The sequence below is a fragment of the Lactobacillus corticis genome, from assembly GCF_018327645.1.
GTDB classification, from domain to species: Bacteria; Bacillota; Bacilli; order Lactobacillales; family Lactobacillaceae; genus Lactobacillus; species Lactobacillus corticis.
This window is the reverse complement of record NZ_BMAY01000015.1, coordinates 1-42187: the sequence shown is the minus strand read 5'-3', so window position 1 is coordinate 42187 and position 42187 is coordinate 1. Positions and strand designations below refer to the sequence as shown.

Genomic DNA, 42187 nt, shown 5'->3' with positions numbered 1-42187 from the left:
TTGAGAAATAGAGGCTATGGCCTCTTTTTCTTGCGCAATAAAAAATCCTGTTAACAGGATATCATATAGATAAACCATCAACAGGAAAAATTATAGAGCCAAAATACTCGCCGACCATTTGTCAGCGAGTATTTTTTGCTTAAAAAATTTATTTGCAAATATGGCTTTGATATAATGAGTATTACAGAAAAGGTGAACAACTATATGGATTTCAAAAAATTAGAAGACTATCAAAAACATATTCGCAATTTTTCCATCGTTGCCCATATTGATCATGGCAAGTCAACGATCGCTGATCGTATCTTGGAGCTGACAGATACGGTTTCAGAGCGGCAGCTGAAAAGCCAAATGCTTGATGATATGCCCTTAGAGCGTCAACGGGGAATTACGATCAAGATGAACTCCGTTGAGGTGAAATACCACGCCAAGGATGGAGAAGACTACGTCTTTCATCTAATTGATACCCCTGGGCACGTTGACTTTTCATATGAAGTCTCTCGTTCTTTAGCCGCTTGTGAAGGTGCGCTGTTAGTCGTAGACGCAAGTCAAGGCGTACAAGCTCAGACGCTTGCTAATACTTATTTGGCAGTTGACAATGATTTGGAAATTGTCCCTGTTTTAAACAAGATTGATTTGCCTTCGGCCGACCCCGAAAAAGCTAAAGAAGAAATTGAAGAAATGCTTGGACTTGATGCCAGTGACGCAGCTGAAGTTTCCGGCAAAACCGGTCAGGGAATCGAAGACATGCTAGAAAAGATTGTGACTGACATTCCGGCTCCGACAGGCGATCTACAGGCACCTTTAAAAGCCCTGATTTTTGATTCAAAATACGATGATTATCGTGGGGTAGTTTTATCCGTCAGAATTAAAGAAGGAACGGTTAAAAAGGGTGATCGAATTCAGATTATGAATACTGGCAAGGAGTATGAAGTAACTGAAGTCGGTGTTTCCAGTCCCCATCCCGTAAAAAAGGATATCCTGATTGCTGGCGATGTTGGTTACTTAACTGCCAACATCAAATCAGTCCGCGAAACGCGAGTTGGTGATACCATCACGGATGCTGATAATCCGACAGCTGAACCTCTTCCAGGTTATCGCCAAATTCCGCCAATGGTTTATTCTGGGATGTATCCCGTTGATAATGCTAAATACGACGATTTGAAAGAGGCCTTGCAAAAACTGCAGCTAAACGATGCTGCCCTTGAATTTGAACCTGAAAGTTCAACTGCCTTGGGCTTTGGTTTTCGGTGCGGATTTTTAGGATTGCTCCATATGGACGTGGTCCAGGAAAGATTAGAGCAAGAATTTAACCTGGATTTGATCATGACGGCCCCAAGTGTTGATTATCATGCAATTATGAATGATGGATCGACCAAAGTAATTGACAACCCAAGTGATTTGCCGAGTGCAGGGGAATATCAAGAAGTTCAAGAACCTTATGTAAAAGCTGAAATCATGGTTCCTAATGACTTTGTTGGACCGGTCATGGAACTTTGTCAACGCAAACGCGGTGAATTTAAGACCATGGACTATCTCGACAAATATCGTGTCAACGTTATTTATGAGATTCCGCTGGCCGAAATTATTTTTGACTTCTTCGATGACTTGAAATCATCCACTAAGGGTTATGCTTCCTTGGACTATCAAATTATCGGCTATCGGGCGACTGATTTAGTTAAGATCGATATCTTGTTGAATAAAGATCCGATCGATGCTCTAAGCTTTATCGCTCACCGGGATGAAGCACAAGTACGGGCTCGTCAGATGACAAGCATGTTGAAAAAGTTAATTCCGCGTCAAAACTTTGAAGTCGATATTCAGGGAGCAATTGGTGCTAAAATTATTTCGCGAGCAACAATTAAACCATATCGGAAAGATGTTACTTGGAAGATTCATACTGGCGACCCTGACAGACGTGCTAAGCTGCTTGAAAAGCAACGTAGGGGCAAGAAACGCATGAAGGCGGTAGGACGCGTTGAGGTACCTCAAGATGCCTTTATGGCAGTTTTAAAAATGAATGACGACGATATCAAAGGCAAATAACGATGACAAAAGAAAATAAGTCAAAGTCTGATAAGAAAAGTTTAATTATCAGGATTATAGCGATAATTTTACTGGTAGCTGGAATTGTGTTAATTTTCAATAAGCCGATTGGTGACTGGATGATAAGACAAAACCAGCAATCAACCCTATCTTCATTAACCAAAAAGAAGGTAGAGGCCAATAAAAAGAAAAAAGGGATGTTTGACTTTAGCAAGGTCAAAGATATGGATGCCGCCAAGGCTACCAAGACTAGATTGAAAAATACTGCCAATGCTATCGGTGCCTTAGCAATTCCTGATGTAAATATGTATTTGCCAATTATGTTAGGATTGTCCGATGATTCCTTGTCAACTGGTGGCGGGACCATGAGAGCAAATCAAACTATGGGTAAGGGTAATTATCCTTTGGCAGGCCACTATATGACTAGCAATGGCATACTATTTTCACCCTTAGAGAATACTCAGCTTGGGCAAAAGGTATATTTGACCGACCTAAAGCATATTTATATTTATCGAATTTACATGAAGAAAAAGGTAGATCCGCATGCGGTTTATCTCGTTCGCAACACTAAAAAGGCAATCGTGACTTTGATTACCTGTGCCGATGGTGGGGTTAACCGTTGGGCGGTCCGCGGGAAATTAATCGATACAGAAAAAGCAACTAATAAGAATCTGCAGGTGTTTAAACTAAACTCATGAAATGGGAGCAGCGAACAGGTGAAGCAATTTCACCAGAACTGATTGAGCAATTTCAACTTAGCCCGATTACGGCTAAGTTGTTTTCTTTGCGAGGAATTACAACAGAAGAACAATTAAATTTTTGGTTCAATGCGACAGAAGAAAATTTAGCCGATCCGAGCTTGATGCATGACCTAGACAAGGCGGTTGACCGAATTATGGAGGCCGTAGATGCGGGGCAAAAAATTACCGTTTATGGCGATTATGATGCTGATGGCATTACCGCCACGGCAATTATGACGGAAACGCTAAGCATTTTAGGGGCTGATGTGCATTATTTTATTCCTGATCGTTTTAAAGATGGATATGGCCCTAATATGGAAAGCTACCAAAAGCTGGTTGCGGATGGCACTAAACTGATAATTACGGTCGATAATGGAATCACCGGAGTAGAAGAAATTGCCTATGCTAAAAAAGCTGGCGTTGATACGATTCTGACTGATCACCATACGATTCAAGACCAAATTCCCGATGCTTATGCGGTGGTCCATTGCAATTATCCCGGTCAAGCATATCCTTTTGACGATTACTGCGGGGCAGGTGTAGCTTATACAATTTGTCGCCAATTAATGCAAGATCCAATGACTGATTTATTGGACTTAGCAATGATTGGAACCATTGGCGATATGGTTAAGGTCAGTGGTGAAGGGCATATTATTGTTAAGCGCGGTTTGGAAGTCCTTAATCAAACATCAAGAGTAGGCTTGCAGGCTTTGATTAAGCAAGCTGGCCTGAAAGCAGGTACAATTGATGAAACTGATGTTGGCTTTAATATTGCCCCTCGTCTAAATGCAACCGGCCGCCTAGCTAATGCCAGCTTGGCTGTTGAATTGCTTCTGACGGATGATGAACTTGAAGCTGACAAACTGGCTAAAGAAATTGAAGATCTTAATAATGAACGTAAAGATTTAACTAAAAAAGTCTTTTCAAGCTGCCTTGAGCAAGTAAAACAGAATGGCTGGGTTAAAGAACCAAGTTTGGTCATTTATGATCCAAGTTTCCACGAGGGAGTATTAGGTCTAGTGGCCAATAAAATTGTTGAGGAACTGCATAAACCAACTATTGTTTTAACCAAAAATGATCAGGGCGAAATCAAGGGATCAGGTCGTTCCACGCCAAACATCAATCTCTTTGATTCACTTGAACCTCTGAAGCAAGATTTGCTAACCAAATTTGGCGGTCACGATTTTGCCTGTGGCCTTTCCCTAACAGAAGATAAGATTGATTTATTGCGCAATGCTTTTAAAGAACATTTGGTTGCAAATACCAATTCAGCCAATAAAAAGTATGATCTGGAATTGCCGCTTAAGCAGTTGAAGCCAGATGTGATGGCGGAAATTCAGGCTGCTGGTCCTTATGGAACTGACCATCCAAAGCCAATTTTTTCTTTGACCGCTCCGCAAATCAGCCACTTCATTAAGATCGGCAGTGATAAGAACCATGTCAGGTTTACGGTTGGCGGCTTAACGGTTTTGGGCTTCAATATGGGCTATCTAACTAGCGAACTATTGCCCTATGTAAACCGCATTTTTGTTGAACTGGGCCTTAATAACTACCGGGGAAAAAGCAGTTTACAAGGAATCATTGCTGGTCTTGAATTTGGGTCACCGCAATATTTGACCAATCAGGCAGTAATTGATTTACGAAGAGAAAAATATGTAATGGGATTTGCCGATAAATATCTTTTCTTTGATCCTAAGAATCTCAAGTTAGCGCAAAATCAATATAATTTGGCGGATGATCAAGTCTTGCTTTTAAATGATTATCACGGCGAAGGTGGCAGTTTGGTATTACTTGATACGCCACGAAACCTAAATGAATTAAATCAAGCCTTAGAGCCAGAATTTGATGAAGTCTATTTGCGGTTCTTAGTAGATCAATTGCCTGTGAGCGCAATTCCCAATGAAGCTCAATTTAGACAGGTACTAAAATATATTTATACTCATCCAGCTCTTAGTCCTGAAGATTACCAGGAAGTAGCTCCTTTTTTAGGCATGGACTATGAAGAGATCCTCTTTGTTTTAAGAGTCTTCTTTGAATTAAGGTTTGTTAAATTGGCTGATGGCAAACTGGTAAAGAGTGAACAGGTCGTCAAGACGCCTTTAAATCAGTCAAAATATTTGCAATCGGCATATGCAAAAATTAAGTTTGCCAACCAGCTTCGAACTATGCCTAGCCAAAGACTAGTTCAATATGTAAATCGTTTTGTACATTAAAAGGATAATTGCTGGTTTTACTGTTATTATTGCTCGATATCGAGTAAAATATACATGTATCAACTCAAAAATAGCGAAAGCGAAGATGGAGGTTTTTCTTCTAATGGCTATTGATTTTAAAAAACACATCGCAAGTATTCAGGATTTTCCAAATGAGGGGATTGTCTTTCGGGACATTACGCCAATTTTGCAAGATCCTAAGCTTTACAAAGCTGCTACCCACGAATTAGCCGAATATGCTAAAAGTCGTGGGGCCGATGTGATTGTTGGGCCTGAAGCTCGTGGCTTTATCGTTGGTTGTCCTGTTGCAACCGAATTAGGCTTGGGCTTTGTACCTGCACGGAAGCCACATAAATTACCACGTAAGACAGTTAAGGCGGCTTATGATCTTGAATATGGTTCAAATAGTCTTGAGATGCACGTTGATGCCATCAAGCCGGGGCAAAAAGTTGTCGTTTGCGATGACTTGTTGGCCACAGCCGGAACTTTGCGAGCAACTAAGCAATTGATTGAAGATTTAGGTGCTAAGCTTGTTGGTGCTGCTTTCTACATTGAACTACCAGATCTTAAGGGTCGGGACTTGTTGCCAGATGTTGACATTTATTCATTGGTACAATTCCACGGAGCTTAATAATTAAAAAAAGAGGGTTAAGCCCTCTTTATTTTTTATGACGTACGAATAGAGGATTTAGATGGAATTTTTGACGAGTGACGGCGTTTCGCTTTTTTATCAAGAATATGGCAATCAGGGCCCAATTATGCTTTGCCTACCAGGGCTAGCAGCTTCAGATAGCCTCTGGCAAGAATTTTGCCAGTCCATGCCAGATTGGCATATCTTCGTTTTACAGGCTCGAAATCAAGGCAGGTCAGAACGTACCTATCGGGGGCAGCGAATCAGCCGCCATGCCAAAGATGTTTACGAATTTTTGGAAGCTAAGGGTTTGCATGACGTTTTAGGCGTTGGCAATTCCATGGGGGCTGCTACGCTATTTTCCTATCTGTCGTTATTTGGGTCAGGCCAGTTTAAGGCTGTGGTTGATTTAGATCAGTCACCCAAAATGATCAATGACCATAATTGGCGTTTTGGCTTTAAAGACTTGAGAATGGATAATTTTTTTGAGTATTTGAAAGCACCAATTGACCATCCAACTTATCACGGGGTTAGTGAGGAGCTGCGTCACTTGGCTCAAGAGGATTACCAGGAAAATCCGTATGAACCGCAAGAAAACTATCCATTTTTGCTTGATCACGCAATGCAAGATTGGCGAGATGTAGTGGTGGATTTGAAAATTCCGCTGTTAGTAGTTACTGGTAAGAATTCTCCATACTTTGATTATCATTTTGGGGATGCCTTAGTCGAGATGAATTCCCTCGTCAAGCATGTAAATGTAAACGAATGTGGACATGTCATCCAGGCTGAAAAGCCGCAGGAATTGGCAAAGATAATAAACAGTTTTGCTAAATAGCCGTAAAAGAAAAGAGATTGAATTTTTGGTAATTCAATCTCTTTTTACTTTTTACATAATAGTTATAAGCTTTTAACGGTTTTGTGCGAAGGGGTGGTAGATGATATCAATGACAACTGCCCCAAGCAAGGCAACCAAGATCGTCATTCCTAGTTGGTCAAATGAGATTTGCGTCATTGCGATACCTGCTAATGCGAGCACAAAGGTAATAATCACATCAGCTATTTGTACGCCACCAACCAGTTTAGAAGGATAGTCCATCCAGAAGAATTTTCTGGTTCTAGTAATGAGGACTAAGAACATCGCACTTAATACTAAAAATACATAAACCATAGTTCCTACCTGGCCGTGGGGAGTATTAATGTGATTTAAATAGGCCACAAAGCCAATTCCGACCAGCATCCAAAGGAAGGCAAGCGAGAAGGAAATTTTTGCCAATTTGCCCATGTTCCAGTTCTCAGGCTTAGTAGTAATTTCTGCTCGGTCAGTCCCAATCATCATGGTAACCATATTGTTCATGATCGTGTAAATAACCATCGCATTTAGGGCCATTGGAATGTAGTTATAAGCCAAATAACCAAAAGTTAATAGCATAGTTAGTTCCGCGGTTCTGGCCAATTTGGTTAAGGACCAAGTGGTCATTCTTTGATATACCCGGTGACCGGCATCCAAAATTTTAATAATTGGGGTTAAGCCATCATCTAACAGTACCATTTTGCCAGACCGTTTAGCCACATCGGCTGCGTTTGACATCGCAATACCAACTTCGGCTTGTTTTAGAGCAGGGGCGTCGTTAACTCCGTCTCCGGTCATTCCTACGATATAACCGGCCTTTTGGAAGTACTTAACCATTTTTAATTTATCTTCCGGTAAAACGTCGGCGATTCCTGCGATTTCAGAGACCTTGGTTTGTTCATTAAAATCTTTAATTGAAATGACTTGTCCCTTTAAGGCGACTTCTTTTGCTACAGCGGCAGCGGTTCTTTGGTTGTCGCCAGTTAACATAATGGTCTTGATACCGCGATTATGCAATTCCTGCAAGGCCTCTTTAGAGTCGGGGCGGATTTTATCCTTAAGGATAAAGACTCCAGCCAACTGGTCATTCACCAACACTGCTACTGAACGGCCGGCAGCAAAATCAATCTTTTTCGTTACTGTTTCCGCATTCGGATCAATAAGCGATAATTGCTTAAATGACCCAAGTTTGACGTTGTCATTGCCGCTAACAGCCATTGAATAACCGGTATCACTGGTAAATGGGGTGAAGTTGTCAACTGGCTTGCTCTTGATCTGTTTGCTATCCAAATAGTCGATGAGAGCTTGATCAATGATTCCGCTATTTCGACGATCAACGGCGGTAGAAACAAGGGCTAAGAGTTCTTCGTCTTTTAAATTAGTGAAGTTTGTCCAAGTGTTTACAGCGGTTTTGTTTTCGGTAATGGTGCCAGTCTTGTCGAGTAAGAGCAGATTAAGGTTGGCAGCATCTTGGATACCAGTTAAGTCTGAAGTTAATACGCCATTTTTACTTAGACGCGTAGCTTCAAAGGAGTTTGAAAGGGCGAAAGTTGAAGGCATTGCAACAGGAATTGAAGCAATAAACATCATTGCCAAAAATGGCAGCATATTAATTAAATTCTTTAAGTCGCCACCCTTAAAGAATGAGGCCACGATAATGATCAAAGTTAAGATACCATCTAACAAGCAAAGATAGTAAATGATTTTGGTCAAAAGTTGTTGTAAGTGACCTGGGGCAGCCGAGTTATTAATCAGGTTAATGGTTTTTCCAGAACGTGAGTCTTTGCCAGTTGCCACTACTCGAGCTAGGCCATGTCCCTCAACCAAGGTTGTGCCAGCGTAAGCAGTACCATCAACTTGCTTCTTTTGGGCCTTAGATTCACCAGTAATTGAACTTTCATCAAAGCTCATGCTGCCTTCCAAAATTTTAACATCGGCAGCTAATACGTCACCGCGAGAAAGGCTGATTAAATCGCCAACGACCAATTCTTTAGAGTCGAGGGTAATCCATTTGCCATCACGTTCGACGTGGACCTTTGGGGTTAGTTCATGAGAAATTGAATCTAAAACTTTGCGCGACTTTTTCTTTTGCGTAGCGCCGTTGTATGCCGCGAACAGCAGCATTAACAAAACAAATAAGGATTGAATCCATTTCCCTAAGATACATTCTAGGATTAAGGCTGCTTCTAGAATCCACGCTGATAGGTTCCATAATTTGCCGAAAAAGGCTTTCCAAAAATTGTATTCAGGCTCGGGCACTTCATTACGCCCATTTTCTTTAAGCAAACGATCTGCTTCGGCTTGACTTAAGCCATGAAATTCTTTTGCCATTGTTCTTCCTCCCTAAATTTTATCCTTATCTAAAGTAGCATATAAATTGACCTAAATAAAATATTTAATTAGGATAAGTAATATACAAAAATTAGATATCACAAAAAGGGGATATGTTTATGAACTTGAAGCAGCTGGAGTATTTCATGACGGTGGCGCGGGAAAAGCAAATAACTCGGGCAGCCCAAAAATTGCATGTCGCGCAGCCACCAATGAGTTACCAGTTAAAGCAGCTGGAAGAGGAATTACAAGCCAAACTATTCATTCGCAACGCCCATGGGATTGAATTGACTGATGCGGGTCGGGAATTAGCCTCTTATGCAGAACGTATTTTAACATTAGCAGATACTGCTCAAAGTCAAGTTTCCAAAACCGCCAAAGGGGAGTTAGGAACCATTCGAATCGGAACGGCATCAAGCTCAGGGGCATGCTTGCCAACGCCGGCACTTCGTGAATTTGTAAATTTTTATCCTGACATTAATTTTGACATATTTGAAAGCAATACTTTCGGCATAATAGAAAAGTTAAATGACCAGACCCTAGACTTGGGACTCGTGCGAACGCCTTTTGATCATACGGGATTTGAATCAAAAACTTTAACTACCGAACCCATGGTAGCTGTGACTACGAATCAGCAGCTTTTACGCAATAAAAGTCTCAGATTAAAAACTATTGCCAAGGAAAATTTGATAATTTATCGGCGCTTTGAAAATATTTTTGAAAGTAGTTTTGCCCATGCCGGGCTCAAGGTCTTTTATGCGGTAAAGTGTGATGATTCAAGAACAGCGATTCAGTGGGCCAAAATGGGTATGGGGACTGCTTTAGTTCCTCAAACCATTGCTGAATTATATGCACCCAATTATTGGGTAAAAATCAACCATCAAAGTTGGGAGACTCATTTGGAGTTGATCTGGCTCAAGCACAAGGCTAAACCGTTAATTCAAAGACTGATAAAATTAATGTAAAAAAAAGAGAGTTTGCATTGCAAACTCTCTTTTTAAATCAGTTAAAGAAATTAGTCGTGGTCAACGTCGTCTGGGAAGAATGCCAAACGTTCGCCCTTACCAAGTTCTTCTTCGATTTCAAGCATACGGTTGTACTTTTCAACACGTTCTGAACGAGCTGGGGCACCAGTCTTAAGTTGGCCACCGTTGATGGCAATTGCCAAGTCAGCGATGAAGGTGTCACCAGTTTCACCTGAACGGTGAGAAATCATAGTGTTGTAGCCGTTCTTACGTGAAATCCGGATAGTTTCAAGGGTTTCAGTAACAGTACCGATTTGGTTCAACTTGATCAATGAAGCGTTACCGGCACCTTCCTTGATAGCCTTTCTCAAAAGGGCAGGGTTAGTACAAATGAAGTCGTCAAGAACGATTTGGAGACGGTCCTTGTGGCTTTGAGTGAACTTAACCATACCATCGATGTCGTTTTCGTCGTATGGGTCTTCCATAGAAATTAATTCTGGGAATTCGCTCAAAAGCTTGTCGTAGTAGTCTGCCAATTCGTCATCAGTCAAGACCTTACCTTCAAGGTGGTACTTGCCGTCTTCCTTGTTGTAGAAGTATGAAGCAGCACAGTCACAAGCAATAGCAATATCTTCACCTGGCTTGTAACCAGCCTTGATAATAGCTTCGTGCAAAGCCTTCAAAGCTTCTTCTGAGTTCTTCATGTTAGGAGCGAAACCACCTTCATCGCCAAGGCCAGTTTCGTAACCCATGTCTTCAAGAACCTTCTTCAAAGTGTGGTAAGTGTTAACAATCTTTTCGAAGCCATCACGGAATGAAGTCTTCTTAACTGGGGTGATCATGAATTCTTGAATGTCGATACCGTTGTCAGCGTGTTCACCACCGTTGATAACGTTGTGGAAAGTTTGTGGCACTTCAAGGTCAATACCGCCAAGGTATCTGTAAAGAGGTTGGTGGGTTGCCTTAGCAGCAACGTCAGCAACAGCCATAGATACACCCAAGATAGCGTTAGCACCTAAACGACCCTTGTTAGGAGTACCGTCTAAGTCGATCATAGTTTGGTCGATCAATGCTTGGTTGAATGGTGACATACCCTTCAAAGCGTCGTTAATTTCAGTGTTAACGTTGTTAACAGCCTTTGAAACGCCCTTGCCACCAAGACGTGAACCACCATCACGTAATTCAACAGCTTCGTTTTCACCAGTAGAAGCACCTGATGGAACTTCTGCCTTGGCAACTAAGCCGTTTGAAAGGGTAACTTCTGCTTCAACAGTTGGGTTACCACGTGAGTCAAAGATTTCTCTAGCATGAACGTTTTCAATAACTGGTTTTAACATCAAAAAACCTCCTCAAAAATTATGGCGACCAACAACATGCAATAATTGATCACCACGAAGAGCATTTGCTCTCTAATTACACCTCAAATTTTAGCCTAACTTTGTGAATGTGTAAACACATGAAAACGCTTTACATACTAAAAATTGGTAAAGTTAATTGAAGTTGAAAAAAGCTTTACTATATAATATCAGGTATAGACTTTTATGAGGATAAAATATGAGCGAAATTCGATTGATTTTAGATACTGCTTCAAATGAAAATGATCATGAAGCAGCAAATATCAAAGTAGTTCCATTAACAGTAAGTTTTGGGCAAGAAACCTTTGTTGACGATGGTCAAACGACTGTCGCTGACTTTTTAGAAACGATGCAGCGGTCAAAAGTTGCCGGAAAGAGCAGCTGCCCAAGCATTCAGGACTGGTTAAATGCCCTTGAAGGGTCGCAAAAAGCAATTATAATTGCTCTGACTAGCGCCTTGTCTGGTTCCTATTCTTCGGCATTTCAAGCTAAACAAATTTATGAAGAAAAAAATCCGGGAAGCAGCGTCATTGTAGTTGATTCGCGTTCCGCGGGGCCAGAACAAAGCATTATTTTACATGGCATTCAACAATTGCTAAAAGGCGAAACCCGTTGGGCCGATTTAGATCAAAAAATTGCTGAGATGCGCCAAGAAACTCATCTGCTTTTTGTGCTGCAGTCTCTGCGCAACCTATCATTAAATGGCCGAGTGCCCGGAGCAGTTGCTAAATTAGCAGGAGTTTTAAAAATTGCTGTCATTGGTACTGCAAGCTTAGAAGGAAAATTTGAACTCTTGGCCAAAACCAGGGGCATGAAGCGGGCCATTAAGGAACTTGCTAAACAAATGCAGCAGTTAAATTATCAAGGCGGGGAAGTCATTATTGACCATTGCAATAATCAAGCTGATGCTGAAAAATTGCGCGATCTAATTCTTGAAAAATACCCTTTGGCAAAAATCGCTATTCGTCCGATGAGGCAATTATGTTCTTTTTATGCTGAAGAGGGCGGTCTGATGGTTGGCTTTCGTGAAGCCGCAAATTAAAAATGATTAGCAAAAAAGAAGCTTTGGAATTTCCAAAGCTTCTTTTTAGTGAATTACTAGCAATACTTGATTTGAAAGGCTGAAGCAAAAGATGGCCAAACTTGCCGCTCCTATAACATCAGATGGGTAATGCGCCTTCAGGCTTAAACGAGAAATGATCACCATTAACCAGATCGCAATAATTGCTCCACCAAAAACCCAACCAAATTTTGCGCCAAAGAGCTGCAGCAAAATGAGCATTAAAATCGTTGAACTCAATACATGGCCACTAGGAAAACTATAACCAGCATCAAGGGTTAAATGTTCATTGGGACGCTTACGTCTAATTGATTTTTTCATGACAATTCCAATGGCATCCGTTATGCCTAACGTGCCCAAAATCCAAAAACCGGTCATGAATTGATCATTCTTAATGTAATAACTAGCCAACAACACTGTCCACACAACCACTAGCTTAGGGTCACAGATAAAGGCGATAATTTGCCAACCAAACCCATCGTGTCGACGTACTAGCAAATGGTGAAGTTCGTGGTCAAACAGGTTAAAAAGCCGAGAATGCTTGACCGCATAAATTAGGGCCAGCAGGACTGCAGCTGATAGGGGTAAAACCCATTGACTATACATATGCCAACAAAACCTCTCTTATCACTTGTCTTTCTCATTCATTATTTTAACAGGCTTTTTTGAAAAAGCTATCGATTCCGCTTGAAAATAGGAAATATAACAGACAATATTTAATTCGAGTTTTTTTCTAGACAGTTGGTAGGTCGCTGAAGGATAATTTTATTATGAGCAACAGGAGGACAGAATGAAATTACCAAGAAGGACGCTAATTGTCGCTTTTATTTTTCTGCTAGTTTGGCTAATGCCTCGCAAAGTAGCAGCGGCGGACTACGAAATAACTTCATACCATGTGAAAGTTAAGGTTCAGAAAAATGGGTCAGCCCAAGTCGAGCGCCAAATAAAATATGACTTTGATGATCACACCAATGGCGTGTATTATACCCAAGCTTTGCGAACGGATACTAACCAGAAACTCAGCAAAGCTAAAGTGACTATCATCCAGGGCGGGCATCGGCAACCAATCAAGTTAAGCGATAGTGGTCAAGCTAATACTTATCAGCTTTTTAAAAAACAGCACTCTTACCAATTTAAAGTTTTTCATCCGGTAGACGATGGGGAATTCACGGTCGTTTATCGCTATCAACTGGATAAGGTGGTAAAAAACTATCAGGATACGGCTGAAATAAACTGGAAGATAATTGGCGCTGGCTGGGACGAAGAGTTAAACAACGTTAGGATTGAAATCGCGCTGCCAGCCACCAAGATTGCAAGTCTGCAGGCGTGGGCTCACGGAAACTTAGATGGGTATAACAAGGTCGATAAAAAGCAAGGCAAAGTCATTTTGAGCTTAGATAAAAATCCAGCCAATACTTTTATCGAAACGCATATTGTCTTTGCGCCAACGATTACGGCAGAGAATACCTTTCGTTCAAGCAAAAAGCGGCTAAAACAGATTAGGGAGCAGGAAGCAAGCCTAGCTGCTAAAGCGAATGCTGAACGGAAACGCAACCAAATCAGAAAGACGATTTGGCAATTTGTTCTGATTACCTTGGCCTTTGTTATCATGGCTGTTCAATTAGGTAAATTTCTCAAGCACAAACCTAATCGACTGGTGCCTTATCGGCCTAAGAAAGCACCGCACGTTTTTGATACTCCATCTTACTCAGCAGCTGTTAGTCAAATTCTGTGTTTTGATCAGCAACCCGATGGACGGGCTTTTAGCGGGCACTTGCTCGAATTGGCTGCCAAAAAGCAAATAAAAATTGATCGAGCCGAAAAGAATAATTTTCAGTTGACGCTCCTAAACCCAGACCTATTAGAGAACCAACAGGAAACGCTGCTTGCGGAATTATTTAGTTTAGGTGACGGCAAGCAGTTTAATTCAAGTTCTTTAAAGCTAAACCGCCCGAAAGCTAAATTGATTGCGCAAAAATACGAAGCCTGGCAGGAAGCGGAATACCAAAAGGCTCAGGAGCTGCATTATCGTAATGACCTTCCTTCTATTAGCCGCTTGACAATTTCGTTAGTAGCAGGAGTTTTTTGTTTGGGAATTGCTAATCAATTTTTTGGCGCTAGCTTTAATTGGATTATTGTGGGAACGTTAATCTCACTAGGGATCTGGCTCTTTGTTAAATTCAATTATTCTCCTTATACCAAAGCTGGCGTCAGCATGATGAACCAAGTTCGCGGATATTATTCAATGCTGCACGACATCGGCCAATTTGACCGCAAAGTTTTAGAAGACCAAATTCTTTGGGAAGAGGTAATGCCATATGCAGTTGCTTTTGGCTTGGCACCTAAAGTAGTAAAAACCTTGCAAGCAAATTTCTCACAAGAAGAAATAAACTATCTGCTTCCTAACTATTATTATTTTGTGCTGTTAGACAGTATGAAAGATAATTTTGCCGAAACATTTGATAACTTTTTCGCTGATGCGGTCCAGCAAACTACCAGCCACAGCTCAAGCATTAACGGTTCTTCTGGTGGCTTCAGCGGGGGAAGCAGCGGCGGCTTTGGCGGCGGAAGCGGCGGAGGAGCATTTTAAAAGTTGATAAATCAAAAAGGACACCGTTGAGGCGTCCTTTTATTTATCCCTTAGATTTTTTTGCTTCTTTTTCCGTTTGTCGAACAATGATGGTATCAATGACATCAGCTAGCTTAATCTGGGCTAACTTTGCCTTAGCTGCAATTTCGGCTTGCTGGTAAAACTGCTCCAAGGTCGGTTGGATATTTCCACCCACAATACAGTCGGGATTTGTTGAATGGTCAATTTCAAAGAGTGGCTTGTCTTTTTCAACTGCTAGATAAATATCCAAAAGAGAAATCTTTTCAGCTGGTCTAGCTAACTGGGGGTTGGGCGTGCCATGGGTGGTCTTTAGAAGCTGCGCCTTACGCAGGTCACTCATAAGTTGCCGAACCATGACGGGAGAAGTCTGAATGCTGCCAGCAATGGTGTTACTTGTAAGGGGAATTTTTCCTTTATACACGACAATAAACGATAATAGGTGTATTGAATCACTAAAGCGTGTAGATATTTTCATAAATAAGCCCTCCTCATAAGCTTTTGTTGTTATTATACAAATTACAAATAAATTAAGCAAATCTATTGACTTACGCATCTCTTAGCTTTATATTTTAAATATATCAGTTGTAAAAATACTAAATACAAGAGGAAACGATGACAGTCAAGAAAAAATGGTCCCTTTTCGGATTGATAATTGGCCTAATAATAGCAATTGCTGTTACTCATTGGTCAAATCAAAAGTCAGCCAAACAAGCTAGTGATAATAATATTCAAATTACAATCGGCTCAAAAGATTTCACTGAAAGCAAAATTGTGATGCAAATTTGGGCAGTGGCTTTAGCACGGGAAGGGTACAAAATTAAAACTAAACCTAATATTTCCAGCTCGGTTATCTATCAGGCAATCAAAACCGGGCAGGTTGATCTTTATCCTGAGTATACCGGAACAATTGCAATGAATTATTTAAAAGCTGATTTATCTGGAAAAAGTTCACAAGAAATAGCTGCAATTGCTAAAAAAGGTATGAGGAAAGTTGGATTAACCGTTTTAAAGGCAGCTCCAGCGAATGATTCTCAAGGAATAGTTATCAAGACTTCCTTGGCTAAGAAATACGGAATTTACACGCTGGGCGATTTGCAGAAAAAGGCTGACAAGGTGCGCTTTATCACCCAAGGCGAATTTAACAAACGGTCTGATGGTCTGCCTGGATTAGCGACCGTCTACGGGAAGTTTAGGTTTAAAAGTTCGCGGATTTATGATGCTGGCTTAAAATATCAAATTATGGCTAATAATGAAGGGGATGCAGCACCAGTTTCTACTACGGAAGGGCAACTGGTTAGCAAGGATTACCTTGTATTAAAGGATGAAAAGCATTTTTGGCCGGCATATAATTTAGTTCCTTTGGCAAATAGCAGTATTCTTAATAAAAATCCAAAAATAGCGAAAATCTTAAACCAGATCGATCAGAAATTGACCACTGAAGTTCTGCGAAAGCTAAATAAAAAAGTTGATGTTGACGGACAAGATTATCAAACGGTAGCCCAAGATTGGGTTAGAGAAAATGTAAGGAAATAAATATGCTTGAACAAATCATCAAATATTTTGAAAACTCTGCAGGAGAATACTGCCTTTATCTAGGTCAACATTTGGAATTATGCTTCATTTCTTTGACAGCAGCAATTCTGATTGGCCTGCCTCTTGGGTATTTAGGTTCTAAAAATGCCTATTTAGCGAAAATCTGCCAAACTTTCAGTCAACTCTTGCGAATTGTTCCTAGTTTAGCTGTGATTTTTATTTTAATTCCAATCATTGGAACGGGGATGTTGCCGGCAATCTTGGCCCTGGTGTTTTTAGGATTAGCTCCAATTGTTACTAATACGATTGTCGGAATTAATGAAATTCCCAATTCGATCAAAGAAGTGGGCCTTTCCTTAGGGATGAACGAATGGCAATTGTTTAAACAAGTAATAGTTCCCTTGGCCCTTCCTTACTGGCTAAACGGTGTGAAATTGGCGCTGATCGAAATATTTGCTAGTGCGACTTTAGCTGCTTATATCGGGGCAGGAGGATTAGGAACGTTAATTTTTACCGGGCTCAGTTTGTATCGCATGGATTATGTTATTGTGGGTGGTTTTAGTGTGGCCCTTATTTCATTTGTTATCATGGTCGGTTTTGACTTATTGATTAGAAAGGTCAAGCAAAATGGTTAATGACATCATTTGTTTTGAACACGTTACGAAAAGTTTTGGAAAAAGAACGATTCTTCAGGATCTTAATTTTTCTGTCAAGCAAGGTGAATTTATTACTGTTCTTGGAACCTCAGGATCAGGCAAAACGACCACTTTAAAAATGATTAATGGTTTAGAAACAGCTGATGGTGGCAGAATCAGCGTCGAAGGCAACAATCTGGCTAATTGTGATTTAGTGAAGCTGCGTCGTCATATTGGGTACGTGATTCAATCGATTGGGCTCTTCCCTCACATGACAATTGCTCAAAATATAAGTGTGACTCCCAAACTATTAAAGTGGGACCAAAAAAGAATTGACCAGACCGTCAACGAACTTTTGACCGAAGTGGGGCTCGATCCCGCCGTCTATCGCGAGCAAATGCCTAACCAGTTATCAGGCGGGCAGCAGCAAAGGGTTGGGGTTGCCAGAGCCTTGGCCACTAATCCACCTATTTTGCTGTTAGATGAGCCGTTTTCGGCTTTAGACGCGATAACGAGACAAAGCTTGCAAAAAGATATCAAAGCCCTACATGAAAAAATGCCTGACAAAACCTTCTTTTTTGTCACTCATGATATTAATGAAGCACTGTATTTGGGTGATCGTGTGATGGTTGTTAATCATGGACAAATTGAGCAATTCGCGTCACCTAAGCAGGTGGTTGATCATCCGGCTAGTGAGTTTGTATCCCAATTGTTAGCTACTGTCAGACAAAATCGGGCGCTTTGGGAGGATTTAAAATGATTGCCTATTGGAATTCCCATTATGTTCAGATGATTCAATTGATGGTCGAGCATGGACAAATGGTGTTAAGCGCGCTATTGATTGCGCTTAGCCTAGCAATCGTCATTGTTTTTTTCTTTGTTCAAAAGAACAATTGGCTTAATGGGTTGACCTATTTCTTTTCCATGCTCTATTCCATCCCTAGCTACGCACTATTTGCTTTGCTGATGCCAATAACTGGGTTAAATAAGACATCGGCAATTATTGTTTTAACTATTTATTGCGAATATATTTTGCTGCGCAGTTTTATTACCGGAATAAAAAATGTCGATCCCCAATATGTTGAAGCTGGCAGAGGTTTAGGGATGACCTCCAGGCAGATATTTTTTAAGGTTCAATTGCCACTAGCCTTGCCCAGCCTTTTCTCGGGGATGCAGCTGGCCTTGGGGTCAACCATGGCGATAGCAACAATAGCCTCAACGATAAGCGCGGGAGGGCTAGGTGATTTGCTGTTTGCAGGATTACAAACTAACAATGTCATTCCGATAATTTGGGGGACAATCTTAGAAGTTGTCTTAGCCTTGTTTTGGATTATGGTATTACAGTTTGCTAAGAATTTGTTAGAAAGCGATGAGGTAAAAAAATGAAGATAGGAGTAACCGGTGCAACTGGGCACCTAGGTAGTCAAGTGGTTAAACAGCTTCTAAAAGAAGCAAGAGATGAACAAATTATTGCTTTAGTTCATAACCCAGACCATGCTACTAGTTTGAAAAAATATGGAATCGAAATAAGGAAGATCGACTATTTGGATAAGGGGAGTTTAAATACTAGTTTTACTGGTTTAGATGTTCTAGTATATATCGCTAGCAAAACCTACTCGCTGCTTGATCGAATTGCAGAACTAGAAAACGTGCTGTCTGCAGTTGAATATGCTGGCATCCCAAATTTGGTTGCGATGAGTTTTATTGCTGATCAAGAAGATAATCCCTTTGTGATGTCGCCTTTTTACGGCTATCTTCCACGCAGATTAGCGGGTACCAAATTAAATTATGCCATCGCTAAGAATAGTTTATATGCGGATCCGCTAATTCCATATTTACCAGAACTTATCGAGCGAGGCGGATTAATTTATCCAGTTGGCTCACAAGCAATGAGTTTTATCACTATTGCCGATTCTGCCGAAGCAATCGCCAAATTAGCATTAAGCCAAGATTTATTGAAAAATCGGAGAAGTTACTTATTAACTCAGACGCGATCATATACCATGTCAGAACTTGGTAAAATAATGTCTAAAGTAACCGGCAAAACGATTGGTTATCATCCAGTTAGCGTTGAAGAATTTGGCAAAATTTATGCCTCAGAAGGCGACGGAAAGGAGCTAGCTTCAATGTATCAAGGCGGAGCAATGGGATACTTGGAAGGACTGAGTGATGACTTTGCTCATCTAACAGGTCATGATCCACAAGGAATGGAAGAGTTTTTAAAAAATAATTATCTGAAGCAATAGAAAAAGGCATCGTACAGCGATGCCCTTTTAATATATGAAGGAGAGTACAGGATTTGAACCTGCGCGCCCAGGATAACTGGGTTCGCCGGATTTCGAGTCCGGTGCATTACCACTCTGCCAACTCTCCACAACGATTTAATTCTACCAATTGCGGGGGCAACAGTAAAGAAAGAATTTTAGTTTTTTTGGTTATTTTGTATAATTAACTCGATAATAAAAGTGTGGAGAAAGAATAATAGAGGTTAGATATGAAAAAAGAAAGTCCCACCAAGTTAGAGTGGTTAGCACTAATTGGGGTTCTTTTGGCAATTTGCGGCGGCCTATTTTATTCCGGCAAGCAGGCTTGGGACAGTGAATTAGCCACAATCAATCAGTCGCAAAAACCTAAAAAAAGCCAAAAAAAGCGGGTAAAAAAGCCGTATCAAGCAACCTGGGGTTGGCCTTTTAAGAAAATCGGCAAAAATGGCCCCAAATATGAAGAAGGACAACAATATGGTAAAACCAAATATCTTCGCAGGTTATATCCCACCAAGTCTTATTGGCATGATGGTTGGGATTTTGGCTTTTCCCAAGTTGGTCAAAATAGCAAAGTCTTGGCCGTTCACGCCGGTCGCGTCCATAAAGTTGGCTATGCTGCCGGAATTGGCTATTACATTTGGGTTATTAGTGATGACGGTTATGTTGAAGTTTACCAAGAAGGATTTGCCGATTTAAGCAGCATTACGGTTAAGAAAGGCCAAAAGGTCAAACTGGGCCAAACTATTGGCTATCTAACAGGCAATCACTTACATCTTGGTATAACAAAGACGAGCAAAGATTATGTTCGCAAAAAAGATGGTGCACCAGACAACCGGGCATATAGCGACAATGGCATTTGGTTAAACCCAGTCAAGGTGATTAAGAACGATTTGAAGAAAGCAGAAAAAAATTAAAGCATCAAACAAGCATCAGTTAGCGCTTGCAAGATGCTTTTTCTATTGCATTGATTGCCCGATTTAAATAGAATAGGAAGCAATTGTGGAAAGGAATAAGTTTCTTATGGATGAAAATCATACTTCGGCCCCTAAACTGAAACGGTCGATGACAGCTGGACAAATGGAGATGATCTCGCTAGGGGGAGCAATCGGAGTCGGTCTATTTATGGGGGCGACCTCAACTATTAAATGGACGGGCCCGTCAGTCTTATTGGCTTATATTTTTGTAGGATTGCTGCTGTATATTGTGATGAGAGCTTTAGGAGAAATGCTCTATGTTAACCCTGGCACGGGATCGTTTGCTGACTATGCAGCTGAATATGTTCATCCGCTAGCAGGCTATTTAGCAGAATGGAGCAATGTCTTTGAATATATCGTTGTTGGGATGAGTGAGGTCGTAGCAGCAACGGAATACTTAAAGTACTGGTGGCCCAACTTGAACCCCTTATGGGTTGGACTAATTATAATTGGATTTTTGTTGCTAGCAAATCTAGCTAGTGCCAGGGCTTATGCTAACTTAGAATTTTGGTTTGCCATGATCAAGGTTATTACTATCATCTTGATGATCATTTTAGGATTGCTGGTTATTTTCTTCGGGATTGGCAATAGCGGCAAACCAACCGGATTTGCCAATTTATGGCAACATGGCGGCTTTTTTACTGGTGGCGTAAAAGGCTTCTTTTTCTCGATGTCGATCATTGTAGGTTCATATGAAGGAATCGAACTATTGGGCATTTCAGCAGGAGAAGTTGCTAATCCCCAAGAAGCGATTGTCAAAAGCGTTAAATCGGTTTTGTTACGGATTTTGATTTTCTATGTTGGGGCCATTTTCGTTATTGTGACTATTTATCCTTGGAATAAACTATCCAGCATTGGTTCTCCCTTTGTAACAACTTTTGCCAAAGTTGGGATCTCGGCAGCAGCTTCAATTATTAACTTTGTCGTTCTAACGGCGGCACTTTCTGGGGCCAATTCGGGCATTTATTCTTCTAGCCGAATGCTGTTTAAATTGGCTCATCAAGGGGATGCTCCAAAAATGTTTGGTCATATCTCTAAAAGGATCGTTCCTGATCGGGCAATCATGGGAATTAGTTCTGGTATTCTAATAGGTTTCTTATTGGATATAGTGGCAGCTAAATTTAATCACTCAATGTCGGATTTATTCGTGATTGTCTTCAGTTCATCCGTACTGCCTGGGATGATTCCCTGGTTTAGTATTTTGCTGGCTGAATTGCGTTTTCGCCGGCATAATCCGCAGATGTTAGAAAATCACCCTTTTAAATTGCCCCTATATCCGTTTTCTAACTATTTTGCCTTTATAATGTTAATTGTGATTGTAATTTTTATGTTTATTAATCCAGACACAAGAATTTCAGTTTCGGTCGGTTTGGCGGTATTGCTTGTCGCAACAGTTGTTTATTTGATTAGATATGATCAAAATGGTAATTTACGCAAAAAATAGGAGGAATTTATGGCTAAGCTTGAAACTCCATATTTAGATTTATTGAAGCAGATCATGACTAGTGGCCATGATAAAAGTGATCGCACAGGAACAGGAACCAGAAGTCTTTTTGGGGCCCAAATGCGGTTTGATTTGGCAAAGGGTTTTCCAATTTTGACAACCAAGAAAGTTCCTTTTGGACTGATAAAAAGTGAATTGCTGTGGTTTTTAAGAGGTGATACGAATATTCGCTTCTTACTTGAACACCACAATCATATCTGGGATGAATGGGCCTTTAAAAATTGGGTAGAAAGTCCAGACTATCAAGGCCCTGATATGACGAATTTTGGTCTGCGCAGTCAAACAGATCCAGCTTTTAAAAAACAATATGATGAGCAGATGGAAATTTTCACTGATAAAATCTTGTCAGATTCTGCTTTCAGTGAGAAGTATGGCAACCTAGGCAACGTCTATGGTGCCCAGTGGCGTCATTGGCGGAAACGTTCGGGAGGAGTCATTGATCAGTTAGGGCAGGTAATTGACCAAATTAATCAAACTCCTGATTCAAGAAGAATGATTGTTACAGCCTGGAATCCTGAGGATGTTCCTACTAGTGCTTTGCCACCATGTCACGTTCTTTATCAATTTTACGTGGCAGATGGCAAATTAAGTTTGCAGCTATATCAAAGATCTGGCGATATGTTTTTGGGAGTACCCTTTAATATTGCAAGTTACTCGCTGCTCTTATCGCTTGTTGCTCGTGAGACTGGCCTCCAAGTAGGAGAATTTGTGCATACTTTAGGGGATGCCCACATCTATCGCAACCACTTCCAGCAGGTACAGGAACAGTTAAGCCGGGAGGTGCTAGATTCGCCGCAGCTTTGGCTTAACCCGGAAAAGCAAAAGATTGATGAATTTGAAATGAAAGATATTAAGTTGCTCGATTATCGCCATGCTGGTGCGATTAAAGCACCCGTAGCGGTTTAAGGAGTAGGATATGCTGACTTTTGTTTGGGCTGAAGATGAATTAGGCAATATTGGCTATCAGGGGCATTTGCCATGGCATTTACCAGCTGATTTGCAGCACTTTAAGGCCGTGACCATGCATAAACCGATGATTATGGGTCGGAAAACCTTTGATTCGTTCCCAGGAATTTTGCCAGGCAGAAAGCATCTGGTTCTAAGTCATGACCCAAGTTTGCAAGATAAATATGATCCGCAGCAAGTTGAAATTGTTACCAGCGTTGATGAATTGCAAGAGATCATTGCTGCTTATGGAGACCAGGAAATTTGTCTTATTGGCGGAAGTGGGGTTTTTGCCTTATTTGTTGATCAGGTTGATCGGTTAGAGAAAACCTTGGTCTATGGTCAATTCCCAGCTGATACTAAGATGGTGCCGATAAATTATGAGAATTTCACTTTAGTAAAAAGAAGCGATTTTAAGGCCGATGCTAAAAATCCTTATGATTATAGTTTTTTGACATATCAAAGAAAAAGCCAGAAAAGTTAAAAAACAGTTGACATACTTAAAAGCTAATGATAAATTAAATTCATCAACAAATAATTTACATCTAGATGAGATGAGTAGTTGTCTAGGAGTTGTTACAGAGAGTCGCCGAATTGGTGAAAGGCGATCAACTCGAGTCAATGAATATGGTCTCGGAATGATGACTGGCAGTGAATGATGAGCTGGCAGCGGAGTTGCATCCGTTATCCTTGCAAACTTTTGATCGAAAGTTACTGAGGCTGTCTGTGTGAACAGGCAGCGAATAAAGGTGGTAAAACGAACACTCGTCCTTTAGCGTTGATACGCGGGGCGAGTGTTTTTTTAATAACTGGAGGAAAAATCATGCAAAGAAAACAAAAACGGACCCTGATCTGGGTTGTGGTAGCAGTAGTAATAGTCGTTGCGGGTTGGTTTAGTTTTGGACCAGGACTCAATTTTGGTTCTTCTAAAAAAGCTCAGGCAACTACAGTTACAGTTGGCGTTGTCGGTGAAACCAAGCAAGATGAAAAAATTTGGGACAGCGTAGCAGAAACTGCTAAAAAGAAATACAATATCAACTTAAAAGTAAAGAACTTTACTGACTACAACCAGCCTAACAAAGCTTTAAAGTCAGGCAGCATCGATCTTAATGCGTTTCAACATTATGCTTTCTTGAATGCTTGGAATAAGTCCAACGGCGGTGGCGTGGTTGCAATTGGCAAAACTTACATTGCCCCAATGAAGCTGTATTCTAAGAAATACAAGAGCGTCAAGAGCATTCCAAATGGTGCGCAAATTGCAGTTCCAAATGATGCTTCTAATGAGTCAAGAGCGCTTTACGTGTTGAAAAATGCTGGCCTAATTCAATTAAAATCTGGCAAGACTTTAGCTACGGTGGCCGACATTACCAAAAATCCAAAGCACTTAAAGATAAAGGAAGTCTCAGCTGAACAGACTGCTAGAGTTTTAGATTCAGTTGACGCATCAATTGTTAACAACGATTATGCAGCAGCAGCTAACTTATCAAGCAAGTACGCTATCTATACTGAACCAGTAAATAAGGATTCAGAACAATGGATCAATGTCATCGCTGCTAAAAAAGGAAATCAGAATAAAAAAGCCTACAAGGATGTTGTAAAAGCATATCAAACTGCAACTACCAAGCGCCTCTACAAGAAATACTATGGTAATAGTCAAATTGCAGCTTGGGATGTCACATTAAAATAAGCGAAAGGTATGAAAAGGCATGAGTATCATTGAACTGAAGAATGTCAGCGTTGAATTTAAACAAAAGAAAAAGCCAACTGTCACAGCCGTCAATCAGGTTTCATTGAAAGTTGAAAAGGGCGATATTTACGGAATTGTTGGTTACTCTGGTGCTGGGAAATCGACAATTGTTCGGACGATCAACCTTTTGCAAAAGCCAACTGCCGGCGATATTAAAGTAAACGGCGTTGATTTCGTCAAAGCTGGCAAACAAGTAATTGATAACAAAAAGCTGCAAGTAGAACGCCGAAAAATTGGCATGATTTTTCAAAACTTTAATTTGCTGAATGAAATTTCGGTATTAGAAAATGTTGCTTTTGCCTTGAAGCATGCAAAACTCTCTGATCAAGAATTAGAGGAAAAATGTCACAAGCTACTGAAACTGGTTGACCTGGATGATAAAGCGGATGCTTATCCAATTCAACTCTCTGGTGGTCAACAGCAGCGGGTAGCAATAGCTCGGGCTTTGGCAAATGATCCCGATATTTTGATCTCGGATGAAGCTACTAGCGCGTTAGACCCACAAAATACGCAACAGATTCTTGACTTGCTAAAACGCTTAAATCGAGAATTAGGCCTAACAGTTGTCTTAATTACTCACGAGATGGAAGCCGTAAAGGCAATTGCTAACAAAGTGGCCGTGATGGAAAATGGTCATTTGCTTGAAAAAGGTTCATTGAAGCAGATCTTTTTGCACCCTCAAGCTGAGTTGACGAAACAATTTGTTGGTGGATCGCTTGAAGCAATGAATGTATTAAACCAACTTAACCTGGGTGGCTTAGGTAAAAATGAAGTAATTTACCAGCTGGTCTATAGCGTAAGCAACGTAACTAAATCAATCATCATTGAACTTTATCGCCAATTAGGGATCGAAGTCAGCATGTTATATGGCAACGTTGAACTTTTAGGTGAAGAACCAATTGGTACTTTGGTGATTTTGGTCAAAGGAGATCAGGCCAAACAAGAAGAAGCGCTGAATTTCTTTGATGAAGCCGGCGTTACCGCAACGAAGATTCAAGGGAGTGAAATTCAAAATGATTAGTTTTTTAAGCAAATATCTGCCTAACGTTGTCCAGCTCGGATGGGGCGGCGATGCTGGTTGGGGAACCAGTATTGTCCAAACTATTTACATGACTTGGTGGTCTGCCAATTTTGGAGGTATTTTGGGACTGATTTTCGGGGTCCTTTTAGTAGTGACCAAGGATGGTGGCATCAATCCTAACAAGTTTTGGTTTAATATTTGTGACAAGCTAGTCTCAATCTTTCGGGCAATTCCTTTCATTATTTTGCTAGCCTTTATTGCACCGTTTACCCAAGCAATTGTTGGTACTCAAATCGGTACTACTGCGGCTTTAGTTCCATTGACTTTAGGAATCTTTCCTTTCTATGCACGCCAAGTTGAAGTGGCTTTAGAAGCAGTCGACAAAGGAAAAGTTGAAGCAGCTCAGAGTTTAGGAGCCACTAATTGGGATATCATCTTTGACGTGTATTTGAGCGAAAGCCGATCTGAATTAGTTAGAGTTTCAACAGTCACTATTATTTCCTTAATTGGCCTTACTGCCATGGCTGGTGCTATTGGGGCCGGCGGATTAGGTAATACAGCCATTTCATACGGATATAACCGTTTTAATAATGACGTCACCCTTGTCGCAACAATTCTGGTTATTATTTTGATTTTCATTGTCCAAGTTGTAGGTGACTACTTTGCCAAGAAATTAAATCACCAACATCGTTAATGTTAAAAATATCAAGCCTGTCCTTGGACGGGCTTTTTATTTTTGAAAAAGACGATCAAGTGTTTATATATCAACACTTGCGTAATTTAATAGGGGTCTTGAAATTGTTGCAGTACGTCGTAAAATAAATAGTAAATATTCGAAAACTCAAATTAAGTTAGGTGTGTGTGATTTATTTTGAAAATGAAAAGATTGCTAGTAGAACTAAGTACCATTTTGGCTTTTCTGCTAATTTTTGCTGTCCAAAATACTATGGCTAGTTCTATCAAAATTGATGGTAAATTTAATGATTGGGAAGATGTGCCCAAGTCGACTTGGACGACTAGTGCAAAGCCAAGTGCTGTAGCGATGATTCATCAAAATGATGGCTTCTATTTCTTAGTTGACATCAACCCAAAGCTTACTAACGGCTATACTACTTATCAACCGGCTGGCTACGTTTTGTCAGTAGGCAAGTGGACCTACTATATTACTTTAAGCGTCAATCCATGGGAACTTCAAACCGGAAAAACTAAGAAGGGTACGGTTAATGTCTGGGGCACCAGCACTAGCGGTGCAACATATTGGAATAGTAGTACCGGAAAACTTGCGGTTACTAGAAAGCGCATGGGAAAGGATAGAACTGATGATGCGTTTGAATGGTATATCCCAGACTCTGCTTTTAAGGATGCCGAACAAGAAGCAACTAGTTCAACCAAATGGACGTTTAATAACCGTAATCTAAACGACGGCTCCGGCATTACTTATCAAGGTGCCAGCACTGGCCCTTATATGCTAGCGGCTGCTGGCTTTGTGCTGGCTGGAGTGGGCTTTTTTGTGCCTAAATATGTGAGAAGACGCCATGAAAAAGCTTGATAAGTTTTTAGATCGGTCAAGCAATTGGCTCAACACCATTTTTACCGGGTTAATCGCCATTTCTTTTTTCTGGGCCTTGCAGTCTAGCAACTGGAATTTTAAGTCTGAAGATACCACAATAGTTAGTGTTTTGCTGATCTTTGGGTTGGTCGCATTATTGCTGGCAGCATATGGTTCGAAGTATTTCGCCAAAATTTGGCGGCTGATTTTTGTAGAACATGCCCGAATAACTATCGCTATTCTTTCTATTTTGCTGCTTGGCTACCAGCTGATGCTGGTTTTCGGTTTACACCCCGCAATCGGCTTTGATGTTGGCCAAGTCCATACAAGTTTAACCAACCCTAATACCACAAATTCACGGGGATATTTCAGTCAAAATTTCAATAATGTGCCAGTTTTGCTGTTTTATCATGCTTTTGCACAGGCAGTCCACTCTACAAGCTGGTTGGCTTTTGATCTTTTGACGCTCGTTTTAGTTGATTTGAGCTGTCTTTTTAATGTACTTACCATGTACTTGATTCACAAGTGGACGGTAAAGTATATTTGCTATTTAGAAATAACCTGGCTCTTTGTATTTCCTTACATTTTGGTCCCATATACTGATACTTTGGTTTTGCCGTTTTCATCTTTTGCCATTTTGGCACTTGCGGTGATCATTCAAGTAAAAAAATGGTATATCCGTTTGCCAATAGCAATCGTCGGTGCCTTTGCCTTAGCTTTTAGCTTTTTAATTAAGCCATCAAGTATTGCGGTACCGGTCGGAATTGCAGTGGCTGGCATTATTTATTTAATGATGATCAAACATGATTATCGTGGCTTAATCACTATCTTGATCAGTTTTGGCATCTTTTTGACGAGTAGTTATGGTTTGCGTGAGCTCTCCCAAAAACAAAATTTTATTCAAGTAAACGAACAGTTGGAAATTCCGGCTGTCCATTTTTTGAGTATGGGAATCAGTGGCAAAGGTGGCTATAATCCACACGATGCTTTAATGATGGCAAAATTGCCTAAGAAGTCCGATAAGGTCGCTTATTCTTGGAAAAAATATCAGCAACGCTTAAAAAGCAAAGGCTTTTTTGGCTATTTGGTATTTCTCTTTAAAAAACAGGGGTGGAATACCGCGGATGGCACTTTTGCGTGGTTGATCGAGGGGCATTTTACCTCAGCCCGTCCGGATCCAAGCAAGCCTTTTTACTTTTTGCAGGAACTACTTTATCCGACAGGAAAAAATTTGCAAGTATTTAGATTGTTAGCCCAAATCTGGTGGATATGTGTTTTGGCAATCTTACTGTTTGGTTATCGGTATGTCCATATTTACTCCATGGGAACCCGACTGGGCTTAGTCGTAGGAATGATTTTCTTGCTGCTGTTTGAAGGTGGACGAAGCCGGTATTTGATTCAGTTTTTACCTGGCTTGTTGATGCTGGCAAGTTTATTGTATCCAACTGCTAAAGAAACAATTTTGGATTTAGTTCATGCTGTTACTTATGGCCCAAATGATCAAAAAAAGGAGCGAAAAAATGCTTGATGGACCGATGATAATAATGATCATAGTTTGGCTTTACGCTCTTTCAGTTGCCAAACGAGCACGGTTTAGGTCGCTTTATTTTTGGATAGGCTGTTTAGGCCTTTTTTTCATCTTGCTCTACGCCTTTAGAACCTATTATGTTTGGTTCTTCTCAGCTCTTTTGACTAATATTGTTGGCTTTTTTGGGCATCTTGGAAACGCCTTTACGACTAGTCCTGTTTATGGACTAATCAATATTGCTTGCCGTAATGGTGGCAACGTTATTTTGCATGTCGACTATGAATGTTCTGGCGTAGTTGAAAAAACCGCCTATATTGCACTTTTAGCCTTTTATCCCTTATATGATCGACACGAAAGAATGGCTTGGATGGCTAAAGGATTAATCTTGATCTTATTGGCTAACAGTTTTCGGCTGCTCTTTATTTGCTTTAATGTATATTGGTTTGGACCAGACTCAATGTTTTTGTTTCATTCAATTATCGGGCGAATTATTTTCTATCTTTGTGTGGTTGCTATCTACTATCAGGTATTTACCAAACCGCAAATACAAAAAGTGCGCCAAGACGATTTTTCTTTTCAAGGGAAGTGATCCAAATTGTTGTTCGATGTGCTAAGTCAGATGGGCTTTTGGCTAGGGTGGTTGATTATACCGGAATTGTTTGAGCTGATTCCGGCATTAGTCGGCTTTGTCCGTAATTATTTTTGGCGAAACCGAAAATTGAATTATGATAGTTACCATCATCCTTGGGTGACAATTATCATTCCAGTTTACAACTCAGCCGAAACATTGGGTCGTTGCTTGTCATCCATTGCTCACTCAACTTACCCCAATCGAAAAATTGAAATTATTTGTGCCAATAATCAGAGCAGTGATGATTCATTAGCGATCTTTTATCAGGTAAAACAGGCTTACCAACCCTGCATATGTCCTGGATAAATACTCCTCAAGGTAAATCTAAGGCCTTGAATTCAGCCATTTATTATGCGACGGGCGAGTACGTGATTAATATTGACAGTGATGGCTATTTGGAGCGACATGCAATTAGCCGGATGGTTAAGAGCTTTATTGCCAATCCAGAAGTGGCGGCAATGACTGGTGCGATTCTAATCGATCGTAAAAAAATGAGCTCAAAATTTGGAAAGCGCTTGTTGCAAACTTGCGAATATTTTGAATATGGTTCAGCGTTTTTGGCTGGACGTACGATTGAATCGGAAGATAATCGCTTATTTACAATGTCTGGTGCTTTTTCCGCTTTTAGAAGAAATATCCTGTTACAAACCAAGCAATACAACTCAAATACGGTAGGCGAAGATACGGAAATGACCTTTCAACTCAAATATCGTATGGGTCTGCGAGTAGCAATGTGTCCAGGTGCGATCTTTTACGCGGAGCCGATTAGTGGCCTTAACGAGTTATACCTGCAGCGTCAAAGATGGCAGCGAGGTGAGATTGAGGTAGTTCATGATTATATGAGCCATAGTATTGCTCTAAGAAAAGTAGTAAGCAACAATGTGGTCTTGCGTTTGATTGTCGATCACACGATCTCGTTTTTAAAATTTACTTGGTTAGTGGCGGTGCTGGCTTTGATTCCGATGGGCTACTCAGTTAAATTCTTGGGCATATCGTACTTACTGATGTATGTGCTTTACCTGTTTGTAGAATTTCTTAATTTTTTGAATGTTTACTTCTACCTAAAAGCTATTCCGGAAGAACGTCGCTTTTATCTTAGACATTTTTACATAATATTTATTATTCCACTTTATAACTTGCTCACCAGCTTTTACCGCATGATCGGAATTTTAAATACCATCACTAGTGATGCAAGTTGGTCAGCTCGCAGTGGTCGGAGCGAAATCAAATCCCTGGTTAATGTTGTTAAGGATGATCTCAATAAGGAGAAAACACGATATGGCAAAAAAGATTTATAGTTATCGTTTCAGCTCATTTATTAATGCTTCTCAACGAATGGAATGGGGCGATCATGTTGGGGAGCGTTATCCTCATACATGGCAAGTGGAGTGTACCGTTGTCAAGAATGATAATGATGAGTTTATGCTATTTAGTGACATTGAAGCCTCAATTGGAACGGTTCTAGACTCTTTTCAGAATACGTATTTGAATGACTTAGCAGAGTTTCAAGGGAAGGTCCCAACTACAGAAAATTTAGCTGAATTATTGTTTAAGCGAATATCAGAGGTACTAAAGGATAAAAACTGCCATCTAAAGAAGATCATGGTGGGCGAATCACCAACTAGACAATTTTCAATTGAAATTAGTGATTAAAGAGCAACTATCTCTAGTTGCTCTTTTTTGCTGGTGTACCATACAAATATGTGAAATTTAAAACATTTAAAATAGTTTACAAATTTCAAATTTATAATTACCTTTTTTCAATATTGAAAATCTGTAAGCGCTTGTAGTATAATTCTTGTGTAAAACAGAACAATTAATATTATTTTGAGAAAGGATCTCGAATATGACTAGAAAAGTTTTTCTTGTAGGTGATGGTTCAGTTGGTTCAACATTTGCCAACGATTTATTGCAAAATTGCAAAGTTGATGAATTGGTAATTTGTGATGTTGTTAAAGAGCGGCCTCAAGGAGATAGTTGGGACTTAGAGGACATCACGCCCGTAACTGGACAAACTAATATTCATCCAGGTGAATATGCTGACGCTAAGGATGCCGATGTAGCGGTAATTACTGCTGGTGTCCCGCGTAAGCCAGGTGAAACTCGGTTAGACTTGGTAAACAAAAATGTTAAGATCTTGACTAGTATTGTAAAACCAATTGTTGATAGTGGTTTTAAAGGGATCTTCGTGGTATCAGCCAATCCGGTTGACATTCTAACGACCTTAACGCAAAAATTATCTGGTTTTCCAAAGAATCGGGTTATCGGAACCGGAACCTCGCTGGATTCAGCTCGCCTGCGAGTAGAACTTAGCAAACGCTTGAATAAGCCAGTTGCCAGTGTAAACTCAATGGTTTTAGGAGAACACGGCGATACTTCATTTGAAAACTTTGACGAATCTACTGTCGATGGCAAACCACTAACCTCTTACAGTGAAATGACCGAGGCTGCTTTAGCTGAAATTGAAACTGCTGTTCGTAAGAAGGGTGGCCAAATCATTTCGCATAAACGGGCAACCTTCTATGGCGTAGCTATGATGTTGACCCAAATTGTCTCAGCTATTTTGGACAACAAGGCCATCTGCTTACCATTATCAGCACCAATTTCAGGCGAATACGGCATTAAGCATGACCTCTACCTTGGCACGCCAGCAGTCGTTGACGGAAGCGGAATTAGCCAAGTAATTGAAACAGAATTATCTGCCGGGGAAAAGGCCAAGATGTTAAACTCAGCTGACAAGATGCAGGAAGTTTTAGCTTCAGTTAAGTTGGACTAAGAGGTGCTTAAGATATGCCAGTAGGAAAAAGAATTTATCTTAAGCGTCAGCTTCCAGATCCTAAGATCGTCGAACAGTATGCTAAATTACCTGCAGCTAATGTTGCTGACTGTATGGAACGTGGCTGTGCGATGCACCCACGAGTTAAATTGCTCTCAAGTCCGACCGGCGAGATGGCAGGTCCAGCATTTACGGTTCACACTAGGGCAGGCGACAATTTAGCAATCTATGCTGCCTTGCGGTTTTGTTCTCCAGGCGACGTTATTGTTATCGCTGATGAAGGCGATGATACCCGCTCTTTAATCGGCGAAGTGATGATGAGTTGGTTAAGAGATGTCAAAAAGATTGCTGGTATCGTGATTGATGGGCCAATTCGTGACATTGATAATCTGTCACAATGGAAATTGCCAATCTATGCTACCAGTACCACTCCTGGTGGACCTTATAAAGAGGGACCAGGCGAGGTCAATGTACCCGTAAGCTGCGGGAATGTGAGCGTAAATCCTGGTGATGTAATTTTAGGTGACGCCGATGGCGTAATTTGTATTCCTCGCCAGGATGCACCGGCTATTTTGCCAAAAGCGCAAAAGTTTCATCAAGCAGATGAAGCTAAAGCAATTAGCTTCAGTAAGGGAACTGCCGATTTATCTTGGGTTGATCAAACCTTAAAGGAAAAGGGTTTTGACATAATTGATGACATCTACCGTCCCTAAGTAGATGTCTAAATGAAAAGAGAAACATTATGAAAAGTTTGGAAAAAGTGAATTATAAAGGCTTTATTTGGCCTTTAGTTATTGGTATAGGTCTAGCACTATGTACGGGAATTAGACCGGCTGGATTAACAGCAAATGCTTGGCTGATGTTTGCTATCTTCGTTGCTACCATTGTGGGCTGCATTACTAAACCCTTGCCGATTGCCGGCGTAACTTTGACTGGCCTGGTGGTGACAGTTTTAGCCGGACTTGCTCCCGTTAAAGATGTCGTTGATGACAAAGGGCTGGTCACTCAGTCTGGTATCTTGAGTGCTTTCAGCAATTCAGCTTCATGGTTGATTGCGATGGCCTTCATTATGGCCTATGGAATTAGCAAGACGGGACTAGGAAAAAGAATTGCCTACCATTTAATTAAGTTATTTGGTAAGCGCTCAATTGGGATTGGTTATGCAATCACTGGTCTTGAACTTGTTTTAGGTGCCTTGATTCCTTCAAACAGTGCTCGGACTGGCGGGGTAGTTTGGCCGATTGTACAGTCAATTTCAGAATCATACGATTCTAAGCCAGATGAAAAGAGTCGGAAAAAGATTGGTTCATTCTTAGTCTTTGTAGCTTTCCACGCTAATATTCTATCAACGGCACTCTTTGTAACGGGTGCTGCGCCTAACATGGTTGCTCAGCAAATGGCAGCCCAAAAGGGATATTCAATTTCTTGGATTAGTTGGTTCTTAGCTGCCGTTGTACCTGTTGCAGTGTTAGCAGTAATTGTGCCATACATCATTTACAAGATGTATCCGCCTGAAATAAAGGAAACTCCAAATGCAGGGACTTGGGCTGATAGTGAATTGAAGAAGATGGGGACGATGTCGGTTCCTGAAAAGATCATGGCAGCCGTCTTCGTTATGTCGATTGTGATGTGGGTTTTATCAGGTTTCTTTGATATTCCACAATTAAATGCCACATTTATTGCCTTCCTAGCCGTTGTAATTCTCTTGATTTGCGGCGTCTTAAATGTTAAAGATCTGCTCGGGGTGAGTGGTGCTTGGAACATTTTGATTTGGCTATCAGTTCTGGTCTTTATGGCTGGTAAATTATCAACCTTTGGTTTCATAACTTGGTTTAGCGCATCGATTGCTAATAGCTTAAAGAATATTAACTGGTTCTTAATCTTGGTAATTTTAGTCCTCTTAATGTTCTACAGTCACTATTTCTTTGCTAGCGGAACTGCTCATATGACTGCTTTATATTTGCCATTTTTGTCAGTTGCAGTTGCTGCCGGTGCTCCTTTAAAAATGGCAGCCATGATGTTGGCTTTGACCGGTGCTGTAATGGCCTCAACGACCCACTATGCTAATGGTCCTGCTTCTGTCTTAGCCTCAACTGGTTATGTCAAGCAAGGCGAATGGTGGAAGATGAACTTTGTTCTTGGCTTGGTCTACTTAGCTGTAGTAATCGGAGTCGGTTCAGTTTGGTTCAGAATCATTGGTTTAGGTTAAAACAAAAATATGCTCGCTTCGGCGGGCTTATTTTTTTGTCTTAAATGTGACAATTTACACAAGTTAATTTTCAAAAGGCTGCTTTTTAAATATTGTAAGCGATTTAAAACTTTTAAAATTTAAAAAATATAGTCTAAAATTGAAAAATATAAAAATTAGGACTATACTATAGATGTTGCGAAAGCTGTTTCATACCGCACAAAGAAATTTGAGGTCCAGTACCCTCATTGAAAACGCAAAAGCATTTGAGGCAACTTCGTCTTTTCTGAAATTCATTAAAGATAAAATTATGATGCAAGTGGTATCCTGATTTTTTGACTGTGATGGACTTTAGGAGCAATGAAAAGTTTTGAAATAGATCCAGAAGGGATGGCTAGAAATGGAAGTAAAGACAACTGGTGTCGCCGGGACGCTTGAATCATCAGACATCCAAATTACGATTTCCAAAAATGCAAGCGGAATTGTAATTGATTTAGAGTCTGAAGTGAAAAAAGCCTATGGTGATCAAATCGAATCTGTCATTAAGGACACCTTGACTAAATATGGTTTAGCTAACTGCAAGGTAAAGGCAGTTGATAAAGGGGCGCTTGATTGTGTTATCAAGGCTAGAACTCTTGCTGCTGCCCAAAGAGCTACTGAAACCAGCGATAAGCCTGATTTGGAGGTGCTGTAATGACTTACGTAAAGAATCGCTTACGTCGAACGATGATGTTCGTTCCTGGCAATAACCCAGCTATGATTAAAGATGCCGGTATCTACGGTGCTGATTCGATTATGTTGGATTTGGAAGACTCAGTTTCTTTGACTGAAAAAGATGCTGCTCGGATGCTTGTTTATGAAGCTATTAAAACTGTTGATTTTGGTGGTGCTGAAGTAGTAGTTCGGGTTAATGGACAAGACACGCCGTTTTATGATGAAGATGTCCGGGCTATGGTTAAAGCTGGTGTGGATGTAATTCGTTTGCCAAAGACTGAATCGGCTGCCATGATTCAAAAGCTTGTTAAAGACATGGAAGCAGCTGAAACTGAATTTGGGATCGAAAAAGGCTCCATCGGTGTGATGGCAGCTATTGAAAGTGCTCAAGGGGTTCTGCACGCACCAGAAATTGCTGCAAGTACGCCATTAATGATGGGATTGGCAGTGTCAGGTGAAGACTACACGGCAGATATGCATACTCACCGTTATCCTGATGGCGAAGAATTAAGATTTGCCCGCAACATGGTGTTGAACTCTGCCCGGGCTGCAGGCGTATATGCTTTTGATACCGTATTTTCAAATATGAAAGATACCGAAGGCTTCTACCGGGAAACCAATTACATCCATGAATTAGGTTTTGATGGCAAGTCACTGGTTAACCCACGGCAAATTCCAATGGTTAATGAAGTCTTCAAACCAACCAAGGCCGAAATTGCCCAAGCCAAGAATGTCCAAAATGCCATTCGCGAAGCTAAAGCTAAAGGCAGCGGGGTAATCTCCCTAAACGGCAAGATGGTTGATAAGCCAGTAGTAGAAAAAGCTGAACGGGTACTTGCAACCGCAAAAGCTTCAAATTTGATTGATGAGGAGGGCAACTACCTTGGAGAATAAAGTAGGACGTATTTTACCAGATGATTTGATGGCTAAAATGAATTTAAAGCCGTATGAGTCAGATGAAATTGGTCACCCAGAAGTACAACGGGTTGCGCCTAAAGTTAGAGTTACCGCAGGTGAAAATAAGGTCGTTAGCTCACTTGAAGAAGTCATCAAAAATAATTTGAAAGATGGTATGACAATTTCTTTCCACCACCATTTTAGAAATGGTGACTTTGCTTTTAATCAAGTTATGGATAAGATTATCGAACTTGGTTATCACGATTTGACTTTGGCACCATCATCCCTAACTGGAGTTATGAATGATAAAGTGATTGAGGCTATTAAGAAGGGCGTCATCACCAATATTACTAGCTCAGGGATGCGTGGTTCATTGGGTGACTTTGTATCACACGGTGGTTTGAAGAACCCGGTTATTTTCCGCTCGCATGGTAATCGTGCTCGTTCAATTGAAGAGGGCGAAATTAAAATTGATATCGCCTTCTTGGGCGTACCAGTTTCAGACCCAGCAGGTAATGCCAATGGTCAAGATGGCGATGCTGTTTTTGGATCGCTGGGATATGCTTTGATGGATGCTAAATATGCTGACAAAGTGGTCTTATTAACGGATAACATTGTCGACTATCCAAACACTCCGGCCTCAATCCAACAAGATCAAGTCGATTATGTGGTCAAAGTTGATAAAATTGGTGATCCTGATAAGATTGGCTCAGGAGCAACTCGGTTTACTAAGGATCCAAAGGAATTGCTGATTGCGCAAACTGTTAACAAGGTGATTGTTAACTCGCCATACTTTAAGCAAGGCTTCAGTTTCCAAACGGGCTCTGGTGGTGCTGCCTTAGCTGTTACTCGTTACCTCCGTCAATCAATGCTTGATGCAGGGATTACTGCTTCCTTTGCTTTAGGTGGTATTACGAAACCAACAACGGATTTGCTGGCTGAAGGGTTAGTAAAGAAAGTCATGGACGTGCAAGACTTTGATAAGGGTGCCGCACTTTCGATGGCTCAAAATAAAGATCAGCAAGAAATTGATGCTTCTTGGTATGCCGATCCGCACAACAAGGGGGCAGTAGTTAATAACTTGGACGTTGCAATCTTGTCAGCCCTCCAAATTGATACTGATTTCAACGTCAATGTCATGACTGGTTCAGATGGTGTGATCAGAGGCGCCATTGGTGGTCACCAAGATGCTGCCAAAGCCAAGATGACAATTATTACCGCACCTCTTGTCCGTGGCCGTAATGCGACAATTGTTCCAGCCGTAGAAACAGTTGTTACTCCTGGTTCATCTATTGATGTTGTGGTAACCGAACGCGGAATCGCAATTAATCCTAAACGGCAAGATTTGCTTGATGCCTTCAGTCATGTGCCGGGTCTTAAGATTTTGCCAATTGCCGAATTGCAAAAGTTGGCTGAAAAGCAAGTGGGCAAACCTAAGAAACTAGAATATACAGATAGAACTGTTGCTTTAATTCAATATCGTGATGGCACAATTATTGATACGATTAAGCAGGTAAAGGATTAAGATGAAACTTTTTGATCAAGGGATTCCTGTAGATATCATGACGGTCCTCAATGGCAGGGACAAACGAGCCAATTTTCAAGAAAAGTTGCTTCAGCTTTATCCCAACCAAACCATCATTGGAGCTAAGTTAAATATTGCTGGTCCGATCAAAAATAATAGTCGGATTAGTCAATTTTTTCAGACTCAAATGGCAGTATTTGAAAGTCTTTTAGCAGAAAACGCCCTAACATTTGAGCGAAAAGGAGATTGGTCAGATGCTGTAACAGGGCCGGAATACTTTTATGTCGTTGATCAAGATCCTTTGACAGTAAAAAAACTGGCGGTAAAATTTGAAGAAGCCTTTCCCGCCAGACGATTATTCGATATCGATGTCCATTATCTGGAGAATAATCAAGAGCGCGCTGTTTCAAGAACAGAACTTGGTTTGGCTCGGCGCAAATGTCTAATTTGCGGACGAGATGCCAAAACCTGCGGGCGAGCGAGACGTCATCAGGTTGCCGAGTTAGAGCAGCGTACTGCAGAGTTGATTAACAACACACTTTCATAAAAACCAAAAACCAGCTGAAATTTGAACTGAGACCAAAAAATTGGACAGTTTAAAACGCAGGGTGCTTAAAGGCTTGATTCCGATATTCTTTCGGAGTCAGGCCTTTTAGTCTGCTCTTTATCCTTTCGTTGTTATAGTATTTGATATATTCCTCAATTGCTTCTCTAAGTTCTTGAAGGTTATGGTACTTATATTCTTGATCATAGAACATTTCAGTTTTAAGCAAACCAAAGAAGTTTTCCATTAAGCCATCATCTAAAGAATTGCCTTTGCGTGACATACTTTGAGTAATGCCATGCAGTTTAAGAGCGCGTTGATAGACCGGACTCTGATACTGACAGCCTTGATCAGTATGAAAAATACAGTTGTTGAGTGCCTTCTCCTTAGATAAGGCCTTATTAAGCATAGACATTACCATGTTCAGTGTAGGGTGTTCAGAGATAGCATAGGACACAATATAATTACCACAACCGTCCAAAATAGGTGATAAATACAGCTTCTTGTCACTTAAATGAAATTCGGTAATATCTGTATACCACTTCATATTAGGCAAGGGAGCGAAGAACTTGCGCTTAATATAATTAGGCGCTATTTTGCCTATTGTTCCTCTATAACTAGAATATTTACGCTTATTGCGTCTGATTCCCTTAAGATCAAGCTTATGCATCCAGTAACGAACTGTTTTCTCAGTCACTTTCCAGCCCTCTTTGATTAGCTGCAGTTGGCGGTTGGATATTTTATGTCCATAAAAAGCAATACGACAAATTTTACAGCCAAGAAGAGGAAGAATACAAAATTTGGTAGCACTCTAACAACAAAGTATGACTAAAGATATAAAGTAGTTCTAAAATTCTAGAATGATATAGTGCTAATACTAGTTAGCGTAAAAATAATATCCCATAAAATTAAATTCAAAAAATCCAATTACGTATCATATTAAGTAAATAGATTAAAAATGCAAATTATTAGATTAATTAGGCGACCTGATTTATCTTTGAATCGTTTTTGTTGATCATGATAAATATAATTAGTCAATACTTGCTTTAAGTACAATAAAAAACTGCAATACTATAAGTCTTAAAACTGTATATATTTTAAATATTATAGAGGTATATAGAAGATATAGAGGAAAAAGATTTAATTTTATCAATGTTCGGTGGTATACTCAAATTCAATAAATTTTATTGATATTTAAAAATATGGTTTGTGAGGTTAATATTTTGAAAATAGGAGAAGCTTTACGAAAAATTCGTACAGATTTAGGATTATCGCAAGCTAAAATGTGTGAGGGCATAGTGCAAAGACCATTTTATTCTTTAGTAGAAAGTGGAAAAAGTGGTATTGGTGCTGAAAGCCTAATCATGATCTTAGTTTCACATAAGATAGATATAAATTATTTTTATAATTTGGTTTATAAAAGCTATATGTCAAAGGAGGAAAAGATAAATGAAGAATTACAGGAAGAAATGGAATATGCCGTACATTCAAAAAATTCTAGTTTATTAGAATATGAATGTAATAAGATCCTATCTCTTTCGGATAATACGATATTAAAAATTAGAACTATTGTTACGAGAGCTTATTTTGAAGGAAAACTAGGGGAAATTGATGAAAGTGTTAAAAAAAGAATCTGTATGGAATTTGATAAAGAAGAAAAATGGATAGATAAGCCAGAATATATTCGATTGTTAGCTAATACAATGCCGATATTAGAAATTGACATGATAGATTCTTTAATAATTCACTTGCTTAGATCAATTGATAAAAAAGAATTTATTTCAGAGCTTATGACAGAGAGATATTTACGAATTCTTGAAAATTATTTGGTGACTTGTTTTGATAGAGATGTTTATTTAAAAGAAAAATATTCTACACATATTTATAACGTAATTAAATATGTACTGAATGCCAGTGAATCTTTTCATTTCATTATTTACAAGTTACACGCACGTTATATGTATGCGCTTTTTCAAAATGATGAAGAGGAAAGACAAGATATAGTAAGATTTTTGAAAAAGTATGGATATGGAAATGTTATAAAGAGTTGGCCAAAAGTTGAATTGTAATAAATAGATTACAAAAAAGAATGTATTGGAGCAAGTTATGTTACATTATGCGTATCATAATAAAGAAAGAAGGGAGAATAAAAGACCTAGTGGGAATTACCTGTTATCCTTGGCAAAAAATTTAAATTATTTCCTGAAAGAAAAGTTTAAAGTGATATGTGAAAAGCCATTATTCTGAAAAAAAGAGCAATGTACGCAAACATTATGACCCTATGTTCTATATCATCGAGCATTTAATGAAAAGGTTCCTTTAATTACAAAATTTATAAATGCACAAAAATCATATATAAATTCAATAAATATGATTTATTATGAAAATATTTCTAAACAGACTACTGGTACAGAATACCATGATATTTCTGATTTAGATGGTGGTGGGTGCATATATGATAATGTACCCAATTGTATAAGTGTGCTTGATAGAAAATTCGATTCTCCTATAGTCTTTAATAGTGTGATTAAGGAAGCTAAAAATGGCATTACTACAAAAGCTAAAATCAATCTTCTCATTAATAATATTAATTGTGATTTAAAATGAGCTGCCAAAGTCAAGAAGATGAAAAAAGTATCATTATTAAAACTAATAAGAGTCATTATTTGTTTGACTTACTAAGTGGATACTTATTTGGAAAATATTCTTTATATAATGAATATGAGAATTAACTTGATAATTATCCATTTTTAGATAATTCATCAAAAAGGACTAGTTACAGAATATTAAAGGTGTTAGATAGGACAAATTCAATTAAGTAAAGGATGTCAACAGCAATGAATGTTTTAAAAGTGTTAAAAGAAAATGTAGAAAAAAATCCAGCAAAAATAGCAATTTATGATGATAGATATTCTTTTACTTATCAAGAAGTTGATGCTATATCTAATGAAATAGCTAATCGAATTGTAGAATTTACTTCAGAAGCTGATGTTGTTACTTTAGATCTTAAGCACTCATATTTGATTATCTTTGCTATTTTAGGCGTGCTTAAAGCAGGTTGTACTTATGTTCCACTTGCTAAGAATAACAGTAGTAAGCGAAATGAATATATTAAAAAAGTTACAAACAGTGTCTTAACGATAAGTGATGATAACAACATGTCTGGTCGTGTAATTAAATTATCAGATTTAGATATAGGCATGATGCTAGCAAATAATAGCAAATTAACTAAAAAAAGAGCATTTCCTAAAAATCCATATATTTTGTTTACATCAGGTAGTACCGGAAAACCTAAAGGGGTAAAAATCACTGACAGCAATCTTGATTACATTTTAAATAATATGCAAAAGCTTTGTCCGGGAACATCTGATAGTGTTTATTGCTTAACAACACCATATACTTTTGATGTATCAGTTACTGAGATTTTTGGCTGGATTATTGCCAATGCAGCAGTATTTACTTTTGATATAAATAATTTTCATGCATATCCAACTTTATTAAAAAAGATAGATCAATATCATATATCACATTTTGGTGCTTCACCATCTTTATTCAATACTTTACTAGATATTAGTAAGGAAAAAGATATCGAAAATATTAGTAAAAATATTAGGTATATAATTCTTGCTGGTGAAGAACTACCTGTGAAATTAGTTAAAAGGTGGCAAGCGCTTAATATAGATAGCAAATTATATAATTTTTACGGACCAACTGAAGCCACTGTATATGCAACTTATTATAGAATTCCTAGAAATTTCAATGCATTAAGTGTACCTATTGGGAAACCATTGCCCCATGCTACGATTAATATAGAGGATCCTGATGAAAATGGTAAGGGAGAGTTAGTTGTTTTGGGAGATGGGGTTACTGCTGGATATATTAATAATGATAAGTTAGACAAGCTCAATTTTGGAACCAATTATCGGGGCCAACGTTTTTATAGAACCGGAGATATTGTTCGGTTGGATACTGATGGAAATTTGATTTTTTATGGGAGAAAAGATGACCAAATTGAATTAAATGGAATTCGGGTTGAGTTAGGAGAAATTAATCATTATGTATCTCAGCTAAGTGGCATCAATGAAAGTAAAACTATGCTGATTGATAAGACTTTAGTAACATTTTTTACTAGTAAAGCAACTAATATGCATTTAGACTCAGAATATTTTCGAAAAAAACTTAAATCAGAAATGCCTCTATATATGGTACCAAAAGTATTTATTAGGTTAGATACTTTCCCGCTTAATGGCAGTAATAAAGTTGACAAAAATAAACTAGAAGATACTTTTAAAAAATATAAAAATAAAAAAGCCGTAAATTGCAATAATAAATTGAACATTTATACTGCTTGATAGATATGATCTAATTCTTTCTCAAAGATTTCATCTGGAGTATGATATGCCAAGATCTTTC

General features: G+C 39.5%; 39 protein-coding genes, 1 tRNA gene and 1 pseudogene. 35 read left to right on the top strand and 6 right to left on the bottom strand.

Translation table 11 applies throughout. From position 1 onward, the window contains the following. Positions 1 to 204 precede the first annotated feature (204 nt). From lepA to KI210_RS08025, 5 genes are all read left to right on the top strand, one after another. A complete protein-coding gene (gene lepA / locus KI210_RS08045; RefSeq protein ID WP_212781366.1) occupies positions 205 to 2043 on the top strand; it encodes a translation elongation factor 4 in 1839 nt (612 codons plus the stop codon). A 2-nt stretch (positions 2044 to 2045) separates the two neighbouring features. After that, positions 2046 to 2741: a class A sortase gene (locus KI210_RS08040; RefSeq protein ID WP_212781365.1), complete on the top strand. Its 696-nt coding sequence runs from the start codon at positions 2046 to 2048 to the stop codon at positions 2739 to 2741. Beyond that, on the top strand, positions 2738 to 4996 hold the full coding sequence (gene recJ, locus KI210_RS08035; RefSeq protein WP_212781364.1) for a single-stranded-DNA-specific exonuclease RecJ: 2259 nt from the start codon (positions 2738 to 2740) through the stop codon (positions 4994 to 4996). Before KI210_RS08040 ends, recJ begins: the two co-directional genes overlap by 4 nt. A 103-nt stretch (positions 4997 to 5099) precedes the next feature. Next, positions 5100 to 5627, top strand: coding sequence for an adenine phosphoribosyltransferase (locus tag KI210_RS08030; RefSeq protein ID WP_212781363.1), 528 nt, complete (start codon positions 5100 to 5102; stop codon positions 5625 to 5627). A 61-nt stretch (positions 5628 to 5688) separates the two neighbouring features. Next, positions 5689 to 6462 (top strand): alpha/beta fold hydrolase, encoded by a 774-nt coding sequence (locus KI210_RS08025; protein WP_212781362.1) that lies wholly within the window; start codon positions 5689 to 5691, stop codon positions 6460 to 6462. A gap of 72 nt (positions 6463 to 6534) precedes the next feature. Here the strand turns inward: KI210_RS08025 and KI210_RS08020 are convergent, their stop codons facing one another. Continuing rightward, entirely contained in the window at positions 6535 to 8808 is a 2274-nt protein-coding gene (locus KI210_RS08020; RefSeq protein WP_212781361.1) for an HAD-IC family P-type ATPase, read from the bottom strand. 119 nt (positions 8809 to 8927) lie between these two features. Here KI210_RS08020 and KI210_RS08015 point away from each other — a divergent pair, with 119 nt between their 5' ends. Continuing rightward, entirely contained in the window at positions 8928 to 9773 is an 846-nt protein-coding gene (locus KI210_RS08015; protein ID WP_212781360.1) for a LysR family transcriptional regulator, read from the top strand. 50 nt (positions 9774 to 9823) lie between these two features. Here the strand turns inward: KI210_RS08015 and eno are convergent, their stop codons facing one another. After that, entirely contained in the window at positions 9824 to 11110 is a 1287-nt protein-coding gene (gene eno / locus KI210_RS08010) for a phosphopyruvate hydratase (protein WP_212781359.1), read from the bottom strand. Between the two features lie 217 nt (positions 11111 to 11327). Here eno and KI210_RS08005 point away from each other — a divergent pair, with 217 nt between their 5' ends. Then, positions 11328 to 12170, top strand: coding sequence for a DegV family protein (locus KI210_RS08005; RefSeq protein ID WP_212781358.1), 843 nt, complete (start codon positions 11328 to 11330; stop codon positions 12168 to 12170). 45 nt (positions 12171 to 12215) lie between these two features. Here the strand turns inward: KI210_RS08005 and KI210_RS08000 are convergent, their stop codons facing one another. Then, complete coding sequence (locus tag KI210_RS08000; protein WP_212781357.1) at positions 12216 to 12794, bottom strand: phosphatase PAP2 family protein; 579 nt, start codon at positions 12792 to 12794, stop codon at positions 12216 to 12218. Positions 12795 to 12978: 184 nt separating this feature from the next. Between KI210_RS08000 and KI210_RS07995 the strand changes: the two genes are divergently transcribed. Next, positions 12979 to 14778: a DUF2207 domain-containing protein gene (locus tag KI210_RS07995; protein ID WP_212781356.1), complete on the top strand. Its 1800-nt coding sequence runs from the start codon at positions 12979 to 12981 to the stop codon at positions 14776 to 14778. 43 nt (positions 14779 to 14821) lie between these two features. Here KI210_RS07995 and KI210_RS07990 read toward each other — a convergent pair whose 3' ends face one another. Beyond that, positions 14822 to 15274 (bottom strand): Rrf2 family transcriptional regulator, encoded by a 453-nt coding sequence (locus KI210_RS07990; protein ID WP_212781355.1) that lies wholly within the window; start codon positions 15272 to 15274, stop codon positions 14822 to 14824. Between the two features lie 137 nt (positions 15275 to 15411). Between KI210_RS07990 and KI210_RS07985 the strand changes: the two genes are divergently transcribed. The 5 genes from KI210_RS07985 to KI210_RS07965 are packed head-to-tail and all read left to right on the top strand — an operon-like array spanning position 15412 to position 19213. After that, positions 15412 to 16332: a glycine betaine ABC transporter substrate-binding protein gene (locus tag KI210_RS07985; protein WP_212781354.1), complete on the top strand. Its 921-nt coding sequence runs from the start codon at positions 15412 to 15414 to the stop codon at positions 16330 to 16332. A gap of 2 nt (positions 16333 to 16334) precedes the next feature. Beyond that, on the top strand, positions 16335 to 16967 hold the full coding sequence (locus KI210_RS07980; protein WP_212781353.1) for an ABC transporter permease: 633 nt from the start codon (positions 16335 to 16337) through the stop codon (positions 16965 to 16967). Continuing rightward, entirely contained in the window at positions 16960 to 17727 is a 768-nt protein-coding gene (locus KI210_RS07975) for an ABC transporter ATP-binding protein (protein WP_212781352.1), read from the top strand. The genes KI210_RS07980 and KI210_RS07975 overlap by 8 nt, the downstream gene beginning before the upstream one ends. Further along, positions 17724 to 18353 (top strand): ABC transporter permease, encoded by a 630-nt coding sequence (locus KI210_RS07970; RefSeq protein ID WP_212781351.1) that lies wholly within the window; start codon positions 17724 to 17726, stop codon positions 18351 to 18353. The genes KI210_RS07975 and KI210_RS07970 overlap by 4 nt, the downstream gene beginning before the upstream one ends. Then, the gene (locus KI210_RS07965) at positions 18350 to 19213 is read left to right on the top strand and encodes an NmrA family NAD(P)-binding protein (protein WP_212781350.1); all 864 of its coding nucleotides are present in this window, start codon (positions 18350 to 18352) and stop codon (positions 19211 to 19213) included. The genes KI210_RS07970 and KI210_RS07965 overlap by 4 nt, the downstream gene beginning before the upstream one ends. 38 nt (positions 19214 to 19251) lie before the next feature. On the opposite strand, the gene KI210_RS07960 is transcribed toward KI210_RS07965, so the two are convergent. Beyond that, positions 19252 to 19340, bottom strand: a tRNA-Ser gene (locus tag KI210_RS07960). A 121-nt stretch (positions 19341 to 19461) separates the two neighbouring features. Between KI210_RS07960 and KI210_RS07955 the strand changes: the two genes are divergently transcribed. The 20 genes from KI210_RS07955 (at position 19462) to citX (ending at position 37777) form a co-directional block, all read left to right on the top strand. Continuing rightward, a complete protein-coding gene (locus KI210_RS07955) occupies positions 19462 to 20145 on the top strand; it encodes a M23 family metallopeptidase (protein ID WP_212781349.1) in 684 nt (227 codons plus the stop codon). Positions 20146 to 20251: 106 nt separating this feature from the next. After that, positions 20252 to 21649, top strand: a complete 1398-nt coding sequence (locus KI210_RS07950) for an amino acid permease (RefSeq protein WP_212781348.1) — start codon at positions 20252 to 20254, stop codon at positions 21647 to 21649. 9 nt (positions 21650 to 21658) lie between these two features. Then, entirely contained in the window at positions 21659 to 22615 is a 957-nt protein-coding gene (locus KI210_RS07945; RefSeq protein ID WP_212781347.1) for a thymidylate synthase, read from the top strand. A gap of 10 nt (positions 22616 to 22625) precedes the next feature. After that, complete coding sequence (locus KI210_RS07940; protein ID WP_212781346.1) at positions 22626 to 23138, top strand: dihydrofolate reductase; 513 nt, start codon at positions 22626 to 22628, stop codon at positions 23136 to 23138. A 336-nt stretch (positions 23139 to 23474) separates the two neighbouring features. Next, positions 23475 to 24341: a MetQ/NlpA family ABC transporter substrate-binding protein gene (locus KI210_RS07935; protein ID WP_212781368.1), complete on the top strand. Its 867-nt coding sequence runs from the start codon at positions 23475 to 23477 to the stop codon at positions 24339 to 24341. A 19-nt stretch (positions 24342 to 24360) separates the two neighbouring features. Beyond that, positions 24361 to 25422 (top strand): methionine ABC transporter ATP-binding protein, encoded by a 1062-nt coding sequence (locus KI210_RS07930; RefSeq protein WP_212781345.1) that lies wholly within the window; start codon positions 24361 to 24363, stop codon positions 25420 to 25422. Continuing rightward, positions 25415 to 26116, top strand: coding sequence for a methionine ABC transporter permease (locus KI210_RS07925; RefSeq protein WP_212781344.1), 702 nt, complete (start codon positions 25415 to 25417; stop codon positions 26114 to 26116). Before KI210_RS07930 ends, KI210_RS07925 begins: the two co-directional genes overlap by 8 nt. 183 nt (positions 26117 to 26299) lie before the next feature. Continuing rightward, positions 26300 to 26971, top strand: coding sequence for a Firmicu-CTERM sorting domain-containing protein (locus KI210_RS07920; RefSeq protein ID WP_246487341.1), 672 nt, complete (start codon positions 26300 to 26302; stop codon positions 26969 to 26971). After that, positions 26958 to 28499 carry a TIGR03766 family XrtG-associated glycosyltransferase gene (locus tag KI210_RS07915; RefSeq protein ID WP_212781342.1) on the top strand — a complete coding sequence of 514 codons (1542 nt, stop codon included), beginning with the start codon at positions 26958 to 26960 and terminating at the stop codon, positions 28497 to 28499. The genes KI210_RS07920 and KI210_RS07915 overlap by 14 nt, the downstream gene beginning before the upstream one ends. Beyond that, positions 28492 to 29088 (top strand): exosortase XrtG, encoded by a 597-nt coding sequence (gene xrtG, locus KI210_RS07910; protein ID WP_212781341.1) that lies wholly within the window; start codon positions 28492 to 28494, stop codon positions 29086 to 29088. The genes KI210_RS07915 and xrtG overlap by 8 nt, the downstream gene beginning before the upstream one ends. A 6-nt stretch (positions 29089 to 29094) precedes the next feature. Continuing rightward, positions 29095 to 29436, top strand: coding sequence for a glycosyltransferase (locus KI210_RS09115; RefSeq protein WP_212781340.1), 342 nt, complete (start codon positions 29095 to 29097; stop codon positions 29434 to 29436). After that, on the top strand, positions 29424 to 30428 hold the full coding sequence (locus KI210_RS07900) for a TIGR03111 family XrtG-associated glycosyltransferase (protein WP_212781339.1): 1005 nt from the start codon (positions 29424 to 29426) through the stop codon (positions 30426 to 30428). Before KI210_RS09115 ends, KI210_RS07900 begins: the two co-directional genes overlap by 13 nt. Next, complete coding sequence (locus KI210_RS07895) at positions 30409 to 30783, top strand: 6-carboxytetrahydropterin synthase (RefSeq protein WP_212781338.1); 375 nt, start codon at positions 30409 to 30411, stop codon at positions 30781 to 30783. Before KI210_RS07900 ends, KI210_RS07895 begins: the two co-directional genes overlap by 20 nt. Before the next feature lie 193 nt (positions 30784 to 30976). After that, positions 30977 to 31906 carry an L-lactate dehydrogenase gene (locus KI210_RS07890; protein WP_212781337.1) on the top strand — a complete coding sequence of 310 codons (930 nt, stop codon included), beginning with the start codon at positions 30977 to 30979 and terminating at the stop codon, positions 31904 to 31906. 14 nt (positions 31907 to 31920) lie between these two features. Further along, a complete protein-coding gene (locus KI210_RS07885) occupies positions 31921 to 32619 on the top strand; it encodes an RraA family protein (protein ID WP_212781336.1) in 699 nt (232 codons plus the stop codon). A gap of 29 nt (positions 32620 to 32648) precedes the next feature. Continuing rightward, positions 32649 to 34115: a DASS family sodium-coupled anion symporter gene (locus KI210_RS07880; protein WP_212781335.1), complete on the top strand. Its 1467-nt coding sequence runs from the start codon at positions 32649 to 32651 to the stop codon at positions 34113 to 34115. Between the two features lie 379 nt (positions 34116 to 34494). Next, entirely contained in the window at positions 34495 to 34788 is a 294-nt protein-coding gene (citD, locus tag KI210_RS07875; RefSeq protein WP_212781334.1) for a citrate lyase acyl carrier protein, read from the top strand. Next, a complete protein-coding gene (locus KI210_RS07870) occupies positions 34788 to 35702 on the top strand; it encodes an aldolase/citrate lyase family protein (RefSeq protein ID WP_212781333.1) in 915 nt (304 codons plus the stop codon). Before citD ends, KI210_RS07870 begins: the two co-directional genes overlap by 1 nt. Beyond that, positions 35692 to 37230, top strand: a complete 1539-nt coding sequence (citF, locus tag KI210_RS07865) for a citrate lyase subunit alpha (protein ID WP_281412877.1) — start codon at positions 35692 to 35694, stop codon at positions 37228 to 37230. Before KI210_RS07870 ends, citF begins: the two co-directional genes overlap by 11 nt. A 1-nt stretch (position 37231) precedes the next feature. Continuing rightward, complete coding sequence (gene citX, locus KI210_RS07860; protein ID WP_212781332.1) at positions 37232 to 37777, top strand: citrate lyase holo-[acyl-carrier protein] synthase; 546 nt, start codon at positions 37232 to 37234, stop codon at positions 37775 to 37777. A gap of 49 nt (positions 37778 to 37826) precedes the next feature. On the opposite strand, the pseudogene KI210_RS07855 reads toward citX, so the two are convergent. After that, positions 37827 to 38498, bottom strand: a pseudogene (locus KI210_RS07855) (IS3 family transposase); the annotation flags it as partial. Between the two features lie 499 nt (positions 38499 to 38997). Between KI210_RS07855 and KI210_RS07850 the strand changes: the two are divergent. Further along, positions 38998 to 39843: a helix-turn-helix domain-containing protein gene (locus tag KI210_RS07850; RefSeq protein WP_212781331.1), complete on the top strand. Its 846-nt coding sequence runs from the start codon at positions 38998 to 39000 to the stop codon at positions 39841 to 39843. Positions 39844 to 40611: 768 nt separating this feature from the next. Next, positions 40612 to 42126: an amino acid adenylation domain-containing protein gene (locus KI210_RS07845; RefSeq protein WP_212781330.1), complete on the top strand. Its 1515-nt coding sequence runs from the start codon at positions 40612 to 40614 to the stop codon at positions 42124 to 42126. Positions 42127 to 42187 lie beyond the last annotated feature (61 nt).

Coding starts and splice junctions, on each gene's coding strand:
- KI210_RS07880 (WP_212781335.1), top strand. CDS start 32,649: ATGAAAAGTTTGGAAAAAGTGAATTATAAAGGCTTTATTTGGCCTTTA.
- KI210_RS07885 (WP_212781336.1), top strand. CDS start 31,921: ATGCCAGTAGGAAAAAGAATTTATCTTAAGCGTCAGCTTCCAGATCCT.
- KI210_RS08040 (WP_212781365.1), top strand. CDS start 2,046: ATGACAAAAGAAAATAAGTCAAAGTCTGATAAGAAAAGTTTAATTATC.
- KI210_RS07845 (WP_212781330.1), top strand. CDS start 40,612: ATGAATGTTTTAAAAGTGTTAAAAGAAAATGTAGAAAAAAATCCAGCA.
- KI210_RS07870 (WP_212781333.1), top strand. CDS start 34,788: ATGACTTACGTAAAGAATCGCTTACGTCGAACGATGATGTTCGTTCCT.
- KI210_RS07900 (WP_212781339.1), top strand. CDS start 29,424: ATGTCCTGGATAAATACTCCTCAAGGTAAATCTAAGGCCTTGAATTCA.
- KI210_RS07890 (WP_212781337.1), top strand. CDS start 30,977: ATGACTAGAAAAGTTTTTCTTGTAGGTGATGGTTCAGTTGGTTCAACA.
- KI210_RS08020 (WP_212781361.1), bottom strand. CDS start 8,808: ATGGCAAAAGAATTTCATGGCTTAAGTCAAGCCGAAGCAGATCGTTTG.
- citX (WP_212781332.1), top strand. CDS start 37,232: ATGAAACTTTTTGATCAAGGGATTCCTGTAGATATCATGACGGTCCTC.
- KI210_RS07925 (WP_212781344.1), top strand. CDS start 25,415: ATGATTAGTTTTTTAAGCAAATATCTGCCTAACGTTGTCCAGCTCGGA.
- KI210_RS07995 (WP_212781356.1), top strand. CDS start 12,979: ATGAAATTACCAAGAAGGACGCTAATTGTCGCTTTTATTTTTCTGCTA.
- KI210_RS08025 (WP_212781362.1), top strand. CDS start 5,689: ATGGAATTTTTGACGAGTGACGGCGTTTCGCTTTTTTATCAAGAATAT.
- KI210_RS07990 (WP_212781355.1), bottom strand. CDS start 15,274: ATGAAAATATCTACACGCTTTAGTGATTCAATACACCTATTATCGTTT.
- KI210_RS07950 (WP_212781348.1), top strand. CDS start 20,252: ATGGATGAAAATCATACTTCGGCCCCTAAACTGAAACGGTCGATGACA.
- KI210_RS07955 (WP_212781349.1), top strand. CDS start 19,462: ATGAAAAAAGAAAGTCCCACCAAGTTAGAGTGGTTAGCACTAATTGGG.
- KI210_RS07920 (WP_246487341.1), top strand. CDS start 26,300: ATGAAAAGATTGCTAGTAGAACTAAGTACCATTTTGGCTTTTCTGCTA.
- KI210_RS07940 (WP_212781346.1), top strand. CDS start 22,626: ATGCTGACTTTTGTTTGGGCTGAAGATGAATTAGGCAATATTGGCTAT.
- KI210_RS07945 (WP_212781347.1), top strand. CDS start 21,659: ATGGCTAAGCTTGAAACTCCATATTTAGATTTATTGAAGCAGATCATG.
- KI210_RS07915 (WP_212781342.1), top strand. CDS start 26,958: ATGAAAAAGCTTGATAAGTTTTTAGATCGGTCAAGCAATTGGCTCAAC.
- citD (WP_212781334.1), top strand. CDS start 34,495: ATGGAAGTAAAGACAACTGGTGTCGCCGGGACGCTTGAATCATCAGAC.
- lepA (WP_212781366.1), top strand. CDS start 205: ATGGATTTCAAAAAATTAGAAGACTATCAAAAACATATTCGCAATTTT.
- KI210_RS08030 (WP_212781363.1), top strand. CDS start 5,100: ATGGCTATTGATTTTAAAAAACACATCGCAAGTATTCAGGATTTTCCA.
- KI210_RS08005 (WP_212781358.1), top strand. CDS start 11,328: ATGAGCGAAATTCGATTGATTTTAGATACTGCTTCAAATGAAAATGAT.
- KI210_RS07895 (WP_212781338.1), top strand. CDS start 30,409: ATGGCAAAAAAGATTTATAGTTATCGTTTCAGCTCATTTATTAATGCT.
- KI210_RS07975 (WP_212781352.1), top strand. CDS start 16,960: ATGGTTAATGACATCATTTGTTTTGAACACGTTACGAAAAGTTTTGGA.
- KI210_RS07985 (WP_212781354.1), top strand. CDS start 15,412: ATGACAGTCAAGAAAAAATGGTCCCTTTTCGGATTGATAATTGGCCTA.
- xrtG (WP_212781341.1), top strand. CDS start 28,492: ATGCTTGATGGACCGATGATAATAATGATCATAGTTTGGCTTTACGCT.
- KI210_RS08015 (WP_212781360.1), top strand. CDS start 8,928: ATGAACTTGAAGCAGCTGGAGTATTTCATGACGGTGGCGCGGGAAAAG.
- KI210_RS08000 (WP_212781357.1), bottom strand. CDS start 12,794: ATGTATAGTCAATGGGTTTTACCCCTATCAGCTGCAGTCCTGCTGGCC.
- recJ (WP_212781364.1), top strand. CDS start 2,738: ATGAAATGGGAGCAGCGAACAGGTGAAGCAATTTCACCAGAACTGATT.
- KI210_RS07930 (WP_212781345.1), top strand. CDS start 24,361: ATGAGTATCATTGAACTGAAGAATGTCAGCGTTGAATTTAAACAAAAG.
- KI210_RS07980 (WP_212781353.1), top strand. CDS start 16,335: ATGCTTGAACAAATCATCAAATATTTTGAAAACTCTGCAGGAGAATAC.
- KI210_RS07970 (WP_212781351.1), top strand. CDS start 17,724: ATGATTGCCTATTGGAATTCCCATTATGTTCAGATGATTCAATTGATG.
- eno (WP_212781359.1), bottom strand. CDS start 11,110: ATGTTAAAACCAGTTATTGAAAACGTTCATGCTAGAGAAATCTTTGAC.
- KI210_RS07965 (WP_212781350.1), top strand. CDS start 18,350: ATGAAGATAGGAGTAACCGGTGCAACTGGGCACCTAGGTAGTCAAGTG.